46 protein-coding genes (1 of these 46 running past the window's edge) are annotated in these 57,671 nt (G+C 53.8%); 29 read left to right on the top strand and 17 right to left on the bottom strand.

Annotation, left to right across the window (positions count from 1 at the left end; genetic code table 11):
• Nucleotides 1-606, top strand: the 3' portion of a protein-coding gene (locus tag F3J37_RS25575) for an N-acetylmuramoyl-L-alanine amidase (RefSeq protein ID WP_166936480.1). It extends 219 nt beyond the left edge of the window; 606 of the gene's 825 nt are visible here — the last part of the coding sequence; its start codon lies beyond the left edge, outside the window; its stop codon occupies nucleotides 604-606.
• Between the two features lie 310 nt (nucleotides 607-916).
• Here F3J37_RS25575 and ltaE read toward each other — a convergent pair whose 3' ends face one another.
• The 3 genes from ltaE to F3J37_RS25560 all read right to left on the bottom strand — a co-directional run bounded on the left by ltaE (nucleotide 917) and on the right by F3J37_RS25560 (nucleotide 4,719).
• Nucleotides 917-1,915, bottom strand: coding sequence for a low-specificity L-threonine aldolase (ltaE, locus tag F3J37_RS25570; protein ID WP_166936479.1), 999 nt, complete (start codon nucleotides 1,913-1,915; stop codon nucleotides 917-919).
• A 69-nt stretch (nucleotides 1,916-1,984) separates the two neighbouring features.
• Nucleotides 1,985-3,706: a ubiquinone-dependent pyruvate dehydrogenase gene (poxB, locus tag F3J37_RS25565; RefSeq protein ID WP_166936478.1), complete on the bottom strand. Its 1,722-nt coding sequence runs from the start codon at nucleotides 3,704-3,706 to the stop codon at nucleotides 1,985-1,987.
• A 116-nt stretch (nucleotides 3,707-3,822) separates the two neighbouring features.
• On the bottom strand, nucleotides 3,823-4,719 hold the full coding sequence (locus F3J37_RS25560; RefSeq protein ID WP_166936476.1) for a LysO family transporter: 897 nt from the start codon (nucleotides 4,717-4,719) through the stop codon (nucleotides 3,823-3,825).
• A 135-nt stretch (nucleotides 4,720-4,854) separates the two neighbouring features.
• On the opposite strand from F3J37_RS25560, the gene F3J37_RS25555 reads away from it, so the two are divergent.
• Nucleotides 4,855-6,495 (top strand): ATP-dependent nuclease, encoded by a 1,641-nt coding sequence (locus F3J37_RS25555; RefSeq protein ID WP_166936474.1) that lies wholly within the window; start codon nucleotides 4,855-4,857, stop codon nucleotides 6,493-6,495.
• 89 nt (nucleotides 6,496-6,584) lie between these two features.
• On the opposite strand, the gene cspD is transcribed toward F3J37_RS25555, so the two are convergent.
• Complete coding sequence (gene cspD, locus F3J37_RS25550) at nucleotides 6,585-6,806, bottom strand: cold shock-like protein CspD (protein ID WP_038647847.1); 222 nt, start codon at nucleotides 6,804-6,806, stop codon at nucleotides 6,585-6,587.
• Between the two features lie 322 nt (nucleotides 6,807-7,128).
• Between cspD and clpS the strand changes: the two genes are divergently transcribed.
• A complete protein-coding gene (gene clpS / locus F3J37_RS25545) occupies nucleotides 7,129-7,449 on the top strand; it encodes an ATP-dependent Clp protease adapter ClpS (RefSeq protein ID WP_034820663.1) in 321 nt (106 codons plus the stop codon).
• 55 nt (nucleotides 7,450-7,504) lie between these two features.
• Nucleotides 7,505-9,784, top strand: a complete 2,280-nt coding sequence (clpA, locus tag F3J37_RS25540) for an ATP-dependent Clp protease ATP-binding subunit ClpA (protein ID WP_034820660.1) — start codon at nucleotides 7,505-7,507, stop codon at nucleotides 9,782-9,784.
• Nucleotides 9,785-9,879: 95 nt separating this feature from the next.
• On the opposite strand, the gene infA is transcribed toward clpA, so the two are convergent.
• The 6 genes from infA to F3J37_RS25510 all read right to left on the bottom strand — a co-directional run bounded on the left by infA (nucleotide 9,880) and on the right by F3J37_RS25510 (nucleotide 15,990).
• Nucleotides 9,880-10,098 (bottom strand): translation initiation factor IF-1, encoded by a 219-nt coding sequence (gene infA / locus F3J37_RS25535; RefSeq protein WP_002211347.1) that lies wholly within the window; start codon nucleotides 10,096-10,098, stop codon nucleotides 9,880-9,882.
• A gap of 349 nt (nucleotides 10,099-10,447) precedes the next feature.
• Nucleotides 10,448-11,140 carry a leucyl/phenylalanyl-tRNA--protein transferase gene (gene aat / locus F3J37_RS25530; protein WP_097119335.1) on the bottom strand — a complete coding sequence of 231 codons (693 nt, stop codon included), beginning with the start codon at nucleotides 11,138-11,140 and terminating at the stop codon, nucleotides 10,448-10,450.
• 33 nt (nucleotides 11,141-11,173) lie between these two features.
• Nucleotides 11,174-12,904, bottom strand: coding sequence for a heme ABC transporter ATP-binding protein/permease CydC (cydC, locus tag F3J37_RS25525; RefSeq protein ID WP_166936472.1), 1,731 nt, complete (start codon nucleotides 12,902-12,904; stop codon nucleotides 11,174-11,176).
• The gene (gene cydD, locus F3J37_RS25520; RefSeq protein WP_166936470.1) at nucleotides 12,904-14,673 is read right to left on the bottom strand and encodes a heme ABC transporter permease/ATP-binding protein CydD; all 1,770 of its coding nucleotides are present in this window, start codon (nucleotides 14,671-14,673) and stop codon (nucleotides 12,904-12,906) included. Before cydD ends, cydC begins: the two co-directional genes overlap by 1 nt.
• A gap of 146 nt (nucleotides 14,674-14,819) precedes the next feature.
• Nucleotides 14,820-15,785, bottom strand: a complete 966-nt coding sequence (gene trxB / locus F3J37_RS25515; RefSeq protein ID WP_045834092.1) for a thioredoxin-disulfide reductase — start codon at nucleotides 15,783-15,785, stop codon at nucleotides 14,820-14,822.
• Between the two features lie 7 nt (nucleotides 15,786-15,792).
• A complete protein-coding gene (locus F3J37_RS25510) occupies nucleotides 15,793-15,990 on the bottom strand; it encodes a hypothetical protein (RefSeq protein WP_166936469.1) in 198 nt (65 codons plus the stop codon).
• A 316-nt stretch (nucleotides 15,991-16,306) separates the two neighbouring features.
• Here F3J37_RS25510 and lrp point away from each other — a divergent pair, with 316 nt between their 5' ends.
• From lrp to serS, 5 genes are all read left to right on the top strand, one after another.
• Nucleotides 16,307-16,801: a leucine-responsive transcriptional regulator Lrp gene (lrp, locus tag F3J37_RS25505; RefSeq protein ID WP_006118610.1), complete on the top strand. Its 495-nt coding sequence runs from the start codon at nucleotides 16,307-16,309 to the stop codon at nucleotides 16,799-16,801.
• A gap of 119 nt (nucleotides 16,802-16,920) precedes the next feature.
• Nucleotides 16,921-20,388 carry a DNA translocase FtsK 4TM domain-containing protein gene (locus tag F3J37_RS25500; protein ID WP_166936467.1) on the top strand — a complete coding sequence of 1,156 codons (3,468 nt, stop codon included), beginning with the start codon at nucleotides 16,921-16,923 and terminating at the stop codon, nucleotides 20,386-20,388.
• Between the two features lie 175 nt (nucleotides 20,389-20,563).
• Entirely contained in the window at nucleotides 20,564-21,175 is a 612-nt protein-coding gene (gene lolA / locus F3J37_RS25495; protein ID WP_034820613.1) for an outer membrane lipoprotein periplasmic chaperone LolA, read from the top strand.
• Nucleotides 21,176-21,182: 7 nt separating this feature from the next.
• A complete protein-coding gene (locus F3J37_RS25490) occupies nucleotides 21,183-22,529 on the top strand; it encodes a replication-associated recombination protein A (RefSeq protein WP_166936465.1) in 1,347 nt (448 codons plus the stop codon).
• A 96-nt stretch (nucleotides 22,530-22,625) separates the two neighbouring features.
• Nucleotides 22,626-23,918: a serine--tRNA ligase gene (gene serS / locus F3J37_RS25485; protein ID WP_034820608.1), complete on the top strand. Its 1,293-nt coding sequence runs from the start codon at nucleotides 22,626-22,628 to the stop codon at nucleotides 23,916-23,918.
• Nucleotides 23,919-24,055: 137 nt separating this feature from the next.
• Here the strand turns inward: serS and F3J37_RS25480 are convergent, their stop codons facing one another.
• The gene (locus F3J37_RS25480; RefSeq protein ID WP_166936440.1) at nucleotides 24,056-24,283 is read right to left on the bottom strand and encodes a hypothetical protein; all 228 of its coding nucleotides are present in this window, start codon (nucleotides 24,281-24,283) and stop codon (nucleotides 24,056-24,058) included.
• Between F3J37_RS25480 and F3J37_RS25475 the strand changes: the two genes are divergently transcribed.
• The gene (locus F3J37_RS25475; protein ID WP_034820605.1) at nucleotides 24,231-25,382 is read left to right on the top strand and encodes an MFS transporter; all 1,152 of its coding nucleotides are present in this window, start codon (nucleotides 24,231-24,233) and stop codon (nucleotides 25,380-25,382) included. The genes F3J37_RS25480 and F3J37_RS25475 overlap by 53 nt on opposite strands.
• 48 nt (nucleotides 25,383-25,430) lie before the next feature.
• Here F3J37_RS25475 and pflA read toward each other — a convergent pair whose 3' ends face one another.
• The 4 genes from pflA to ycaO all read right to left on the bottom strand — a co-directional run bounded on the left by pflA (nucleotide 25,431) and on the right by ycaO (nucleotide 31,657).
• Nucleotides 25,431-26,171, bottom strand: coding sequence for a pyruvate formate lyase 1-activating protein (gene pflA / locus F3J37_RS25470; RefSeq protein WP_166936463.1), 741 nt, complete (start codon nucleotides 26,169-26,171; stop codon nucleotides 25,431-25,433).
• 159 nt (nucleotides 26,172-26,330) lie between these two features.
• Nucleotides 26,331-28,613 (bottom strand): formate C-acetyltransferase, encoded by a 2,283-nt coding sequence (gene pflB, locus F3J37_RS25465; protein WP_166936461.1) that lies wholly within the window; start codon nucleotides 28,611-28,613, stop codon nucleotides 26,331-26,333.
• Between the two features lie 67 nt (nucleotides 28,614-28,680).
• Entirely contained in the window at nucleotides 28,681-29,541 is an 861-nt protein-coding gene (gene focA / locus F3J37_RS25460; RefSeq protein WP_034820596.1) for a formate transporter FocA, read from the bottom strand.
• Between the two features lie 355 nt (nucleotides 29,542-29,896).
• Complete coding sequence (ycaO, locus tag F3J37_RS25455; protein ID WP_166936459.1) at nucleotides 29,897-31,657, bottom strand: 30S ribosomal protein S12 methylthiotransferase accessory factor YcaO; 1,761 nt, start codon at nucleotides 31,655-31,657, stop codon at nucleotides 29,897-29,899.
• Nucleotides 31,658-31,970: 313 nt separating this feature from the next.
• Between ycaO and serC the strand changes: the two genes are divergently transcribed.
• The 12 genes from serC to F3J37_RS25395 all read left to right on the top strand — a co-directional run bounded on the left by serC (nucleotide 31,971) and on the right by F3J37_RS25395 (nucleotide 45,978).
• A complete protein-coding gene (gene serC, locus F3J37_RS25450) occupies nucleotides 31,971-33,056 on the top strand; it encodes a 3-phosphoserine/phosphohydroxythreonine transaminase (RefSeq protein WP_034820590.1) in 1,086 nt (361 codons plus the stop codon).
• 81 nt (nucleotides 33,057-33,137) lie between these two features.
• Nucleotides 33,138-34,424 carry a 3-phosphoshikimate 1-carboxyvinyltransferase gene (gene aroA / locus F3J37_RS25445; RefSeq protein WP_166936457.1) on the top strand — a complete coding sequence of 429 codons (1,287 nt, stop codon included), beginning with the start codon at nucleotides 33,138-33,140 and terminating at the stop codon, nucleotides 34,422-34,424.
• Between the two features lie 197 nt (nucleotides 34,425-34,621).
• Nucleotides 34,622-35,302: a (d)CMP kinase gene (cmk, locus tag F3J37_RS25440; protein WP_038647821.1), complete on the top strand. Its 681-nt coding sequence runs from the start codon at nucleotides 34,622-34,624 to the stop codon at nucleotides 35,300-35,302.
• Nucleotides 35,303-35,424: 122 nt separating this feature from the next.
• Complete coding sequence (gene rpsA / locus F3J37_RS25435) at nucleotides 35,425-37,098, top strand: 30S ribosomal protein S1 (RefSeq protein ID WP_034820570.1); 1,674 nt, start codon at nucleotides 35,425-35,427, stop codon at nucleotides 37,096-37,098.
• 86 nt (nucleotides 37,099-37,184) lie between these two features.
• A complete protein-coding gene (gene ihfB, locus F3J37_RS25430; RefSeq protein ID WP_003849360.1) occupies nucleotides 37,185-37,469 on the top strand; it encodes an integration host factor subunit beta in 285 nt (94 codons plus the stop codon).
• A 201-nt stretch (nucleotides 37,470-37,670) separates the two neighbouring features.
• Complete coding sequence (locus F3J37_RS25425; RefSeq protein ID WP_166936455.1) at nucleotides 37,671-39,929, top strand: DNA internalization-related competence protein ComEC/Rec2; 2,259 nt, start codon at nucleotides 37,671-37,673, stop codon at nucleotides 39,927-39,929.
• A gap of 34 nt (nucleotides 39,930-39,963) precedes the next feature.
• A complete protein-coding gene (gene msbA / locus F3J37_RS25420; protein WP_045816269.1) occupies nucleotides 39,964-41,712 on the top strand; it encodes a lipid A ABC transporter ATP-binding protein/permease MsbA in 1,749 nt (582 codons plus the stop codon).
• Entirely contained in the window at nucleotides 41,709-42,710 is a 1,002-nt protein-coding gene (gene lpxK, locus F3J37_RS25415; protein WP_166936453.1) for a tetraacyldisaccharide 4'-kinase, read from the top strand. Before msbA ends, lpxK begins: the two co-directional genes overlap by 4 nt.
• A gap of 23 nt (nucleotides 42,711-42,733) precedes the next feature.
• Nucleotides 42,734-43,951, top strand: a complete 1,218-nt coding sequence (locus F3J37_RS25410; RefSeq protein ID WP_166936451.1) for a winged helix-turn-helix domain-containing protein — start codon at nucleotides 42,734-42,736, stop codon at nucleotides 43,949-43,951.
• A gap of 94 nt (nucleotides 43,952-44,045) precedes the next feature.
• Nucleotides 44,046-44,228 (top strand): Trm112 family protein, encoded by a 183-nt coding sequence (locus F3J37_RS25405; protein WP_007887424.1) that lies wholly within the window; start codon nucleotides 44,046-44,048, stop codon nucleotides 44,226-44,228.
• On the top strand, nucleotides 44,225-44,974 hold the full coding sequence (gene kdsB / locus F3J37_RS25400) for a 3-deoxy-manno-octulosonate cytidylyltransferase (protein WP_166936449.1): 750 nt from the start codon (nucleotides 44,225-44,227) through the stop codon (nucleotides 44,972-44,974). The genes F3J37_RS25405 and kdsB overlap by 4 nt, the downstream gene beginning before the upstream one ends.
• A gap of 110 nt (nucleotides 44,975-45,084) precedes the next feature.
• Nucleotides 45,085-45,978, top strand: coding sequence for a YcbJ family phosphotransferase (locus F3J37_RS25395; protein WP_034820543.1), 894 nt, complete (start codon nucleotides 45,085-45,087; stop codon nucleotides 45,976-45,978).
• Here F3J37_RS25395 and elyC read toward each other — a convergent pair.
• Complete coding sequence (gene elyC, locus F3J37_RS25390; RefSeq protein WP_097119319.1) at nucleotides 45,958-46,743, bottom strand: envelope biogenesis factor ElyC; 786 nt, start codon at nucleotides 46,741-46,743, stop codon at nucleotides 45,958-45,960. The genes F3J37_RS25395 and elyC overlap by 21 nt on opposite strands.
• 124 nt (nucleotides 46,744-46,867) lie before the next feature.
• Here elyC and cmoM point away from each other — a divergent pair, with 124 nt between their 5' ends.
• From cmoM to F3J37_RS25355, 7 genes are all read left to right on the top strand, one after another.
• Nucleotides 46,868-47,641: a tRNA uridine 5-oxyacetic acid(34) methyltransferase CmoM gene (gene cmoM / locus F3J37_RS25385; protein ID WP_166936447.1), complete on the top strand. Its 774-nt coding sequence runs from the start codon at nucleotides 46,868-46,870 to the stop codon at nucleotides 47,639-47,641.
• Between the two features lie 11 nt (nucleotides 47,642-47,652).
• Nucleotides 47,653-48,975 (top strand): chromosome partition protein MukF, encoded by a 1,323-nt coding sequence (gene mukF, locus F3J37_RS25380; RefSeq protein WP_034820534.1) that lies wholly within the window; start codon nucleotides 47,653-47,655, stop codon nucleotides 48,973-48,975.
• On the top strand, nucleotides 48,956-49,690 hold the full coding sequence (mukE, locus tag F3J37_RS25375) for a chromosome partition protein MukE (RefSeq protein WP_166936445.1): 735 nt from the start codon (nucleotides 48,956-48,958) through the stop codon (nucleotides 49,688-49,690). The genes mukF and mukE overlap by 20 nt, the downstream gene beginning before the upstream one ends.
• Nucleotides 49,687-54,153: a chromosome partition protein MukB gene (gene mukB / locus F3J37_RS25370; RefSeq protein WP_166936444.1), complete on the top strand. Its 4,467-nt coding sequence runs from the start codon at nucleotides 49,687-49,689 to the stop codon at nucleotides 54,151-54,153. Before mukE ends, mukB begins: the two co-directional genes overlap by 4 nt.
• 180 nt (nucleotides 54,154-54,333) lie before the next feature.
• Complete coding sequence (ldtD, locus tag F3J37_RS25365; RefSeq protein ID WP_370662141.1) at nucleotides 54,334-56,124, top strand: L,D-transpeptidase; 1,791 nt, start codon at nucleotides 54,334-54,336, stop codon at nucleotides 56,122-56,124.
• A 188-nt stretch (nucleotides 56,125-56,312) separates the two neighbouring features.
• The gene (gene mepK / locus F3J37_RS25360) at nucleotides 56,313-56,864 is read left to right on the top strand and encodes a peptidoglycan L,D-endopeptidase MepK (protein ID WP_034820522.1); all 552 of its coding nucleotides are present in this window, start codon (nucleotides 56,313-56,315) and stop codon (nucleotides 56,862-56,864) included.
• Between the two features lie 36 nt (nucleotides 56,865-56,900).
• Nucleotides 56,901-57,530 carry an MBL fold metallo-hydrolase gene (locus tag F3J37_RS25355; RefSeq protein ID WP_166936442.1) on the top strand — a complete coding sequence of 210 codons (630 nt, stop codon included), beginning with the start codon at nucleotides 56,901-56,903 and terminating at the stop codon, nucleotides 57,528-57,530.
• Between the two features lie 32 nt (nucleotides 57,531-57,562).
• Here the strand turns inward: F3J37_RS25355 and F3J37_RS28230 are convergent.
• Nucleotides 57,563-57,671, bottom strand: a 109-nt coding sequence (locus F3J37_RS28230) for a hypothetical protein (protein WP_237449393.1), incomplete at its 5' end; no start/stop codon positions are given.

Genomic DNA, 57,671 nt, shown 5'->3' with positions numbered 1-57,671 from the left:
CAGCCGGCGCAAAAAGGCGGCCAGGGCGTCATCTGGCAACTGGTGCCGGAGCGCGAACTGGCGTGGCATGCCGGGCCGAGTTTCTGGCGCGGTGCGACCCGTATCAATGACACGTCGATTGGGATTGAGATCGTCAATCGTGGCTACACGCGGACATTAACCGGCGTGGAGTGGCAGCCTTTTACGCCTGCGCAAATCAGCGTGCTGGTGGCGCTGGTGAAGGATATTACGCAGCGTTATGCCATCACACCTGAAAATCTGGTGGGGCACAGCGATATCGCGCCGCAGCGGAAACAGGATCCTGGCCCGTTGTTCCCGTGGCAGCAGTTGGCGCAGCAGGGGCTGGGCGCATGGCCCGATCGCGCTACCGTGCAGCGCTATCTCCACGGGAATGCGGCTGATGCGCCCATCGATCAGGCCGAACTGTTGGATGCGCTGCAGCGCTATGGTTATGACGTCAATTCAGCGAATACCCCGCCCATGCAGCGTAAGCTGATCGCGGCGTTTCAGATGCACTTCCGTGCACGAGATTATCGAGGCATCGCCGATGCGGAAACGCTGGCGATAGCTCGGGCACTGCTGGCGAAATACGGCGCAGCGCAGTAAGAGACGGTGTATGGCATCGCCGATGCGGAAACGCTGGCGATAGCTCGGGCGCTGATGGCGAAATACGGCGCAGCGCAGTGAAGAGACGGTGTATGGCATCGCCGATGCGGAAACGCTGGCGATAGCTCGGGCACTGCTGGCGAAATACGGCGCAGCGCAGTGAAGAGACGGTGTATGACATCGCCGATGCAGAAATGCTGGCGATAGCTCGGGCGCAGCTGGCGAAATACGGTGCGGCTGAAGCAGGGCCTCGCGTTGGTGAGCTTGTGGACGGCCCGAAAGCCGTCCCTGCAAGACACTATGCGGCCTGTTACGCTAAAAACGCCTGCCAGTGCGCAACCAGACGTTGTAAATCCTGGCGGCTGACATCGAGGTGGGTGGCAATGCGCGTGACCGGACCCACGCTCATCAGCACATCGCCGGAGTGCATCCAGCTTTTCAGTGCGTCAACCTGATCCGCCGGTACTTTCACAAACAACATGTTGGTGTGCTGATTCAGTACCTCAACCCCAATGGCGCTGAGCTGCCCAGCCAGCCAGGCCGCATTGTCATGATCTTCTTTCAGGCGCGCCACGTTGTGCTTCAGCGCGTACAGACCCGCCGCCGCCAGGATGCCCGCCTGACGCATGCCGCCGCCGGTCATCTTACGCCAGCGACGCGCCTGCTCAATGTAGGCTTCATCACCGCACAGCAGTGAACCCACCGGGGTGCCGAGTCCTTTGGACAGGCAGATGGTCAGCGTGTCGCAATAACGCGCAATATCCTTTAGCTCAACATTTTGCGCCACCACGGCGTTGAAGATACGGGCACCATCAATGTGCAGCGCCAGTTTGTGTTCGCGCGTTAACTTCCACGCTTGTTCCAGATAGCTCTGCGACAGCACTTTGCCGTGATGGGTGTTTTCCAGGCTCAGCAGGCGCGTGCGCGCAAAGTGGATATCATCGGGTTTGATCGCGGCAACGATATCCGCCAGCGGCAGCGACCCATCCTCGGCGTGCGAGATCGGTTGTGGCTGAATACTGCCCAGTACCGCCGCGCCACCCGCTTCGTATTTGTAGTTATGTGCCTGTTGACCGACGATATATTCATCGCCGCGCTGGCAGTGACACAGCAGCGCCACCAGGTTGGCTTGCGTGCCGGTCGGGAAGAACAGCGCTGCGGCTTTGCCACTCAGGCGGGCGGCCTCGATTTCCAGCGCATTGACGGTGGGATCATCGCGATAGACATCATCGCCAGTTTCGGCGGCCATCATCGCATCCAGCATGGCGGCACTTGGGCGGGTTACGGTATCACTGCGTAAATCGATCACATCGCTCTCCTGAAACAAAAAAGCGGGCTGAGCGCCCGCGTTGTGAGTTATCTGGCCTGGTTATCCGTTTTACCTCAGCCAGTTGGTTTTCGCCAGTTCAACAATCTCATCACCCCGTCCATTCAGAATCGCGCGCAGCATATACAGGCTGAATCCTTTGGCCTGCTCGGCTTTGATCTGCGGCGGCATCGACAGCTCTTCCTTAGCGGTGATCGCATCGATCAGTACCGGACCATCATGCGCAAACGCCTGTTCCAGCGCGCTGTTGAGTTCAGAGGCTTTCTCGACGCGAATGCCTTTAATACCGCAGGCGGTGGCAATGGCGGCAAAATCCGGGTTCTCCAGATCGGTGCCGTCGGTAAGGTAACCGCCGGCTTTCATCTCCATCGCCACGAAGCCCAGCACGCTGTTATTGAAGATCACCAGCTTCACCGGCAGTTTCAGTTGTGCCACCGAAATAAAGTCGCCCATCAACATACTGAAGCCGCCATCACCGCACAGCGCCACGACCTGACGCTGCTTATCGATTGCCTGAGCGCCGAGTGCCTGTGGCATCGCGTTAGCCATCGAACCGTGGTTGAACGATCCCAGCAAACGGCGCTTGCCGTTCATCTTCAGGTAACGCGCGGCCCATACGGTGGGCGTGCCGACATCACAGGTGAAAATGGCATCTTCAGCTGCGTAATGGCTGATTTGCTGCGCCAGATATTGCGGATGAATCGCCTGTTTATCATTGGCGGTGGCCAGCTCATCCAGACCTTTTCGCGCATCCACATAGTGTTCCAACGCGCTGTCGAGATGATGACGATCGCTTTTGCTGTTGAGCTGCGGCTGCAGCGCCTGCAATGTGGCTTTGATATCCCCAATCAACGCCATATTGACATGGCTGTGTGCGCCAAGGCTGGCGGGATTGATATCAATCTGGATGATATTGGCATCAGCCGGATAAAACGGGCGATAAGGGAACTGTGTACCCAGCAGCACCAGCGTGTCGGCGTTCATCATGGCGTGATAACCGGATGAGAAGCCGATTAAGCCGGTCATGCCGACGTCGTAAGGATTATCGTACTCGATGTGCTCTTTTCCGCGCATGGCATGCACCACGGGCGCTTTCAGCGTTTCTGCCAGCTTCACCACTTCTGCATGCGCGCCAGCACAGCCGCTGCCGCACATCAAGGTAATATTTTCTGCGTCGTTCAGCGTTTCAGCCAGGCGGGCAATCTCGCTGGCGTTGGGCACAATATGTGGCAACTGCGGTGGATACCATTCACTGCGTGCGCCTTCCGGTGCCGGTTTCAACGCCACATCGCCGGGAATGACAATCACGGATACGCCACGATTAAGGATGGCTTTGCGCATCGCAATCCCTAACACTTGCGACAACTGCTCAGGGTTAGAGACTAATTCGCAGTAATGACTGCATTCGCGGAAGAGCTCCTGCGGATGCGTCTCCTGAAAATAGCCGCTGCCTATTTCGCTGGAAGGGATATGTGCGGCAATCGCCAGTACCGGAACGTGGTTGCGATGACAATCGAACAGTCCGTTAATCAGATGGAGGTTTCCGGGGCCACAGGAACCGGCACATACCGCCAGTTCGCCGCTGATTTGAGCCTCAGCACCGGCAGCAAAAGCCGCCACTTCTTCATGGCGCGTGGGCATCCATTCGATGGTTCCCATGCGGTTGAGGCTGTCGCTCAGCCCGTTGAGCGAATCGCCCGTCACGCCCCAGATGCGCTTTACGCCCGCATTTTCCAGGGTTTTGGCCAGCAGTGCCGCCACAGTTTGCTTCATCGTTCGCTCCTTTCTCTTTCTGGTGTTTGGCCATCCATCCCGATGGCGGAAACGTGTCAGTCAGAAAGCGTAGACGATGGAGACGGCGCGCAGCCGTGAAAAAATGCGCTCTGCGGTCAGGCGGAGAACAACGCGATAAGAATCGGCGCTAATAAGCTCATGATAAAACCGTGCACGATCGCCGCTGGAACAATCTCCATGCCGCCAGTGCGTTGCAGAATCGGCAGGGTGAAATCCATTGAGGTGGCACCACTCAATCCCAGCGTCATGCTGCGCTGACGGCTGATCAGTAGCGGAATTAACATGATGGTGATCAGCTCACGCAGCAGGTCGTTAAAGAAGGCCGCGCTGCCAATCACCGGGCCGAAGGATTCGGTCATCAGAATACCGGACAGCGAGTACCAGCCGAAGCCGCTGGCAAGCGCCAGGCCGGTTTTGATTGGCAAATCGAGCCATAATGCGGCCAGCATTCCACCGATCAAGGCGCTGCATAGCGACACCGCGGCTACCAGCATGCCGCGACGATTGAGCGTGATTTGACGCAAGGTCATGCCGCTGCTGCGCAGTTGAATGCCGACCAGAAACAACATCAGCATCAGGGCATATTCACTGATGGTTGATGCGTGGCGCAGAATTGACCACTGGCTTAATCCCAACAGGAATCCGCCCAGTACCGAGCCGCACAGCTTGAGGGATTCCAGCGCCATGTGCAGACGTGAAGGCAGGGCTTGCTGCTTGTGCGGGTGATGCCACGGCACGCGCTTCTCCAGTAGCCAGAAAGCCAGCAGAGAACAGGCGAGAATGCACAGCATACTGATCAACGCGGTATGAAAAATGGTGAGCAGATTACTGCTGAGGTTATCGAGGAAAGCGAGACTGGTGCCCATAAAAAACAGGATGATGTACACCAGTGCGCTCAGCATACGGGCGACGCCGCGCAGCAGATTGGCACGGGTCACATGCAGTAAATAGCCAGCAATCAGTGGCAGCAGAATGATGATCAAGCCATACATAGAGCGTTTCCATCCGTGGGAGAGGGCCGCAAGCTATCGGAAAACAGTTGAAGTGTAAACCTTTTACCCGTGCATTAACTTGACCAACTTAACGAGGCGAACCATGCTCAGGCAAAGCACTCAAGGGATAGCATGATGTTTCTGGAACATATCGATATTCGCGGTTTTCGTGGCATCAATCGGCTGTCGTTGCCGCTCACTGATACCAATCTGCTGATTGGTGAAAATGCCTGGGGTAAATCCAGCTTGCTGGATGCGCTGACATTATTACTGGCGCCTGCGGCTGAACCTTATCAGTTTACCGAACATGATTTTCACTTCCCACCGGGCGATCTGGAAGCACGCCTGCGCCAGCTGCAACTGGTGTTTCGCTTTCGAGCACAAGCGGGCGATGATGAAGCGGTGTTCCAGCCTTTCTGGCAGCGCGATGAAAACGGGCGCTTTATCCGCTTCAGCACCCGTGCGCGCCGCAACGAGCATGGTGTGAAAACCACCTGGCGCTTCATCGACCAAAATGGCGATGTGCTGGCGATGGAAGGCACTGAGGCGGCGCTGGCCCATCTGCGTGCCTTTTATCCCGTGCTCAGACTGCGCGATGCGCGCTTTGGCCGGCGTGGACGGCACAGCAGCACCGATGCGGACCGCCGGGCCACGACGCTGAGTGAATTGTCACAGGAAGTCGATAAATTAACCCGGGATTTGGTGGTGCAGCCGCAGAATCTGAGCGACGATTTACTGCGTCAGGGCTTGCACACCATGCAGCAATTGCTGGAGCACTACTTCCTTGTGCAGCAACCGGGGGTCAGCGCGGCGCGTGTCGCACCGGAATTACGCGATGGTTCGCAAGGCTGGCGTTCACTCGACAAGCTTAACCACCTGATTGCGGGAACGGAATCACGCAGTCGGCAGGTCATATTGTTGCGCATGTTCTCTTTACTGATTCAGGCGCACGGCAATGAAGCGCTGCCGCCGGGCGCTCATCCATTGTTGCTGGTGGAGGATCCGGAAACGCGACTGCATCCAATTATGCTGTCAGTGGCGTGGAATCTGCTGGATTTAATGCCGCTGCAAAAAATCACCACCACCAATTCGGGGGAGCTGTTATCTCAGGTGCCGTTAGAGAATATTTGTCGCCTGGTGCGTGAACCTACACGCGTTGCGGCATGGCGGATTGGTCCTGAAGGATTGAGCGCTGAGGAGAGCCGCCGTATTGGCTTTCATATCCGCGTGAATCGCCCCTCGGCACTCTTTGCCCGCTGCTGGTTGCTGGTGGAGGGGGAGACGGAAGTGTGGATCATCAATGAACTGGCACGGCAGCGCGGTTACCATTTTGCGGCCGAAGGGGTCAAAGTCATCGAATTTGCGCAGTCTGGTCTTAAGCCGCTGTTGAAGTTTGCCAGACGCATGGGAATTGCCTGGCATGTGTTGACTGACGGCGACGAAGCGGGCAATAAGTATGCAGCCAGCGCACGGAGCCAACTGCAGGAGCATGAGCAGCAAGACGATCATCTGACGCAGTTCCCGGCCCCGGATATAGAACATTTTCTCTATAAGCAGGGGTTCAGCGACGTTTATCACGACATGGCGCACCTGCCGTTAAACGCGCCGATGAATGCGCGGCGTATTATTACTAAAGCGATTCATCACAGCTCGAAACCCGAATTGGCGATTGCGGTAGCCATGGCGGCGGCAGAGCGTGGGCCGCAGGCGATTCCCTCGTTACTGGATCAGCTGTTTGCTCGCGTGATGTGGTTAGCTCGCGGACGTGCAGATTGAGGGGCGGGAAAATCCGCAAAAGAAAAATGCCAGCGTCTGCGGCTGGCATTTTTTTTCGGGAGTGGTCAGAATGAATGAAGAGGCGCGCGTCAGGCGACTTGCGTGACTTCACAGGGCACAATCAAGCTGGCGTGATTGCCTTTTGGCCCTTCATGGACATCGAACTGAACCTGCTGGCCGGCCTTCAGCGTTCTGTATCCCTCCATCTGAATCGTGGAGTAGTGTGCGAAGATATCGTCGCCGCCGCCAATCGGACAGATAAAGCCGAAGCCCTTGGCGTTGTTGAACCATTTAACAGTACCCGTCTCCATGCTTTTACTTCCCTCGCAAGACATTTTGAACAGTAGGTGAGGTCATTGAAGCTGTGAGTCGAGTTTGTTTAAAACTCAATCAGCTTGTGTAAGTAGAATGTAGAGAAACGGTCCTTATCGTCAAGCAAACGGCCCTGGCGCACGGGGAGAAATTCATCAAAATTTGAGGCAGTTAACGCTATTGCAAATTTTGTGATACAGGTCGCGCATGGGCTTTTAGGGCCGTTTTTTCTTAAGGGAAAGGTGGCTTGACAGACATGTTAAACTTAGGAATGGGCGCAGAAATGCGCGCAATCGTAACGCAGAATTTCGACGGAACATTATGGCAAACACAAACGACTGGCTTAATTTTGAACATCTAGCCGAAGATAAAGTACGCGAAGGGTTAAAGCCGCCTTCGATGTATAAAGTCATTCTGAATAATGACGATTATACACCTATGGAATTTGTTATTGACGTTCTGCAAAAGTTCTTTTCTTATGATGTTGAACGTGCAACGCAACTGATGTTGAAAGTTCACTACCACGGAAAGGCGATTTGTGGTGTATTCACTGCAGAAGTGGCGGAAACCAAAGTCGCCCAGGTGAACAATTACGCACGAGAGAATGAACATCCGTTGCTGTGTACGCTGGAAAAAGCCTGAGCCCGTCTCCATATAGGGGAAAGGTCGTCAGAGCGATAATTGGGGGAGGTGCCAAATGCTCAATCAAGAACTGGAACTCAGTTTAAACATGGCTTTCGCCAGAGCGCGCGAGCACCGTCATGAATTTATGACCGTCGAGCATCTGTTGCTGGCATTGCTTAGCAACCCGTCGGCCAGAGAGGCACTGGAAGCCTGTACGGTGGATATCGTGGCTCTGCGACAGGAACTCGAAGCCTTCATCGAACAAACCACGCCGGTGCTGCCAGCCAGTGAAGAGGAGCGTGATACTCAACCAACGCTCAGCTTCCAGCGCGTGTTGCAACGTGCGGTATTCCATGTCCAGTCATCCGGTCGCAGCGAAGTGGCAGGCGCGAACGTGCTGGTCGCCATTTTCAGCGAGCAGGAGTCTCAAGCGGCTTACCTGCTGCGCAAACACGAAGTCAGCCGCCTCGATGTGGTGAACTTCATCTCCCATGGTACGCGTAAAGATGAGCCGGGCCAGCCGCAGAACAATGCGGAGAATCCGGTTAACGAAGAGCAAGCAGGCGGGGAGGAACGTATGGAAAACTTCACCACCAATCTTAATCAGCTTGCTCGTGTCGGCGGAATCGACCCGCTGATCGGCCGCGATAAAGAGCTGGAGCGTGCCATTCAGGTATTGTGCCGTCGCCGTAAGAATAACCCGCTGCTGGTGGGTGAATCTGGCGTGGGTAAAACCGCGATTGCGGAAGGGCTGGCCTGGCGCATTGTGCAGGGCGATGTTCCGGAAGTGATGAAAGATTGCACCATCTACTCGCTGGATATCGGTTCGCTGCTTGCGGGTACCAAGTACCGTGGTGATTTTGAAAAACGTTTCAAAGCGCTGCTCAAACAGCTGGAACAAGACACCAGTAGCATCCTGTTTATCGATGAAATTCACACCATTATTGGTGCGGGTGCCGCTTCCGGTGGACAGGTGGATGCCGCTAACCTGATCAAACCGTTGCTCTCCAGCGGAAAAATCCGCGTGATGGGGTCAACCACCTATCAGGAGTTCAGCAACATCTTTGAGAAGGACCGTGCGCTGGCGCGTCGTTTCCAGAAGATAGACATTACCGAACCTTCTGTCGAAGAAACCGTGCAGATTCTTAACGGACTGAAACCGAAGTATGAAGCTCACCATGATGTGCGTTATACCGCGAAGGCAGTGCGTGCAGCCGTGGAACTGGCGGTGAAATACATCAACGATCGTCATCTGCCGGATAAGGCGATTGACGTGATAGATGAAGCGGGTGCGCGTGCGCGCCTGGTGCCGGTGAGTAAGCGTAAGAAAACGGTCAATGTATCTGATATTGAATCTGTGGTGGCACGTATTGCGCGTATCCCAGAGCAGAGTGTGTCAGCCACCGATCGCGACACGCTGAAAAATCTCGGCGATCGTCTGAAAATGCTGGTGTTTGGCCAGGATAACGCGATTGAAGCACTGACTGAAGCGATCAAGATGAGCCGTGCCGGTCTCGGTCAGGATCGTAAACCCGTGGGGTCATTCCTGTTTGCTGGTCCAACCGGCGTCGGTAAAACCGAGGTGACGGTTCAGCTGGCGAAGGCCCTGGGGATTGAGCTGCTGCGTTTCGATATGTCCGAGTATATGGAGCGCCACACCGTTAGCCGTTTGATCGGTGCACCTCCGGGATATGTTGGTTTCGATCAGGGTGGTTTGCTCACCGATGCGGTGATTAAGCATCCGCATGCGGTGGTGCTGCTGGATGAAATCGAGAAAGCGCACCCGGATGTCTTTAACCTGCTGCTGCAGGTGATGGATAACGGCATGCTGACCGATAACAACGGCCGCAAAGCGGACTTCCGCAATGTGGTGCTGGTGATGACCACCAACGCCGGTGTTCGTGAAACTGAGCGCAAGTCGATTGGTTTGATTCAGCAGGACAACAGCACCGACGCGATGGAAGAGATCAAAAAGATCTTTACGCCTGAGTTCCGTAACCGTCTGGATAACATTATCTGGTTCCGTCATCTGGATACCGCGGTTATCCATCAGGTGGTGGATAAGTTCATCGTCGAGTTGCAAGCGCAACTGGATGCAAAAGGCGTCTCGCTGGAAGTCAGTGATGATGCTCGTGACTGGCTGGCGGATAAAGGTTACGACAAAGCGATGGGTGCCCGTCCAATGGCACGTGCCGTGCAGGAGAATCTGAAGAAACCACTGGCTAACGAACTGCTGTTTGGTTCATTAGTGGATGGCGGTTCAGTCTCGGTGGCGCTGGATAAAGAAAAAAACCAGCTGACCTACCATTTCCTGAGTGCGGAAAAACGGAAAACCGAAGGGACTGTGCACTGATGTGCTGAGTTGCAGATAAGAAAAGGCCGGATGAAAATCCGGCCTTTTTTTTCGCGCTCAGTTAATTGCCACAAACGCGAGATGTGGACAACAACTTAGCGACTACGGAAGACAATGCGGCCTTTGCTCAGGTCGTACGGGGTCAACTCGACAGTCACTTTGTCGCCCGTCAGGATGCGGATGTAGTTTTTGCGCATTTTACCGGAGATATGAGCGGTAACCACGTGCCCGTTTTCAAGTTCTACGCGGAACATGGTGTTAGGTAACGTATCCAGTACGGTACCTTGCATTTCAATATTGTCTTCTTTGGCCATCGAATCCTCTGGGGTGAACTACCAAACTGTTGAACCGGCAAGATAATGCCGAATTCCATGATTTATGTAAAGAACCGTTGGCGATTTTGCCAACGCTTCGCCGTGCGTCGCGCCATTGCGCGTGCATTACGGAAAAATTCGGGTGTTTTTATTGACGTCTGCGGGGGATTAGCGGGCTAAGAAGTTGTCGCAATTGGCATCAAGTGCACAACGGTAACAGCTTCGGGAAATGGATGAGATTCCCAACCTGGCAATTCCGGCTCGCCACAGCGAAGCGCGGACGACATACCAAACTCGCTTATTGTATCACTTTTGTCGGGAATTGTGTGCAAAACATCTGCGAGCAGGGTCAAAAAAGGGTTTGTGTTTGCCAGCAACCGCTTAAAACAGGCTGCCACGCCAGTGTTTGCACGTACTGTAAATAATCGACACGCGGGATTTCAACGGCGCCCAACGAAGCCGTATGTGGGTTAAGCACCTGGCAATCAATCAAGCGTCCCTGATGAGCGAGAAAATGCTGAGAGAACACCCACAGCGCAGTTTTTGACGCATTTTCCTGGCGGCTAAACATCGACTCGCCACAAAAAATCTGCCCAAGCGCCAGACCATACATGCCGCCTACCAGCCGATTATCGTTCCAAACCTCAATCGAATGCGCGTGACCCAGCTCGTACAAACGCAGCCAGGCGCGTTTCACCTCAAAGGTAATCCAGGTGCCTTCTTGTCTGCCGCTGGCACAGCCTTCCAGTACCTGCGGGAAAGCATGGTTCATGGTGACGCGAAAAGGTGAACGGCGATGGAAACGCGCCATACTGCGGCTGAGATGAAAAGATTCAGGAAGCATCACGGCACGTGGATCGGGCGACCACCATAGAATCGGGTCGCCGGGCGAAAACCAGGGGAAAATGCCGCGCTGATAGGCGTTCATCAGTCGGGCAGGGGAGAGGTCGCCGCCCATCGCCAATAATCCGTTCGGCTCGCGCAGCGCCATCTCCGGCGGAGGAAAATTTAATGAATCCCGTGAAAGTTGTACCAGTCTCATTGCGTCAATTACCCTTCGGGCTGCTCGCTAAGACTATAGCGCAAAGCGCTGGTGGAAACGCCAATAGCGTCCTGCTTTTGAGATTAATTCGTCATGCGTGCCCGACTCAATAATCTGTCCCTGGTCCATCACGCAAATACGATCCATTGTTGCCAGGCCACTGAGGCGATGGGTCACCATGATTACCGCCTTACCCTGACTGACCTGGCGCAACAGCGTCAATATCTGCTGTTCGGTGGTGGCGTCCAGGCCTTCGGTGGGCTCATCAAGCAACCACAGATCGCCGTTGTGCAGCAGGGCGCGCGCAATGGCCAGGCGACGCAATTCGCCTCCCGACAGCGGGCGGCCACCTTCACCCATCCACGCGTTGAGCCCTTCATCATGTTCCGCCAAATGGGTGAGTCCAACCTGATGCAGTACTGCATTCAGTTGTTCATCACTGGCGGCAGGGTGTGCCAGCAGTAAATTATCGCGTAACGTCTGACTAAACAGATGCACGCGCTGCGTGACCACGCTGATACGTTGACGCAGACTTTTTTCGTCCCACTCAGCTAGGGGAATATTATTCAGTCGAATGTCACCCTGCTGCGCCTGCCAGCCACGCGTGATCAGTGCCAGCAAACTGGATTTGCCGCAGCCGGTGGGGCCGAGCAGTGCCAGATGCTCACCGGTGCGCAGTGTCAGCGAGAAGTGCCTGAGTACCGGTTCCGGTCGCTGCGGATAGCTGAAAGTGATTTTTTCCAGCGTCAGGCTGATGCCCGAATCAGAGGGCACGGTCGAGGATGGAAAACGAATCAGAGGCGCTTGCTCAATGATTTCCTGTACGCGCTGCGCCGCACCAGTGACCTGCGAAAGCGGCAAAAAGGCGCCTGCTACCGGTGCCAGCGCTTCAAATGCCGCCAGGCCGCAGAACACGAAAAGTGCGATGAATGCGCCAGGTGCGCTATCGCCGCCCACGCCCGCTGCGGAGATCCACAGTAGCAAGACGACGGTTGATCCGCTGATTAACAATAACAGGCTTTGCGCCAGCGCTTGCAGACGATGCTGACGCTGCTGTGCCTGCTGCCAGCGCATTTCCTCCGCATCCAGTTTTTGACGCCATAAGGCCGCAGCACCATAAATTTGCAGTTCAGCCAGTCCGGTTACCCATTGCGTCAGTTGCAAGCGCCAGCTGGCTTGGTGCTGGGCGATGCGATGCCCGGCAGAGGTGCCTAATCGCCAGAACAGCGGCGGCATGAGCAAAAGCGTCAGCAGCATCATCCCGCCCAACAGCAGCGCCAGTGGCACATCCAATATCGCCAGACCGCAAGTGACTACCACTATCACTACCGCCGCGCCGCCCAGCGGTGAAATGACGCGCAGATAGAGATGGTCTAACGTATCGACATCACTGACAAAGCGGTTAAGCAGTTCGCCCTGTCTGAAACAGGCCAGTTGTTCGGGGGCCAGTGCGATCAGTTTGCTAAAGGTGAACACACGCAAATGCTGCAACACCCTGAAAGTGGCATCGTGACTGACTAAGCGTTCGAAGTAACGCGACGCAGTGCGAGTGATGGCCGCGCCACGCACCCCTGCTGCGGGCAACATATAGTTGAAACTGTACAGGCCAGCCACGCCAGCCAGCGATGAGGCGGCGAGGAACCAGCCAGATAGGGTGAGCAAGCCGATACTGGCGAGCAAAGTCGCAATGGCTAACACGATGCCCAGACCTAAACGCCAGGGATGACGACGGAACAGGCGCAGAAACGGCAATAGTGGATTCATCAGACAATCTCCTGCTGGCGATGCTGCACCATGGCACGCAACGGCCCGTCCTGAGCAATCAGTTGTTGCCACTGCCCCTGCTGCACCAGTTGCCCGGATTGCATCACCCAAACTTCATCCCAACTGGCAAGATCGTGAAGTTGGTGGGTGATCATGAGGGTGGTTTGCTGTGTGGCTGCCTGGTTTAATGCGCGCAACACATGCTGTTCACTTTGGCTATCAAGACCTGAACCGGGCTCGTCCAGCAGCAGTAGTTGTGCCGGTTTCAACAGTGCACGCGCAACGGCGACGCGTTGTGCCTGGCCAACAGAAAGGCCCATTCCACCATCGCCAATGGATGTGTCGAGGCCTTGCGGTAAACGGGCGAGAAACTCATCCACGCCCGCCTGTTGCAAAACGCTGCGCAGTGTTGCTTCATCCATGCTGCTGTTGAGAGACAGGTTTTCGCGCAACGTGGTCGCGGGCAAATGGGGATTTTGACCGACCCACGCCAGATGCTGCTGCCAGTTCTCACGGCTGATATCCCGCAGTTCATGCCCATTGACCCGCAGCGATCCTTGATAGGGTAGAAAGCCGAGCAACACGTTCATCAGTGCTGATTTACCCGCTCCACTCTGACCCACCAGCGCCACGCGTTTATTCGCCTCAAGCGTAAAATTCAGCGGCTGTGATAACGCTTCACCTTTGGCTGTCATCACCACCAAATCTTGTGCTTCAAGGCTTAAAGGGGTATCGAAAGCGACTGACAGGCTGGAGGTGGAAGCTGGGATCTCCGGACTTTCGTTAAGAAAACGATCCAGTGCATCGGCGCCCCCAACAGCTTGCGCTTTAGCGTGGTAAAAAGTACCCAGATCGCGCAGCGGCTGGAAAAACTCAGGCGCCAATATCAGTGCCAGGAATCCAGCAAACAAGGTCACGCCAGTGCCGTAATGGCCGAAATTGAGTTCGCCAAGATAGGAGAAGCCAAAATAGACCGCGACCACGGCAATCGCCAGTGAGGCAAAGAATTCCAGCACTGCGGAAGAGAGAAAAGCAAGGCGCAGCACTTCCATGGTGCGCTGACGAAAATCCGTGGTGCTTTCAGCAATCGCCTGCTGTTCAGCGGCAGCCCTGTAGAACAGGCGCAAGGTTTCACGCCCGCGCAGGCGGTCATAAAAATCGCCGCTCAGACGTGCCAGTGCGAGGAAGTTGCGACGGTTTGCATCGGCGGCACCCATGCCGACCATCGCCATGAAAATTGGAATCAGCGGTGCGGTCGCGAGCAGGATCAATCCTGCCGCCCAGTTAATGGGGAAGATGGCTATCAGGATGGCGAAGGGAATAAAAACGGCCAGTGACATCTGTGGCAGATACCGCGCGTAATACTCTTGCATCTCTTCAATTTGCTCAAGCAGCAGCGTTGCCCAGCTTCCCGCTGGTTTGCCCTGAACCCAGGCAGGACCTAAATCATTCAGCTTATCCAGTACCTGTTTGCGCAGAGCGCGACGGATGGCAACGCCAGCACGGTAACCTGCCATTTCTCGTGCATAGTGCAGACCTGCGCGAAGAGCAAAGCACAACAGCAGCAGGATGAAATCAGTCAGCAGGGCACCGCGCGGTTGTTGGGCGACAATAAGATTCTGCAGCAGCGAGGCCAGCAACCAGGCTTGAGCAATAATCACCAGTGCACCGGCAAAACCGAATAGCGATGCGGCACGTAAACTTCGTGCGCCATGAAGACGTTGCTGGCGGAGCCAGCGAAGAAGATGTTGCTGCCGTGATTTTTCCATGCGAAGCCGTTTGATCACTGATGGAGAGAGGCAAAACCGGATAAAGTATCCGGAAATAGTAAGCGCATGAACTTTAGCATGCAGGCAATAAAAAAGGCGACCTAAACAGGTCGCCTCTTTGCAATTATGATCAGCTTATTAACAAGTTACAGATCGGTTTTAACAAGCCCGTCAAGATAGCGTTCTGCATCCAGCGCCGCCATACAGCCGGTGCCGGCAGACGTGATCGCCTGGCGATAAATATGATCCATCACGTCACCCGCCGCAAACACGCCAGGAATGCTGGTCTGGGTCGCATTGCCCTGCAGACCGGACTGCACTTTGATATAGCCGTTTTCCAGCGCCAGCTGGCCGTCGAAAATGGCAGTATTCGGGCTATGACCAATCGCCACAAACAGCCCGGCAACATCCAGCGTTTCCGGCTCTTCACCTTTGGTGGAAAGCAGTTTCACACCGGTGACACCCATCTGATCGCCGACCACTTCTTCCAGTGTGCGATCGGTGTGCAATACGATGTTGCCGTTGCGCACTTTATCCATCAGACGATCGATCAGGATTTTTTCCGCACGGAAGCTATCACGACGGTGAATCAAATGGACTTTCGCCGCGATATTTGCCAGGTAAAGGGCCTCTTCCACCGCGGTATTACCGCCACCAATCACCGCGACTTCTTGATTGCGATAAAAGAAACCGTCACAGGTCGCACAGGCGGAAACGCCTTTGCCTTTGAACGCTTCTTCAGAGGGCAGGCCGAGATAACGTGCGGAGGCGCCAGTAGCAATGATCAGCGCGTCAGCGGTGTATTCGCCACTGTCCCCCGTTAAACGGAACGGGCGATTCTGCAAATCTACTGTATGAATATGGTCGAAAATAATTTCGGTGTTGAATTTCTCGGCATGCTCTTGCATACGTTCCATCAACGCCGGGCCTGTCAGATCGTTCGGATCGCCTGGCCAATTCTCCACTTCAGTTGTGGTGGTGAGCTGACCGCCTTTTTCCAGCCCGGTAATCAATACCGGATTCAGGTTAGCGCGGGCGGCATAGACTGCCGCAGTATATCCGGCAGGGCCGGAGCCTAAAATGAGCAGCTTACTGTGTTTGGCCGTACTCATGCGTTCCTCAGTTTTTTGCGACAACATAGTTTTTGATTGTAGGGAAATTAGCGCAGCAAAAAAAGGTTTCAGCAATTTTGATAACAATCGCTGCAAGCGGCGTAGTCGATGAGTGCAAATTCTGCACGTCGATTGCGCCAAAAGGGGGGCAATGCTCGGCAAATTCTGGTGCAGCAGCATAAAAATTCTCATTTAAAAACAGCAACCCAGAACTCTATCTGGCATCTTGTACTGAATTTGGATGTTTTACTTTGACAATCGCCTGCTGTTTTGCGAAAACATTACCAGAAGCGGAGAATATTTAGCGGTTCAAAACAGAATATCATTTCTGTTTTGCACGTTTTTGCCGGATAAACTCAGTCTGACATTGGTAATGACGCATGATGTGGACAGACAACATGCGTCATACGGATGGAAGCGTTACTGCACAGACTTATCGTCTTCACTTCAGTAAGGCCCTGAACAATGAGCGTTTTCAGGGTGTGGCAGGTAAAGGGAAGGAATTAAGAGAGACAATAATAATGGTAGACAATAAGAAACGCCCCGGAAAAGATCTGGACCGTATCGACAGAAACATTCTGAATGAATTGCAAAAAGACGGCCGTATTTCTAATGTTGAGCTTTCAAAACGTGTTGGCTTATCACCTACGCCGTGTCTTGAGCGTGTGCGTCGACTGGAACGTCAGGGCTTCATTTTGGGTTACACCGCACAACTGAACCCACATTATCTGGATGCTTCACTGCTGGTATTCGTTGAGATTACTCTGAATCGTGGTGCGCCAGATGTGTTTGAACAATTTAACGCCGCTGTACAAAAACTTGAGGAAACTCAAGAGTGTCACCTCGTTTCCGGTGACTTTGACTACCTGTTGAAAACCCGTGTACCGGACATGTCCGCCTACCGTAAGCTTTTGGGTGAAACCTTGCTGCGCCTGCCGGGCGTTAACGACACCCGTACTTACGTGGTGATGGAAGAGGTCAAACAGAGCAATCGTCTGGTGATCAAAACCCGGTAATGCAGGGCAGGTGCAAAACTTGCAGGAATTCGGTACACTCCTGTGAATTCATACAGGACCAGCGTCGGGCTTGCCCGGCGCTGTTGCCTTCTTAATTTACAGGCACCTGGAGAGTTCTCTTGAGCCAGGAATATACAGAAGATAAAGACGTTTCGTTACAACCGCTGAGCAGTGGACGCAGGCTGCTGGAAGCGTTGCTCATCCTTGTGGCCCTGTTCGCCATCTATTTGATGGTGTCGCTGGTTAGCTTCAACCCTTCCGATCCCAGCTGGTCGCAGACCGCCTGGCATGAACCGATCCATAATTTGGGCGGCAGTGTCGGCGCATGGCTGGCGGATACCCTTTTATTCATTTTCGGCGTGATGGCGTATGCCATTCCTCCGGTCATCATTGGCTTGTGCTGGATTACGTTCCGTCAGCGCGATCGCCAGGATTACATCGATTACTTTGCGGTGGGCTTACGCCTGATTGGCGTACTGGCGCTGGTGGTGACCACTTGCGGTTTGGCCGCGCTGAACGTCGACGACATCTGGTACTTTGCTTCGGGCGGTGTGATTGGCAGCCTCGTCAGTAATGCGATGGCACCCTGGTTTAGTTCTGCCGGCGGTACTTTAACGCTGATCTGCGTCTGGGCGGCAGGCATAACCCTGTACACAGGCTGGTCGTGGCTGACGATCGCCGAAAAAATCGGGAGCGTGGTGATGGGCGTGCTGACCTTCGCCAGCAACCGCTCTCGTCATGACGAACCCTGGCAGGAAGAAGATGAGTACGAAGAAGAGGAAGAGCATGCCGAACATGCTGCGCCTCAACTGCGTGCTGCGCAATCGCATGATGACGATGATGACGTTCTACTGGCTAAGCCGCGTAAGGTGGCTGAGCCTATCGCCGAACAGCTGCCGGATGATCCTCTGCTAGCCAAAGCCAGTGCCGCGACAGCTGCAGCCATTGCTGTGACCGCCGAAGCAGCACACCAGGCGCCAGTTGTGCCTTCCCCCGTGTTCAATGCACCAGCCGAAGCGGCACCTGTTGTTCATACCCCGGAAGTGCGAGCGGCAGAAGCACCTGTTGCGGTACCGCCTGCGCCTGAACCGGTTATTCAACCCGCACCGCCGCTGTATCGCTTTGAAGTTCCGGGCGAACCTGCACCTTCAGCGTTTTCACCCGTTGATGACGATGAAGGGCCACGCATGGGGAACTGGCAGGATGCCGCTCAATCATCTGCTTCTCTGAACACTGCGGCAGCCGCAGCAGTGGGGGCAGCTGCAGCGAAAACGGCTTCTGCGTATACACCCGCTTTCGATGTGGTGCCGGAGCGCGATTACAACCCGCAGGTGAAGCAGGGTATTGGCCCTGAATTGCCGCGTCCGAACAAAGTTAAACTGCCAACACGTCGTGAACTGGCTTCTTACGGCATTAAGTTGCCGTCACAGCGTATGGCTGAAGACAAAGCGCGAGAAGAAGCCGAACAGCAACTGCCTGAAATGACTGCGACCTATCATGAACCGTTACAGGATCATGAAGAGGATGCCGCGTTGCAGGAAGCACACCTGCGCGAAGCGTTTGCGTCTCAGCAACAGCAGCGCTATGCAGAGACCGGACAGCATCAAGTCGAAGAAGATGAAGAGGCTTTACATCAGGCGCAGTTGGCTAATCAGTTTGCCGCTCAGCAGCAACAACGCTATCAGCAATCTGATACCCATGAAGGCCCAGTATTTAACCTTGATACTTCATCAGCCTTTGATTTTTCGCCGATGAAAGATTTGGTTGATGACGGCCCAAGCGAGCCATTGTTTACCATCGCTGCCACGCCTGAGCCGGAAGCGCCTGCGCAATGGCAGCAGCCTGTCGCACCGCAACCTGAAGCGCCTGCGCAGTGGCAGCAGCCTGCCGCACCGCAATCTGAAGCACCTGCGCAGTGGCAACAACCTGCAGCACCGCAGCCGGAAGCCATGCCATCGCTGAATGAGCACAATAGCCCATGGTCATCGCCCGAGACCGAAAGCTATGCTGCGCCAGCAGAAGCGCCTCAACCGCTCGCACCTGCGCAAGATAGCCTGTTCCATCCGTTCCTGGTTCGTCATGAACGTCCGCTGGAAAAGCCTTCTACGCCGCTGCCGACGCTTGATTTGCTGACCTCTCCGCCTTCGGAAGAGGAACCGGTGGATATGTTCGCGCTTGAGCAGACAGCACGTCTGGTTGAAGCGCGTCTGGCCGATTATCGTGTGAAGGCTGAGGTGGTGGGCATCTCGCCTGGCCCGGTTATCACCCGCTTTGAGCTGGATCTTGCTCCTGGCGTGAAAGCCGCACGTATCTCTAACCTGTCGCGCGATTTGGCCCGTTCGCTCTCTGCCGTCGCGGTGCGTGTAGTGGAAGTGATTCCAGGCAAACCTTACGTCGGCCTGGAATTACCGAACAAACATCGCCAAACCGTGTATCTGCGCGAAGTGCTGGATTGCGACAAGTTCCGTGATAACCCGTCACCGCTGTCAGTGGTGCTGGGGAAAGACATTTCGGGCCAGCCGGTGGTGGCCGATCTGGCGAAGATGCCGCACCTGCTGGTTGCCGGTACGACCGGTTCCGGTAAGTCGGTTGGTGTGAACACCATGATCATCAGCATGCTGTATAAAGCCACACCAGAAGAAGTGCGCTTTATCATGATCGATCCGAAAATGCTGGAGCTCTCCGTCTACGAAGGCATTCCGCATTTGCTGACTGAGGTGGTCACCGACATGAAAGATGCAGCGAACGCGCTGCGCTGGAGTGTGGGTGAGATGGAACGCCGCTATAAGCTGATGTCTGCGCTGGGCGTGCGTAATCTTGCCGGTTACAACGAGAAAATTGAGCAGGCTGCTGCCATGGGGCGTCCAATTCCAGACCCGTTCTGGAAGCCGGGTGACAGCATGGACACCACGCCGCCAGTGCTGGAAAAACTGCCGTATATCGTGGTGCTGGTCGATGAATTCGCCGATCTGATGATGGCGGTGGGTAAGAAAGTTGAAGAGTTGATTGCTCGTCTGGCACAGAAAGCGCGTGCGGCGGGTATTCACCTGGTGCTGGCAACCCAGCGTCCGTCGGTGGATGTGATTACCGGCTTGATCAAAGCCAACATCCCAACGCGTATCGCCTTTACGGTGTCCAGTAAAATTGACTCACGCACCATTCTTGATCAAGGCGGCGCGGAATCACTGCTGGGGATGGGTGACATGCTTTATATGCCGCCTAACTCCTCAATGCCGGTGCGTGTCCACGGTGCCTTCGTGCGCGATCAGGAAGTGCATGCGGTGGTGCAGGACTGGAAAGCACGTGGACGTCCGCAATACATCGACAGCATTACCGCGGGTGAAGAGAGCGAGAGCACAGCGGGCGGTCTTGATGGTGATGAAGAGCTTGATCCGCTGTTCGATCAGGCGGTCTCATTTGTGGTCGAGAAACGTCGCGCCTCTATCTCCGGTGTGCAGCGTCAGTTCCGTATTGGTTACAACCGTGCAGCGCGCATCATTGAACAGATGGAAGCGCAGGGTATTGTCTCTGAACCGGGCCATAATGGTAACCGCGAGGTGCTATCACCGCCGCCGCACGAGATGTAATCTAGCGCACGCCATGACTTACTTCTGGGCCAGTTAACACTGGCCCGTTGTTTATCTGCAGAACGATCCCCATATCGTTGGGAGCTTTCGGCTTTTTCTTCTGTCGAACAGACAGAGCGGCAACTACGTTTAATGCAGTAAGTGTCGGGAAACCATGAATAAGGAATCGAATCAGATGAAATTACGCGTTATTGCCTGCGGCCTGCTGGCCGGTTTTGTTTCTTCGTCGGTATTGGCGGATGCGTCGAGCGATTTGCAGCAGCGTCTGAACAAAGTAAACAGCTTCCATGCCAGCTTTAGCCAGAAAGTGACAGATGGCAGCGGTGCAAATGTACAGGATGGTGAAGGTGAGCTGTGGGTTAAACGCCCAAGCTTATTCAACTGGCATATGACCGCGCCAGACGAAAGCGTGATTATCTCCGACGGTAAAAACCTGTGGTTCTATAATCCGTTTGTCGAGCAAGCCAGCGTTAGCCTGCTGCAGAACGCCACCAGCAATACGCCGTTTATGCTGATTGCCCGAAATCAGCCAAGCGACTGGCAGCAGTACAACATCAAGCAGCAGGGTGATAATTTCGAACTGACACCAAAAAGTAGCGATGGCAACCTGAAGCAATTCACCATCAACGTCTCTGCATCCGGAACCATCAACAAATTCAGTGCGATTGAGCAAGATGGTCAACACAGTGATTATCAGCTGAAAAGCCAGAAAAACGGTGCGATCAGCCCAGATAAGTTCACCTTTACACCGCCAAAAGGGGTAACGGTGGACGATCAACGTCAGTGAGGTCGCGGTGAGTAACCTGTCCCTGGATTTCGCCTCTTCAAATGAGTTTCAGCCGCTGGCCGCGCGTATGCGGCCAGCCACATTGCAGCAGTATATCGGGCAACAGCATCTGCTGGCGGCGGGTAAACCGCTGCCGCGCGCGATTGAAGCCGGGCATCTGCACTCAATGATTTTGTGGGGGCCGCCAGGAACAGGGAAAACAACGCTGGCAGAGATTATTGCGCACTATGGCAAGGCGGATGTTGAGCGAATTTCTGCCGTGACATCTGGCGTGAAAGAGATCCGTGAAGCCATCGAGCGCGCCCGGCAGAATCGTCAACTGGGCCGCCGTACCATCCTATTTGTGGATGAGGTGCATCGTTTTAATAAAAGCCAGCAGGATGCATTCCTGCCCCATATTGAAGATGGCACCATCACCTTTATCGGTGCGACCACCGAGAATCCATCTTTTGAACTCAACTCTGCACTGCTATCGCGTGCTCGCGTCTATCTGCTGAAATCGCTCACCACGGAAGATATTGAACAGGTGCTCACCCAGGCGATGGAGGACAGTGCGCGAGGGTATGGAAATAGCGACATTCTGCTCCCAGAAAACACCCGGTGCATGATTGCTGAATTGGTTAACGGCGATGCGCGTCGTGCACTGAATACGCTGGAAATGATGGCGGATATGGCAGAGAGCAACGCGCAAGGTCAGCGTGAACTGACGCCTCAGCTGTTAAATGAAGTATCCGGCGAAAGAGCGGCGCGCTTTGATAACAAAGGCGACCGTTTTTATGATCTGATTTCGGCGCTGCATAAATCCGTGCGCGGTTCAGCACCGGATGCCGCCCTGTATTGGTATGCCCGCATTATTACGGCCGGCGGCGACCCGTTATATGTTGCACGCCGTTTACTGGCGATCGCTTCTGAAGATGTGGGCAACGCCGATCCGCGCGGCATGCAGGTCGCTATCTCAGCGTGGGATTGTTTCACTCGCGTCGGGCCTGCAGAAGGTGAGCGCGCCATAGCCCAGGCGATCGTCTATCTGGCCTGCGCGCCCAAAAGTAATGCGGTTTACACGGCGTTCAAGGCGGCCATGCGCGACGCACGAGAATTCCCGGATTACGATGTGCCAGAGCACCTGCGCAATGCTCCCACTAAATTAATGAAAGAGATGGGGCTGGGCAAAGAATATCGTTATGCACATGACGAACCCAATGCTTACGCGGCCGGAGAGGTGTTCTTCCCGCCTGAAATGGCGCAAACGCGCTATTATCAACCCACCAATCGCGGGCTTGAAGGGAAAATCGGCGAAAAACTCGCCTGGTTGGCTGAACAGGATCAAAATAGCCCGATAAAACGCTACCGCTGATAAACGCCTTACGGTAAGGTGAGCAAGTATTTCAATGCATTCCAGTGGGATGCATCCCTTCATTCGTTCAACCAACCTTAATTACACAGGATAAGCATGCTCGATCCCAATCTGCTGCGTAATGAGCCAGACGCAGTCGCTGAAAAACTGGCACGCCGAGGATTCAAACTGGATGTGGAAACGCTGCGCTCGCTCGAAGAGCGTCGTAAAGTACTGCAGGTAGAAACTGAAAATCTGCAGGCAGAGCGTAATTCCCGATCCAAATCCATCGGTCAGGCCAAAGCGCGTGGGGAAGACATCGAGCCACTGCGTCAGGAAGTGAACGTGCTGGGCGAACGCCTGGATGCGGCCAAGGTGGAGCTGGATACACTGCAAAATACCATCCGCGATTTTGCGCTCTCGCTGCCTAACCTGCCGGTCGATGAAGTGCCGCTGGGTAAAGATGATACTGAGAATCAGGAAGTCAGCCGCTGGGGTCAGCCCCGTCAGTTCGATTTCCCGGTCAAAGACCACGTTGAGTTAGGTGAAGCGGTTAAAGGCCTGGATTTCGCTGCCGCGGTGAAACTGACCGGTTCACGCTTTATCGTGATGCAGGGTCAAATCGCTCGCCTGCACCGTGCGCTTAGCCAGTTCATGATTGATCTGCATACTCAGCAGCACGGGTATCTGGAAACCTACGTGCCGTATCTGGTTAACCATGAGACGCTGTTTGGTACGGGTCAATTACCTAAGTTTGGTGAAGACCTGTTCCACACCAAGCCTTTGGGTGAAGAAGCAGGCAGCAGCAACTACGCACTGATCCCGACGGCGGAAGTGCCGCTGACCAATCTGGTGCGTGACGAGATCGTGGAAGAAGAAAATCTGCCGATCAAACTCACCGCCCACACGCCGTGCTTCCGCTCTGAAGCAGGTTCTTACGGACGCGACACGCGTGGTCTGATTCGTATGCACCAGTTCGACAAAGTTGAGATGGTGCACATTGTTGCGCCTGAGACTTCAATGGACGCACTGGAAGAGTTGGTTGGTCACGCTGAGAAAGTCCTGCAGTTGCTGAACCTGCCGTACCGTAAGGTGCTGCTGTGTACTGGTGATATGGGCTTTGGTTCCGCCAAAACCTACGATCTGGAAGTGTGGCTGCCGGCGCAGGATACCTATCGTGAGATCTCCTCTTGTTCCAACATGTGGGATTTCCAGGCGCGTCGTATGCAGGCTCGTTGCCGCAGTAAAACCGACAAGAAGCCTCGCCTGGTGCATACGCTGAACGGTTCAGGCCTGGCAGTTGGACGTACATTGGTGGCGGTGCTGGAAAACTACCAGCAGGCTGACGGCCGTATCGAAGTACCAGAAGTGCTACGCCCTTATATGGGCGGATTGGAAATCATTGGTTAATCGCTGGTTTCCGACAATAAAACCCGGCAATGCCGGGTTTTTTATTTTCAGGAGCGAGCGATTATTTTTTAGTAAGAATTAATCAGAAATAAACGTTATCGTCAGCAACCTCGCTTAAAACACTAAAATCCATAAATTCATGAAGATAGCAATGAGTTATGGTGATGATGTATCTCCTCTAAGCTGCTGAAGATAAAAATAATAAATTGTTCAGCAGCAAATTGTGCTGTGGTGATTTTTTGCCCGTTGACTTTAAAATAGCGAATGGCAAACTGCGCGCAATTATCTCCATTTCTTTGGTTTTTAATCCCTATGTCTACCTGGTCGCGCCCCGTCGTGTTGCTGCTTTGCGGCTTAATGCTCATGACGGTGTCTATTGCTGTGCTTAATACGCTGGTACCGCTTTGGCTTACTCACGATCAACTGCCGACATGGCAGGTGGGTATGGCCAGCTCAGCCTATTACACCGGGAATCTGCTGGGGACATTGCTCGCAGGCTGGTTAATCAACCGCTATGGCTTTAATCGCTGTTTCTATCTGGCCAGCGCCCTGTTTGCCGTCGCAACTATGGGAATGGTGTTATTAGAAGGCTTCTACAGCTGGACTGCGCTGCGTTTTGTTGCGGGTGTCGGTTGTGCACTGATCTGGGTGGTGGTGGAGAGTGCGTTGCTGTGCAGCGGTACAGTGCGTAATCGCGGTCAACTGTTGGCTGCCTATATGATTATCTATTATCTGGGCACGGTGGCAGGCCAGTTGCTGGTGAGCCGCGTTTCGACTGAACTTCTGCATGTCATTCCATGGGTCACCGCGCTGATCGTCTGTGCCGTGCTGCCGGTGGTCTTTCTGCGTGTTAATGCCAGCTCAGCGACTGAAGAGGCTTCTACCGGTCGCATCTGGACCATGTTGCGCCGTCGCAGCTCACGTCTGGGCATCAACGGCTGCATTATTTCCGGTATCGTACTGGGTTCACTGTATGGTCTGATGCCGTTGTATCTGTCGCATCGGGGAATGAGTGATGCCAACGTCGGATACTGGATGGCGCTGCTGGTGAGTTCGGGCATTGTCGGTCAGTGGCCGGTGGGCCGTCTAGCCGACCGCTTTGGCCGTCTGATGGTGTTGCGCGTTCAGGTGTTTGTGGTGATTCTGGGTGCGATTGCCATGTTGGGCGATACTGCCATGGCGCCTGCGCTGTTTGTGCTGGGTCTGGCTGGCTTCACGCTCTATCCAGTGGCGATGTCATGGGCTTGTGAAACCGTTGCTCATCATGAACTGGTTGCCATGAATCAGGCGCTGTTGTTTAGCTACACCATAGGCAGCCTGGTCGGGCCGGGTATGACATCGATGCTGATGCAAAATTACTCTGACCGTTTGCTGTTTGTGATGATAGCCGCTGTGGCACTGGTCTATCTGGTGATGCTGCTGCGTAAAGCTGACCAGCATGCCACGCCAATTGCACATGCATAATATCTGAATGAACAAATGAAAAAAGGGAGCGGTAAGCTCCCTTTTTTGTCAGTACATCACTTCGTGACCATATCCTGCCAGAATATTTTTGACCCGTTCCATGGTCTCTTTACTGGGTGGTTTTACCCCATCCAGTTTGTACTCTTCACCCATGGCAATCCATTTATGCTTGCCCAGTTCATGGTAGGGCAGTAGCTCAATCTTCTCGACGTTCTCCATATCCCTCGTAAATTCGCCGAGGCGATGGGCAGAGTCATCATCATCGGAATAGCCAGGAACCACGACAAAGCGAATCCAGGTACGTTTGCCTTTCTTCTGCAGATAGCGCGCGAAGTCGAGGGTGCGGTGATTAGAGACGCCAACCAGAATCTGGTGCACATCATCATTGATTTGTTTTAGGTCGAGCATCACCAGATCGGTGGCATCCAGCAGTTCGTCGATCACTGGATCGTAACGACGTACAAAGCCGTTGGTATCCAGGCAGGTGTGAATGCCTTCTGCCTTACAGGCACGGAACCAATCACGCACAAACTCGGCTTGTAAGATCGCTTCCCCACCTGATGCTGTTACTCCTCCGCCAGAGGCATTCATAAAGTGACGATACGACAGTGCATCTTTCATCAGGTCGTCCACCGTGACTTCTTTGCCACCGTGGGTGTCCCAGGTGTCGCGATTATGGCAGTAGAGGCAGCGCATCAGGCAGCCCTGGAAGAAGGTGATAAAACGGATGCCGGGACCGTCAACGGTGCCGCAGGATTCAAATGAGTGGATACGACCGATGGTTGACATTGCGATGTATTCTCCGGGTTAGCCTCAACATCAGGCGGCACAATCTGTGTTGTGCTCTTGGATTAAAGTCGATTTTGCCAGGCTGCCAGCGAAAGCAAACTGGCAAAACAGACTTGTGGAGAAAAGGCTCCCGCAGGAGCCTTTACATTTCAGGGAGGATTACAGGGACTGAGTGAACGTACGGGTAATCACATCCTGCTGCTGCTCTTTGGTCAGAGAGTTAAAGCGCACAGCATAACCGGAAACACGAATGGTCAGCTGAGGATATTTCTCCGGATGTTCCATCGCATCCAACAGCATCTCACGGTTCATGACGTTGACGTTAAGATGCTGACCGCCCTCGATATTGGCTTCATGGTGGAAGTAACCATCCATCAGGCCCGCAAGGTTGGTTTTACGCACGTTGTCATCTTTACCCAGTGCATTTGGCACGATGGAGAAGGTATAGGAAATACCATCTTTCGCGTAAGCAAACGGCAGTTTGGCAACAGAGGTCAGTGAGGCAACGGCACCTTTCTGATCGCGACCGTGCATAGGGTTAGCACCTGGACCGAATGGCGCACCTGCACGACGACCGTCAGGGGTGTTACCGGTTTTCTTACCGTACACCACGTTAGAGGTGATGGTCAGCACCGACTGGGTTGGTACCGCATTACGATAGGTTTGCAGTTTCTGAATTTTCTTCATAAAACGTTCAACCAGGTCACACGCCATATCATCGACACGTGAATCGTTGTTACCAAACTGCGGGTACTCGCCTTCAATCTCGAAATCTACGGCCAGACCATCCGCATCACGCACGGTTTTTACTTTGGCATATTTAATGGCAGACAGGGAATCCGCCGCCACTGACAAGCCTGCGATACCACAAGCCATGGTGCGATAGACATCACGGTCATGCAGCGCCATCAGTGAAGCTTCATAGCTGTACTTATCATGCATGTAATGGATGATATTCAATGAGGTGACATACTGTTTAGCCAGCCAATCCATGAAGTGATCCAGACGTGCCATCACAGTGTCGAAATCCAGAATTTCATCAGTGATTGGCGCTTCTTTCGGGCCAACCTGCATTTTGAGTTTTTCGTCCACGCCACCGTTGATTGCATACAGCAGTGTTTTAGCAAGGTTGGCGCGGGCACCGAAGAACTGCATCTGTTTGCCGACAATCATTGGGCTCACACAGCAGGCGATCGCGTAGTCATCGTTATCAAAGTCAGGGCGCATCAGATCGTCATTCTCATACTGCAATGAAGACGTATCGATAGAGACTTTGGCCGCATATTTTTTAAAGTTAACCGGCAGCTTTTCTGACCACAGAATGGTCATGTTAGGTTCCGGTGATGGGCCCATGGTGTACAAGGTATTCAGGAAGCGGAAGGTACTTTTGGTGACTAAAGTACGGCCATCGACACCCATACCGGCCAGAGACTCGGTTGCCCAGATTGGGTCACCTGAGAACAGTTCGTCATATTCTGGAGTGCGCAGGAAACGTACCATACGCAGTTTCATCACCAGGTGGTCAATTAACTCCTGCGCGCCTTCTTCAGTCAGTTTGCCCGCTTTAATATCACGGTCGATATAAACATCGAGGAAGGTGGATACGCGACCGAATGACATCGCGGCGCCATTCTGTGATTTCACCGCGGCCAGATAGCCGAAGTAGGTCCACTGTACAGCCTCTTGCGCTGTGGTAGCGGGCAGAGAAATATCAGAGCCGTATTTGGCAGCCATTTCTTTAATCTGGCCAAGCGCACGGTGTTGCTCGGAGATTTCTTCACGCAGACGGATGGTGGCTTCAAGATTGACACCATTTTCCATATCGCTTTGCAGTGAATTGAACTGCGCCACTTTATCTTTCATCAGATAATCGATGCCGTACAGCGCCACGCGGCGATAGTCACCGATGATACGACCACGACCATAAGCATCTGGCAGACCGGTTAAGACACCGGATTTACGGCAGCGCAAAATATCAGGGGTATAGACATCGAACACACCCTGGTTATGAGTTTTACGATAGTCGGTGAAGACTTTTTTCAGCGCTGGGTCGAGTTCACGGCCATAAACCTTACAAGAGCCCTCAACCATTTTGATGCCGCCAAACGGGATAATGGCGCGTTTCAGTGGAGCTGCAGTCTGCAGACCTACGATGGTCTCCAGCGATTTATTGATATAACCCGCATCATGTGACGTGATGGTAGAAGCCAGGTCGGTATCGAAATCAACCGGTGCATGGGTGCGGTTCTCAATCTTAATACCTTCCAGCACGCTGTCCCACAGTTTAGTGGTGGCGGGTGTGGCGCCTGCGAGGAAAGATTCGTCACCTTCATAGGGGGTGTAGTTTTTCTGGATAAAGTCACGGACGTTGACACCGTTCTGCCATTCGCCGGCGCTAAATCCTTCCCAGGCTGACGCCATTTTTTCGTTAAGTTCGGACATGATATACCTGCCTTATTTAGGGAGACTCTGACGATGACGTGCCCTTGAGCACGCCCGTATCAATTGCTTAGTGAACCGGCTCATCACCACGAAGATAGATGACCCAGTAGGTCAAACCGACTAACAATCCGCCGCCGATAATGTTGCCGATTGTCACGGGAATAAGGTTGTTAACAATAAAGTCGCCAACGCTGAGAGAGGGGAACTGTGCGGCGCTGGAGCCGGCCAGTTGCCAGAATTCCGGGCTGGCGAAGTCGCGAATGACAATGGCCATAGGGATTAAAAACATGTTGGCGATGCTGTGCTCAAACCCGCTGGCAACGAACATCCCGACCGGCAATATCATGGCAAACATTTTGTCAAACAGACTGCGGCCGGAGTAACTCATCCATACGGCCAGGCAAACCATCAGATTAGCTAGTGTGCCGAGGCTAACGGCCTCAATAAACGTGTGATGCATTTTGTGATCGGCGGTTTGCAGGACGTTCAAACCCCACGCGCCGTTGGCAACCATATGTTCACCTGCTAACCAAATCAGCGCGACAAAGAACAGCGCACCAAACAGGTTACCGATATAGACGTTCAGCCAATGTCGGCCGAGTTGCATCCAGGTGATGCGCCCGCTGGCTTTCGCCACCACAATCAAAACCGTCGAAGTGAAAAGGTCCGCGCCACATACCACAACCAGCATCAAACCCAGAGAGAAGCAGATACCGCCAATCAGTTTCGCAATACCGTAGGGCATCGCGCCACTGCCCGTGGTGGCAGTAATGTAGAAAACAAATGCGATAGAAATAAATACGCCAGCAGTGATGGCTAAGAAGAAGGTGGTTAAAGGATGTTTAGTGGCTTTATAGACGCCGGCATCTTCAGCAACTTTCGCCATGGCCGCGGGTAATAATGCATTAAAAGGGTTGTCAGCTTTCACACTAACGCTCTCCTGAAATTGTCTGTAAAGATACTAACAAAGGAGTATAGGTCAGGAATTGATGTGGATCATAAATGGCAGGGAGGTACGGGGTAAGCGAGGCGTTAATTTAGGGGATTTGCATGTAACAATCTGAATTATAACAACTAAAAAATTTTTAATTTATGCAAAATAAGTTTAATGAAGGGTCTTTGAAAGTGACTTAATGTTAATTCAGTTTAATCAATGAAACTGAATTGTTAATTATCAATATTCAATGTTGATTATGACAATTTGAAGCAAAAAAAATGGCACCGTGATTAATCAGTGCCATTTTCAACGTTAGCAAAAATATTGCGCTAAGCGCTCGTGAATATTACTTCGACCAGTAGTTGCGCTTTGCTGCCTGCAGTTTTTCATAGGCGGCCAGCAGGGCCTGATGAGCCGGGAAGGCTTTGAGATCGAGGTCCACTGCCTGCAAGCCGTAGAATGGCGCTTCACCGCTGATCGCTGCAGAAGCGGCATCAACGGCGTCTTCGCCATACATCCGCACAAAGGCACGATGATATTGCAGAGGATCGCGTTCTTCCTCCATGGCGAGCAACAGCAGGGTTTGCAGGCAACGGTAATAGTTGGCGCGTTCAGCGCTGAAGATTGACTGGTTGAACTCCATGGTCCATTCCGTCCAGATCAGAGCCTGATCCAAATCTCCGCCCGCCAATGCCAGCATGGCTTTCAGCTCGCCAATACGTAGGGTGTACCAGCCATTGTCTTTACCTGACGCCAGACCCAGCAGCTCACGGACGCGAGTGAAGTCGTCATGACCTTCTTCATCCAACTGCTCGATGAGGTTCAGATACGCCTCCGGTTCCCACTCACTGGCTGGCAGCGCCAGCAACGTTTCACGCAGCGGCGCGCCCATGCTGTTGTTGGCCAATAACAGGTCTTCTGCCGGATAAATATCTGACATGCCCGGTACGATGATACGGCAGGCGTAAACGCCCAGATGCTCATAATCCGCGATGTAAACCTCTTGATCTTCCGCGCGGAAGATGGCCATCAGCGTATCAAACTCTTCGTGCGTGCTGCCTGAGAAGCTCCAGTCGACGAAAGGATAATCCGCATCGTCTTTGAACATGTCCCAGGAGATTAAACCACTGGAATCGATAAAGTGGGTTTCCAGGTTGGCGTGTTCAGCCACTTCTTCATCATCGAAGGTCGGTGGGGTGAAGACATCCAGATCTTTCAGACCACGGCCCTGAAGAAGCTCAGTAACGGTACGTTCCAGTGCTACGCCAAAGTCCGGATGCGCACCGAATGAAGCGAAGCAGGTGCCGTTGGCCGGGTTAAACAACACTACGCAGATAACCGGGTACTTGCCGCCCAGTGAAGCATCGTAAGAGAAGATCGGGAAACCTTCGGCTTCCAGACGTTCAATCGCCTCAATCACGCCGGGGTAGCGCTGCATCACTTCAGCAGGAATTTCTGGCAGGCTAATTGACTCAGCGATAATGCGGTTTTTAATGTGGCGCTCAAAGACTTCAGACAGGCCTTGTACACGCGCTTCATTCGCGGTGTTACCGGCAGACATGCCGTTAGAAACATACAGGTTGCCGATGATGTTCATCGGGATGTACACCGTCTGCTGGTCGGATTGACGAGTAAATGGCAGGCCGCAGATACCACGTTCAACATTACCTGACTGCAGGTCAATCAGATCTGAGGCGCTCAGACTATCTTCTGGATCGTAAAATTTCTGCAGACGCGCATCCAGAATCCCTGCTGGTAAACTGTCATCGTCAGTCAATGGGAACCACTTCTCATTCGGGTAGTGAACGAAATCGCCGTTGGCGATGGACTGACCGAGCCAGAAATCGGCGAAGAAGTAGTTGGTTGAGAGACGCTCAAAATATTCGCCTAACGCCGAAGCCAGTGCCGCTTTCTTACTGGCACCTTTACCATTGGTAAAGCACAGCGGGCAGTCGCGATCGCGGATATGCACAGACCAGACGTGTGGAACCGGGTTCAGCCAGGAGGCTTCTTCAATGTTGAAGCCCAGGTCCTGCAGTTTGTGCTGGAAACGTGCAATGGAGTCTTCCAGTGCGGCGTCTTTTCCTGGAATAAACGTTTGCGTCATGTTGGCGCTCTCTCAAGTCGATGGGGTGGGCGTAAAGCGCGCAATGATACGGGTTTTGCGCCTGCTTCGCTATTCAGTGGTCTAAATTTATCGCGGTATTGTCACGGCTATTTCATTACCTGGCAGCATTCTGATTTTACTTCGGGAATCTCCCTCACAAAATTCCGTGGCTTATTGCATTTATGACATAAGCTGCGGTGGAGTCCGCCCCGGAATTGTGATCGCTATCGGATTAATGATTGCAGCCATTCGGAGGCAATGATAAAACCGATACGGTATTCATAACCGTTCGATATGACAGTGGTGAGGGGAAATGACGCAGGTTTATAATTTTAGCTCCGGCCCAGCGATGCTGCCGGTAGAAGTGCTCCGTCGTGCAGAACAAGAACTGACAAACTGGCACGGATTAGGCACCTCTGTAATGGAGATCAGCCATCGCAGTAAAGAGTTCATTGCTGTCGCTGAAGCCGCAGAACAGGATTTTCGCGATCTGCTGAAGATCCCATCGAACTACAAAGTTTTATTCTGCCATGGTGGCGCGCGCGCGCAGTTCGCGGCTATTCCAGGTAACCTGCTGGGTGATGCTAAATCCGCTGACTATATTGATGGCGGCTACTGGGCACACAGCGCGATTAAAGAAGCTGAAAAATATTGCACCCCGAACACCATCGACGTCAAAACCACGCTTAACGGTAAACGTGCTTTGTTACCGATGCGTGAATGGCAGTTGAACGATGATGCTGCCTATGTGCATTTCTGCCCGAATGAAACCATTGATGGCATCGCAATCGATGAAGAGCCTGACTTTGGTGACAAAGTGGTGGTGGCTGACCTGTCATCAACCATTATGTCTCGCCCAATCGATGTCAGCCGTTACGGTGTGATCTACGCAGGCGCACAGAAAAACATCGGTCCAGCGGGATTAACGCTGGTGGTGGTGCGTGAAGATCTGCTGGGCAAAGCACAAAGTTATGTGCCGTCTATCCTTGATTACAAGGTGCTGGCTGAAAACGAATCCATGTTCAACACACCGCCGACTTTTGCCTGGTACCTCTCTGGCCTGGTATTCAAATGGCTGAAAGAGAAGGGCGGTGTTGCTGAGATGGATAAGGTCAATCAGGCGAAAGCAGACCTGCTCTATGGGGTCATTGATAACAGCAGCTTCTACCGTAACGATGTTGCCGCTGCGAACCGTTCACGTATGAACGTGCCGTTCCAGCTGGCTGATGCCGCGCTGGATAAAGTGTTCCTGGACGAGTCTCTGCAGGCAGGCCTGCATGCACTGAAAGGACACCGCGTGGTTGGCGGTATGCGTGCGTCGATCTACAATGCGATGCCGCTGGAAGGGGTGAAAGCCCTGACTGAGTTCATGATCGACTTCGAACGTCGTCACGGCTAATTACTCATCATCGGCCAGCCTGGCTGGCCACTGGCCCCGTTAAACAACGGGGTTTTGTCTTTTCTGGAGATTTGGTTTCACATGCAGGACTCCCTGACTCTACAACCGATTGCTCGCGTTGACGGCACGGTAAACTTACCGGGTTCAAAAAGCGTTTCTAACCGCGCATTGTTATTGGCCGCGCTGGCAAACGGCACGACTCGCCTGACCAATTTGCTGGACAGCGATGACGTTAAACACATGCTGAATGCGCTGAAGGCGCTGGGCGTCAATTACACGCTCTCTGCCGATCGTACCGTGTGCGAAGTGGTGGGAAATGCAGGTCCGCTGCACAGTGACCAGGCCCTGGAACTCTTTCTGGGCAACGCCGGTACTGCTATGCGTCCGCTGGCTGCCGCACTGTGCCTGGGTCAACAGTCGATTGTGCTGACTGGCGAACCCCGCATGAAAGAGCGCCCAATTGGTCATCTGGTGGATGCGTTGCGTCAGGGCGGAGCCAAAATTGATTACCTGGAGCAGACGGATTATCCGCCGCTGCGTCTGAACGGCGGGTTTGTAGGTGGCGATGTCAGTGTGGACGGTAGTGTTTCTAGCCAGTTCCTGACAGCATTGCTAATGACCGCTCCGCTGGCACCGAAAGACACTGTGATTACCATCAAAGGTGATCTGGTCTCTAAGCCGTACATTGATATTACACTGCACCTGATGCGTTGTTTTGGTGTCGAAGTCGATAACCAGAACTACCAGCGCTTTGTGGTCAAAGGCCAGCAGCAGTATCAATCTCCGGGCGATTATCTGGTGGAGGGCGATGCCTCATCTGCCTCTTATTTCCTCGCCGCCGCTGCCATTAAAGGTGGAACGGTTCGCGTAACCGGGACTGGCCGTAATAGCGTTCAGGGCGACATCCGTTTTGCCGATGTGCTGGAAAAAATGGGCGCGGTTATTGAATGGGGTGATGACTATATTGCCTGCACACGAGGTTCCCTCTCCGCGATTGATATGGACATGAACCATATTCCTGATGCGGCGATGACCATTGCCACCACGGCGTTGTTCGCGGAAGGCACTACCTTGATGCGTAACATTTACAACTGGCGCGTGAAAGAGACCGACCGTTTAGCGGCGATGGCGACCGAATTGCGCAAAGTGGGTGCGGAAGTAGAAGAAGGTCACGATTTCATTCGTGTCACTCCACCGGCTCAGCTTCAGCATGCGGATATTGGCACTTATAACGATCACCGCATGGCGATGTGCTTTGCGCTGGTGGCGTTATCGGACACGCCTGTCACCATTCTTGATCCTGGCTGCACGGCGAAAACCTTCCCAGATTACTTCCAGCAGTTGGCGAAAATCAGCCAGACCTCTTGATCACGCTACCCGGTACGCTTGTGCCGGGTTTCCTCGCTCTCTTCTGGTCTTGTTGGGCGGAAATTCTTCTGAATCTGTCGAAAATTCTGGCGCTGTCTACGCTAAAGGGTAACTAACCTGACGCGGGCAGCGTATAATGCCGCGCATTCAAACAGCCAAGAAGGCTGATAATAAGCACGCAGCAACAGGAGAGAACAATGACGGCAATCGCCCCGGTAATTACCATTGATGGCCCAAGTGGCGCAGGTAAAGGGACTTTGTGTAAAGCGATGGCGGAGTCATTGCAGTGGCACTTGCTGGATTCTGGTGCCATTTATCGCGTACTTGCATTGGCTGCACTTCATCATCAGGTGGATATTGAATCCGAAGAAGCATTAGTGCCTATGGCCGCTCACCTCGACGTGCGTTTCTTGTCCGTAGAAGGTGAGATGCAGGTCATTTTAGAAGGTGAGGATGTGACCGGTGAAATCCGTACGCAGGAAGTGAGTAATACGGCTTCGCGGGTTGCTGCCTTCCCACGCGTGCGTGAAGCGCTGCTGCGTCGTCAGCGAGCATTCCGTGAAGAGCCGGGCTTAATTGCAGATGGTCGTGATATGGGCACAGTCGTGTTCCCCGATGCACCGGTAAAAATCTTCCTTGATGCAAGTTCGGAAGAGCGTGCTCACCGTCGTATGCTACAGTTGCAGGAGAAGGGCTTTAATGTTAACTTTGATCGCCTTTTATCCGAGATAAAGGAACGCGACGACCGCGATCGTAATCGTGCAATTGCGCCTTTAGTGCCTGCCGCTGATGCTCTGGTGCTGGATTCAACCAGTATGTCCATTGAGCAAGTGATTGAAAAGGCACTTGATTATGCCCGCCACAAGCTGGGCATTTAATCTATTCGGTAACTGAATTGTAGTAACCCTGTACCACGGATCCGGTGCTGGGCATGTGAAACAACCCCATCCGACAATGACGTCAGGTGGACGTTAAATTGAAGAATCCTAAGATTATCAATATGACTGAATCTTTTGCTCAACTATTTGAAGAATCACTGAAAGAAATCGAAACCCGTCCGGGTTCCATCGTTCGTGGCGTTGTTGTCTCTATCGACAAAGACGTAGTCCTGGTTGATGCGGGTCTGAAATCTGAGTCTGCAATCCCTGCAGAGCAGTTCAAGAACGCAGCCGGCGAACTGGAAATCCAGGTTGGCGACGAAGTTGACGTTGCGCTTGACGCAGTTGAAGACGGCTTCGGTGAAACCCTGCTGTCCCGTGAGAAAGCTAAGCGTCACGAAGCTTGGATCACGCTGGAAAAAGCTTACGAAGAAGCTGAAACTGTTACCGGTGTTATCAACGGCAAAGTTAAAGGTGGCTTCACAGTTGAGCTGAACGGTATTCGTGCGTTCCTGCCAGGTTCACTGGTTGACGTTCGTCCGGTTCGCGATACTCTGCACCTGGAAGGCAAAGAGCTTGAGTTCAAAGTGATCAAGCTTGATCAGAAACGTAACAACGTGGTGGTTTCTCGCCGCGCAGTTATCGAATCTGAAAACAGCGCTGAACGCGATCAGCTGCTGGAAAACCTGCAGGAAGGCATGGAAGTTAAAGGTATCGTTAAGAACCTCACTGACTACGGCGCATTCGTGGACCTGGGTGGTGTTGACGGCCTGCTGCACATCACCGATATGGCCTGGAAACGCGTTAAGCATCCAAGCGAAATCGTCAATGTGGGCGACGAAATCACTGTTAAAGTGCTGAAGTTCGACCGCGAGCGTACTCGTGTATCTCTGGGCCTGAAACAGCTGGGCGAAGATCCATGGGTTGCTATCGCTAAGCGTTACCCAGAAGGCACCAAGCTGACTGGCCGTGTAACCAACCTGACTGATTACGGCTGCTTCGTTGAAATCGAAGAAGGCGTTGAAGGTCTGGTACACGTTTCTGAAATGGACTGGACCAACAAAAACATTCACCCATCTAAAGTTGTTAACGTGGGCGATGTTGTTGAAGTTATGGTTCTGGACATCGACGAAGAACGTCGTCGTATCTCCCTGGGTCTGAAGCAGTGCAAAAACAACCCATGGCAGCAGTTCGCTGAGACCCACAACAAAGGCGATCGCGTTGAAGGTAAAATCAAGTCAATCACTGACTTCGGTATCTTCATCGGCCTGGACGGTGGCATCGACGGTCTGGTTCACCTGTCAGACATCTCCTGGAACGCGACTGGCGAAGAAGCCGTTCGTGAGTACAAAAAAGGCGACGAAATCGCTGCAGTTGTACTGCAGGTTGATGCAGAGCGCGAGCGCATCTCTCTGGGCGTGAAGCAGTTGGCTGAAGATCCATTCAACAACTACATCACCCTGAACAAGAAAGGCGCTATCGTTAACGGTAAAGTAACTGCAGTAGACGCTAAAGGTGCTACAGTAGAATTGGCTGATGGCGTTGAAGGTTACCTGCGCGCTTCAGAAGCTTCACTGGACCGTATCGAAGACGCAACTCTGGTTCTGAGTGTTGGTGACGACGTTGAAGCTAAATTCACCGGCGTTGACCGTAAGAACCGCGTTGTAAGCCTGTCTGTTCGTGCTAAAGACCAGGCTGATGAGAAAGAAGCTATCAACACTGTTAACACCAAACAGGAAGAAAGCAACTTCTCTAGCGCTATGGCTGAAGCGTTCAAAGCGGCTAAAGGCGAGTAATCGACCCGAGGCACCGGACGATGTAAGTCGTCCGGTTTCGGTAAAAGCTGTCATACCTTTCCCATTAAGGATTAACCGGAGGTTACATGACCAAGTCAGAACTTATTGAAAGACTTGCTGGACAGCATACTCATATTCCGGCGAAAGTCGTTGAGGATGCAGTTAAAGAGATGCTTGAGCACATGGCCACCACGTTGGCACAGGGCGAGCGCATTGAAATCCGGGGATTCGGCAGCTTTTCTTTGCACTACCGCGCACCGCGCACTGGTCGTAACCCGAAAACGGGTGACAAAGTGGATCTGGAAGGTAAATACGTTCCCCACTTTAAGCCGGGCAAAGAATTGCGTGACCGTGCAAATATCTACGGCTAAGCCGTTACCGAACGACAAAGCGACACCTCCGGGTGTCGTTTTTTTTTGCTCTAAATTCGTTGTTGTGAATCTGATTCCTAAACCCACATCAACAATGAAAGCCACTTCGATTTTTTGGCATCCGCAATCCAGCTCTCCCCATTCCTGAAAGCTATTCCTGCCAATTGCACGCAAACTGGTGCCCATTGCGGGAGAAAAGTGATGCGTATAACAGGGATTGCAGTAGCCAGAATCATGATCCTGGCGGCGCTACCATTAGGTTTGTTACCTCAAATACCGACCATGGAAATGATCGCTGTGATGGTGCTACTAGCACTTATTGTGGCATCCCTGCCTTGGGCTGGACTGCGTCTTATTGGCATGGGTATCCTGCTTCTGGCGTGGGCGCTATTGGAAGCGAGACAGATGCTGAATGTGATTGACCAGCTTTCAATGGCGCCAGCCGAAGTGACGCTGCGTATTGTTGATGTGAAGGAAAATCAACAGCAATTTAAAGCCCAGATTATCCGTGTGGGTGAGCGATATCAGTTCCCGCCGTTGTTTGTCAGTATCAATGCGGAGCCAGGTGAATCGGGGTATTGTGCAGGGCAACGCTGGAAAATGACCTTACGCTTGCGTGCAGTGCATGGTCGATTGAATGAAGGCGGGTTTGATGCCCAACGTTTTGCGCTGGCAAACCATACACCTTTGCAGGGGAGAATCATTAACCAGCTGGCGGAATCGGTAGATTGTAATTTGCGAACGCAGGTTATGCGCCATCATCAACCTCTTTTTGAACACCTGCAACAACCTGCCATTTTGCAGGCGCTGGCTTTTGGTGAACGTGAGAACATGACCAAAACTCAGCGACAATTATTACGTGAGACCGGAACCGCACACTTAATGGCGATTTCCGGTATGCATATTGCGCTAGCGGCCAGCGTTGGCTGGATGATAGTACGTGGCTTGCAGCTGCTGCAGCCTGCGCACACCATCGGTTATCTGCTGCCACTGATGGGTAGCATCATTACCGCGACAATCTACTGCTGGTTGTCGGGCAGCCATGCACCAGCTCAGCGCGCGCTGGTCGCGCTACTACTGTGGACAACGATAAGAATCGCTGGCTGGCAGTTAACAGGCTGGCAGATTTGGACACTGTGCATGGGTGTACTGCTTTGGCTTGATCCCCTCACCGTCTTATCTGAAAGCTTTTGGCTCTCTGCTCTTGCCGTCGCCATGTTAATCATCTGGTTCCAGTGGTTTGCCTTGCCGGATCGATACCGTCAGGCCAGACGCTGGCTGCCGCTGAGATTGCTGCACTTACAACTCGGCATGATGATACTGATGGCTCCTCTGCAGATTTTTTTATTTCAGGGAATCAGCCTCAGTGCACTGGCCGCTAACCTCATCGCGGTGCCGGTGGTATCGCTTTTCACCGTGCCATTGATACTGCTGGCGCTTTTGCTGCCCATACAACCCATCGCTTCGGTACTGTGGCGGTTGGCGGATTTTTCTGTCAATCAGGTGATGCAGGGCCTGGCATACTTGCCAGCAGGATGGTGGCCGTTAAATGATGCCTTGCCGGCAGTGGCCCTGCTATGGGGCGGTTTATTTATGTGGCGCAGTGGTTTGCTGAATAACACGCTGATGCTTTGCTGCGGCTGCGCATTGGCATTTGTGTTATGGCGTCATCAGTCTGAACAAGATGACTGGCAGATTGATGTGCTGGATGTGGGCCATGGTCTGGCGATCGCGATTACACAGGGTAATGAAGTGGTGTTGTACGATGCGGGTCCACGCTGGAATGAAGATGATGCGGGCGCGCGCGTGATACTGCCATGGTTACTGTATAAGGGACGACAGCTAAACACGGTGGTGGTAAGTCATAAGCATCTGGATCATCGGGGTGGGCTGAATTCACTGCATCAGGCCAATCCCAATATGATGATCCGCAGTGCATTGGGTGAAGCGGGGCATTTACCTTGTCAGCGAGGAGAGCAGTGGCAATGGGGCAAACTGACCTTTACGGCACTCTGGCCGCCTGCAGGGAATACGCAAGGGCAAAATAATGACTCTTGTGTCGTACGCGTAGACGATGGAGCTGTCAGCCTGCTGCTCACCGGGGATATTGAGTTAGAAGCAGAAAGAAAATTGGTGGCATTAGAGAAAACCCTGCTCACCAGCACATTAATGCAGGTCCCTCATCATGGTAGCCGAACCTCTTCGGGGCCTTTACTGTTACGTAGTGTTGCAGGAAAGGGCGCGGTGGCATCGGTAGCGCGCTATAACGCCTGGCGCATGCCAGCCGCCGCCGTGGTGGAACGCTATCGCCAACAGGGCTATATCTGGTATGACACGGCACAATCCGGGCAGGTCCACATTGGTATTCGGCAGGGTGAATGGCAGATTAAGGGATTGAGGGAGCAAATAAAACCTCGCTGGTATCATCAGTGGTTTGGCGTCAAACGTGAATCCAGGTAGAATGAGCGGCTATTTCAAACAGCGTGAATAAATAATGCATCAAGACAAAGATCTCTCAACGTGGCAAACGTTCCGCCGACTCTGGCCGATGATTGCGCCGCACAAAGCAGGACTGTTTGTGTCTGCGGTGGCGCTGATTCTCAATGCGGCCGGCGATACCTTAATGTTGTCGCTGTTGAAACCTTTACTGGACGATGGCTTCGGTAAGGCCGATCGTTCCGTCATGCTTTGGATGCCTCTGGTGGTGATTGGCCTGATGCTGGTGCGTGGCGTGACCAGCTACATCTCCAGTTATTGCATCTCTTGGGTATCGGGCAACGTGGTGATGAATATGCGCCGCCGCTTGTTTGGCCACATGATGGGCATGCCCGTGGCGTTCTTTGACCAGCAATCAACCGGCACATTGCTGTCACGCATCACTTATGATTCCGAGCAGGTGGCTTCGTCCTCTTCCAGTGCACTGGTGACGGTCGTACGCGAAGGCGCCTCGATCATCGGCCTGTTTATCATGATGTTCTACTACAGTTGGCAGCTGTCATTAATTTTGATTGTCCTTGCACCAATTGTTTCCTTTGCGATTCGCACCGTGTCCAAACGCTTCCGCAGCATCAGTAAAAACATGCAGAACACCATGGGGCAAGTCACCACCAGTGCTGAACAGATGCTGAAAGGGCACAAAGAGGTGCTGATCTTTGGTGGTCAGGATGTTGAAGCACAGCGTTTCTCCCTGGTGAGCAACAAAATGCGCCAGCAGGGCATGAAACTGGTTTCGGCATCTTCCATTTCCGATCCGGTCATTCAGCTGATTGCTTCTTTGGCACTGGCATTTGTGCTCTACGCCGCCAGTTTCCCCAGCGTGATGGAAACTCTCACCGCCGGTACCATCACTGTGGTGTTCTCATCGATGATTGCCTTGATGCGTCCACTGAAGTCGCTGACTAACGTCAATGCCCAGTTCCAGCGCGGTATGGCTGCTTGTCAGACCTTGTTCTCAATTCTGGATAGCGAACAGGAAATCGATAATGGCAAGCGTGAAATCACGCGTGCCAAAGGCGATGTTGAATTCCGCAATGTGACTTTCACTTATCCGGGACGTGAAGTACCTGCGCTGCGTGATATCAATCTGTCGCTGCCAGAGGGCAAGACGGTGGCGCTGGTAGGGCGTTCTGGTTCGGGTAAATCAACCATGGCGAGCCTGCTAACCCGCTTCTACGATATTGATGCTGGCGAAATTCTGCTCGACGGTCACGATCTGCGCGAATATACCTTGCGCTCCCTGCGTAATCAGGTGGCGCTGGTTTCCCAGAATGTCCATCTGTTCAATGACACCATTGCCAATAACATCGCTTATGCACGCAATGGTGAATACACCCGCGAGCAGATTGAACAGGCAGCGACTATGGCGCACGCCATGGACTTTATTAAGAAGATGGATAACGGTCTGGATACCGTGATTGGTGAGAACGGCGTGTTGCTATCAGGTGGCCAGCGTCAACGTATTGCCATCGCGCGCGCATTGCTGCGTGATTGCCCGATTCTGATCCTTGATGAAGCGACCTCAGCACTGGATACCGAATCCGAGCGCGCCATTCAGGCCGCACTGGATGAGCTGCAGAAAAACCGTACTTCGCTAGTGATTGCGCACCGCCTGTCGACCATCGAAAAAGCCGATGAAATCGTGGTCGTTGAGGATGGTCGTATCGTTGAACGCGGTACGCACAGCGTGTTGCTGGCCGAAAAGGGTGCCTATGCACAGCTTCACAAACTGCAGTTTGGTCAATGATTGAACGCATCTGGAGCGGGCGTTCGCCACTGTGGCTACTATTGTGGCCACTGAGTTTGCTGTATGGGGCAATCAGCAGTTTGATTCGCCTCAGCTATCAGCGTGGCTGGCGTAAAAGCTGGCGTGCGCCCTGTCCGGTGATTGTGGTAGGTAATCTGACGGCTGGCGGCAACGGTAAAACGCCGGTGGTGATTTGGCTGGTTCAGGCACTGCAACAGCGTGGCCTGCGCGTTGGCGTTGTCTCACGCGGCTATGGTGGAAAGGCTGAGCGTTATCCACTGCTGGTGACGGCCGATACCCCGACATCACAAGCCGGCGACGAGCCGGTATTAATCGCGCAGCGTACTCAGGCGCCGGTAGCCGTCGCGCCTCAACGCCGTATGGCGGTAGAAGGATTGCTGGCCGCACAGGAACTGGATGTGATTATTACCGACGACGGGCTGCAACATTACGCGTTGCAGCGCGATCGTGAAATTGTGGTAGTGGATGGTGTCCGTCGCTTCGGTAATGGCTGGTGGCTGCCCGCAGGTCCGATGCGTGAGCGCGCATCCCGGCTGCAAAGCGTCAATGCCATCATCGTCAATGGTGGAGAGGCGCAAGCCGGTGAGATCGCCATGACGTTGCGTCCCGGTAAGGCGATCAATCTGGTGAACGGTGAGACAGCCAACCTCGATCAATTGCCAGAAACGGTGGCGATGGCCGGCATTGGACATCCGCCGCGGTTCTTCAAAACGTTGCAGCAGCACGGCATCCAGCCGGTGGCAGAAATTGCGTTTGCCGATCACCATGCTTACAGCGAAGAAGAGCTGCAGCGCTTGACACAAGCTCATCAGTGTCTGTTGATGACCGAAAAAGATGCGGTAAAGTGCCGTAGCTTTGCGCGAAATAACTGGTGGTATCTGCCGGTTGACGCCGACCTGTCGGGTGCATCCCTTGATGCTTTGCTCGACGATGTAACCCAACTCTGCACCACTACGCGCGACGCCCGTTCGCGCTAAACCTGCTCAAAGGGAACCGAGTCATGACCACAACATCGTCCCTTTCGCTACAAACCGCTCGTCACTTACATCTGGCTGCTCAGGGGCTGTTACGCCCACCGAGCCGCCGGGCACGCTTTGCCGATATCCATGCCTGCGTGCGCCAGATGTCATTACTGCAAATCGACACCATCAATGTCGTCGCCCGTAGCCCTTATCTGGTGCTGTTCAGCCGTCTTGGCGCTTATCCCACACAGTGGCTGGAAGAAACATTGGCCTCCGGTGCGCTTTTTGAGTATTGGGCGCACGAAGCCTGTTTTATTCCCTTTGAAGATTACCCGTTGTTGCGTCATCGCATGCTGGAACCGCAGCGGCTGGGGTGGAAATACAACGAGCAGTGGGTTGAAGAACATCAGCAAGAAATCGCCGCCTTGCTGAATCATATCGCTGAAAATGGCCCGGTGCGCGCCGCTGATTTTGCCAGTGATAAGCAAACCAAACCCGGCTGGTGGGCCTGGAAGCCACACAAGCGGCATCTGGAAAACCTGTTCAGCGCGGGTGAGTTGATGGTGGTCGAACGCCGTAACTTCCAGCGGGTGTACGATCTGCGCACGCGAGTGATGCCTGATTGGGATGATGAACAACATGCACTCAATGAAGCGGAAGCGGTACAAGCGATGCTGGGGCACAGTGCCCGCAGTCTGGGGATTTTTCGCGCCAGTTGGCTGGCCGATTACTACCGACTGAAGCGTGCGCCATTACAGGCCTGGATTAAGGATGCCGAAACCCAGAGCGATATCGTGCGCGTTGAAGTGGAACAGCTCGGGGAGATGTGGCTGCACACCAGCTTATTACCGCTGTTGGAAAAAATGCCTACTGCCACCCACACGGCTCTGTTGTCACCGTTCGACCCGGTGGTATGGGATCGTCGGCGTGCACTCGAGTTGTTCAACTTTGATTACCGCATTGAGTGCTATACCCCTGCTGAGAAGCGCGTCTATGGTTACTTTGTTCTGCCGGTGTTACACCGAGGTGCACTCAAAGCGCGTATTGATGCAAAGATGGACCGCCAGGCACAGCAGCTGATTATCCGTGCATTTTGGCTCGAGCCCGGCGTGCGTGTTACCCAGGCCTTTCTGAATGATGTGCAAAAAGCCATCAGTCGCTTTGCACAGTGGCAAGGTGCCGATGAGGTCATCGTTGAAAATGTCCCTGCCGAACTGCTTGCTGCCTGGACGCATCGTTGGGTTATCAACGATTGAGTTCATCGTAATAATGCCGCGCCCGGCGCACTGTGCTTCGGGTGCGCTATGGTATGCTAAGCGCCTGACAAATCGGTGCTGAAAGGAGAAAATTATGGATCACCGTTTACTTGAGATTGTTGCCTGTCCGGTTTGCAACGGAAAACTGTATTTCAACAAAGAGCAGCAGGAGCTGATTTGTAAACCAGACGGCCTGGCTTACCCGGTGCGCGACGGCATTCCGGTATTGCTCGAAGTGGAAGCGCGTACGCTGTCTGTTGAAGAGATCCATCCATGAGTTTCGTCGCCATTATTCCGGCGCGTTACGCATCAACGCGCCTCCCCGGCAAACCGCTGGTGGATATTCACGGTAAGCCGATGGTCGTACACGTGATGGAGCGCGCACGCGAGTCGGGCGCCGATCGCGTAATTGTGGCGACCGATCACCCCGAGGTTGCTGCAGCGGTAACCGCTGCCGGTGGCGAAGTGTGCATGACGCGCGCAGATCACCAGTCGGGCACCGAGCGCCTGGCAGAAGTGATTGAGAAATATCAGTTTGCCGATGACACCATTATCGTCAACGTGCAGGGCGACGAGCCGATGATTCCGGCAGAAATCGTACGCCAGGTCGCCGATAATCTGGCGCAGGCTGATGCAGGGATGGCGACATTAGCCGTGCCGATTACCGACGCTGAAGAAGCGTTTAACCCCAATGCGGTTAAAGTGGTGATGGACGCGAAAGGCTATGCGCTTTATTTCTCACGCGCCACCATTCCGTGGGATCGCGAGCGCTATGCGAAATCGCGCGAGCAGATCGGTGACACTTTGCTGCGTCACATTGGCATTTACGCCTATCGCGCTGGCTTTATCCGTCGTTACATTGCGTGGGAACCTTGCCCGTTAGAACACATTGAATTGCTGGAACAATTGCGCGTGCTGTGGTACGGCGAGAAGATTCACGTTGCCGTAGCGCAAACCGTGCCAAGTGTTGGCGTGGACACACCAGAGGATCTGGTTCGTGTTCGTGCGGCCATGCAGGGGTAAAGCCCGACCGGCCAGCCGCTCGCGCTGGCCATAAAGTTTGATCTGGCGCTAAGTTTCGCGCCACCATGACCTCCAGGATAGTGAAGTCAATTGACTGCGGAGGATAACGCATGGAACAGCTCCGTTCAGAACTGGCGTTGATACTGGGTGAAGGTATCAGCCGCCTCGAAACCATTAGCGAACAGGCGCAGTCGCGGCTGTACGCACTCTATGACAACGACGGTAAACCGATGCCGCTGGTGGCGAAGTATTTTCGTCATCAAGGTCGTGCGGCGCTGGAAGCCAAAAAACTCACCATGTTAGGTCATGATGGACTGGTCACAGTACCTGCGGTTTTTGGCCTGGTGCTCAGTCAGCAGCCGCCGGTACATGAAATGCTACTGATGGCGCGCTTCAATGGCGTCTCCGCCGAAGCGCCAGCGCGCACTGCCGTGCGCTGGGAGCAACTGTGTGAGCAGATTGTCGAGGGTGTACTCGGCTGGCACCGTATCGACAGCCACGGATTAGTGGGAAGGGTTGATAGTGTCCAGGAAAACAACTGGCCAGCCTGGTATCGCCAGCGCATCGAGGTGCTGTGGGCCACGTTGGGCTATCTGTCACCGCCATTTTTCACATTGGAAGATCGGCAGATCCTGTACCGCAGCCGACAGCAGTTAACTAATCTCTTCAAAGACTTTGACGATCCCTGCGTGCTGATGCACGGCAACCTGCGTTTATCCAGCATGCTGAAAGATGCACGCAGTGACCAACTGGTAGCGATGATGCAGCCAGGCAATATTCTCTGGGCTCCGCGTGAGTATGAATTAATCCGGCTGGCAGATAGCGGGGCTGAAGCCTCACTGCTGCAGCATTACCTGCAACGCGCGCCGGTTTCTGAAGGCTTTATCTGGCGGCGCTGGCTGTATCAGCTATGGGATTGTGTCGATACGTTGGTAAGCAGCGGACAGTTTGACCGTCCGCGCTTTGATCATGCCCGCGAGCAGTTACTTCCCTGGCTCGGATGACAGCAAGTCATCGCCACGCAGCCGTTGCCAAATCTGGCCCAGGGTTTCATAAATCGCACGTTCACTGTGACCCAGCCACATTGGCGATGGCAACATGCGGTCCCAGGCGCTGATTGGCGAGGTAATCGCGAGCTGATTGGCCGGTGCGGCGATGGGGTTCAGACCAGCGCTCAGGAAAAAATGCATTGCACGTGGCAAGTGGTTCGCCGATGAGACCAGCAGGAAAGGGTGATTGCCGATAGTTTGTTTGACGGCCAGCGCTTCTTCGCCCGTATCATGCGGTTGGTCCAGCGTGATAATCGCCGAACGTGGCACTCCCAGACTTTCGGCTACCTCTGCCGCCACGCTGGCGTTGCTGCGGGGGTTGTATCCAGCAGCAGCGCCAGTGAAAATCATTTTTGCTTGTGGATTCCGACGCCATTGGCGCACACCTTCTGTTACGCGCGGCAGGCTGTTGTTGAGCAAATTAGAACTTGGTGCCCAATTCGGATTGAAGGTGTAGCCACCGCCCAGCACGACGATATAATCCACCGGTTCGCTACCGTTCCAGGTTGGATAATGCTGTTCGATGGGGCGCAACAGACGATCGGCAACGGGTTGCAAGCTGAGCAGCAGGAGCAGCAGCCAACTCAGAGAGATCAGGATTTTGCCGCCTTTTTGCCAACGGCTAAACCAGAGAAGTAAAAGTCCTACCGCCATGAGCAACAACAGCAGTGGTAAAGGTAATAACATCGCGCCAATCCATTTCTTTAAGGCAAAAAACATCGAAATTTGCTCCTTTTGTCCGAAAAAACAGCAGCCAGACAGTTACTGTGGCGTGAAAGGTTCATTCTTGTTGAGCCTGTGACAAAATAGCACAAGTTGAATGCAGCACAGTGGAGCCATCATCATGCAGGATCGTAACTTTGACGATCTGGCGGACAAATTTTCGCAGAACATTTATGGCACCCGCAAAGGGCAGGTACGGCAGGCGATCCTGTGGGACGAACTGGATGCGCTGTTACCGACACTGCCTGAAGGCGCACTGTCAGTGCTGGATGCCGGCGGTGGCGTAGGACAAATCTCCTGTGGATTAGCGGCACGTGGCCATCAGGTGCTGTTGTGCGATCTCTCCGCGGAGATGTTAAAGCTGGCTGAAGCGCATGCGCACACCGAGGGTGTGAGCCACAACATGCAATTCAAACAAATTAGCGCGCAGCAGGTGGGCGAACATTTGGATCAGCCGGTTGATCTGGTATTGTTTCACGCTGTGCTGGAGTGGGTGGCAGAACCGGAAGCGGCGCTGCGTGCCTTGTGGCACACGCTGAAGCCCGGTGGCGTGCTGTCGTTGATGTTTTACAATGCGCATGCCCTGACGTTCCGCACCCTGCAACTCGGCAATTTCGGCTATCTGCGTGCCAATATGACTAAACGCAAAAAGCGTACGCTGTCACCGGATTTCCCGCGCGATCCTCAGGACGTTAATCGCTGGTTAAGTGATGCGGGCTTTGAGATTGAACAGCGTGCAGGCATTCGCGTGTTTTGTGATTACATGAAACCGCCACCGCCCGGCGTCGTCAAAAGCGTTGAAGAGATTATTGAGATGGAACGGCGCTACTGTCGTCAGGAGCCCTTTTTAAGTTTAGGGCGCTATATCCACGTGACCGCGCGCAAACCCAGGTAGAAGGATCAACTATGAGCGAATTTTCCCAGACGGTCCCCGAATTGGTGGCATGGGCGCGCAAGAATGACTTTTCACTTGCGTTGCCGGTAGAACGTCTGGCTTTTTTGCTGGCTATCGCCACCTTAAACGGTGAGCGCATGGACGGTGAAATGAGTGAAGGTGAACTGATCGATGCGTTTCGTCATGTCAGCAAGGCCTTTGAACAAACCCACGAAACCGTTCAGGTACGTGCCAACAACGCCATCAATGACATGGTGCGTCAGCGCCTGCTCAACCGTTTTACCAGCGAGTTAACCGAAGGCCATGCGATTTATCGCCTGACGCCGCTCGCCATCGGCATTACCGATTACTACATCCGTCAGCGTGAATTTTCCACACTGCGCCTGTCGATGCAGCTGTCGATTGTGGCACAGGAGCTGAAGCGCGCCGCAGATGCCGCCGAAGAAGACGGTGATGAATTCCACTGGCATCGCAATGTCTTTGCCCCGCTGAAATATTCCGTGGCCGAGATTTTCGACAGTATCGACATGACTCAGCGCCTGATGGATGAGCAGCAGCAAGCGGTGAAAACCGATATTGCCGACCTGCTGAACAAAGACTGGCGTGCAGCTATCTCCAGCTGTGAGCTGCTGCTGTCGGAAACCTCCGGCACACTGCGTGAACTGCAGGATACGCTGGAAGCGGCAGGCGATAAATTGCAGGCCAATCTGTTGCGCATTCAGGATGCTACGCTGAGCAGCCCGGATTTGGGCTTTGTCGATAAGCTGGTGTTTGACCTGCAAAATAAGCTGGACCGCATCATCAGTTGGGGCCAACAGGCCATCGATTTGTGGATTGGCTACGACCGCCACGTGCATAAATTTATCCGTACCGCTATCGACATGGATAAGAACCGCGTCTTCGCGCAACGTTTACGCCTGTCGGTGCAGAACTACTTCGACCAGCCTTGGGCATTGACCTACGCGAATGCCGACCGTCTTTACGATATGCGCGATGAAGAGATGACGCTGCGTAATGATGAGGTGATGGGCGAACTGCCGCCAGAGATGGAGTACGAAGAGTTTAACGAGATTCGTGAGCAGCTTGCCGCGATGATCGAAGAAGCATTGCAGATTTATAAGCTGGAGCAAAAGCCGCTCCATCTCGCTACGGTGATGCGCGATTACCTGGCGCAATACCCGCGTGCGCGCCACTTTGATTTGGCGCGTATCGTCATCGATCAGGCAGTACGTCTCGGTGTCGCCGAAGCTGATTTAGCCGGTCTGCCGGCAGAATGGCAGACTATTAATGATTACGGAGCCAAGGTGCAGGCACATGTCATCGACAAATATTGAACAAGTGATGCCCGTCAAACTGGCGCTGGCACTGGCAAACCCGATTTTCCCGGCGCTGGATAGCCAGTTACGCGCGGGCCGCCACATTGGCATTGAAGAGCTGGACAATCACGCATTTTTGATGGACTACCAGGAGTACCTGGAAGAGTTCTATGCGCGATATAACGTTGAATTGATGCGTGCGCCAGAAGGATTCTTCTATCTGCGTCCACGTTCCACCACCTTGATTCCCCGCTCGGTTCTGTCTGAGCTGGACATGATGGTTGGCAAAATCCTTTGTTATCTCTATCTCAGTCCGGAACGTCTGGCCAACGAAGGGATTTTCACCCAGCAGGAACTGTACGACGAGCTTCTATCACTGGCCGATGAGAGCAAACTGCTCAAGCTGGTAAACCAGCGTTCGACAGGTTCTGACCTGGATCGTGCCAAGCTGCAGGAAAAAATGCGTGCTTCGATCAGCCGCCTGCGCCGCTTAGGTATGGTGTGGTACATGGGCAACGACAGCAGCAAGTTCCGCATCATGGAGTCGGTGTTCCGCTTTGGTGCGGATGTGCGCAGCGGTGACGATGCGCGTGAAGCACAGCTGCGTCTGATCCGCGACGGCGAAGCCATGACGCTGGAGAACAAAGCCGCGGCCAACGAGAGTGATGATGCAGATAACGAGAATGACATTGACAGCGATGCGAGTGATAACGCGGAGGATGAACAGGAATGATTGAACGCGGTAAATTTCGTTCGCTAACGCTGATCAACTGGAACGGCTTCTTTGCCCGTACCTTTGATCTCGATGAGCTGGTGACCACGCTCTCCGGCGGTAACGGTGCGGGTAAATCCACCACCATGGCGGCTTTTGTCACGGCGCTGATCCCCGACCTCACCTTGCTGCATTTCCGTAACACCACCGAAGCGGGGGCCACCTCGGGCTCTCGCGATAAAGGTCTGCACGGTAAACTGCGCGCGGGTGTCTGTTATGCGGTGCTGGATGTGGTCAATTCGCGCCATCAGCGCGTGGTGGTCGGCGTGCGTCTGCAACAGGTTGCTGGACGCGATAAAAAAGTCGATATCAAACCCTTCAGTATTCATGGCCTGCCGACCGATTCGCAGCCGACCGATATGCTGACCGAAATCCTTAACAGCCGCCAGGCGCGCGTATTACCGCTGGCGGAAGTGAAAGAACGCGTTGAAGCGCAGGAAGGCGTGCAGTTCCGTCAGTACAACTCGGTTACGGATTACCACGCCGTCCTGTTCGAGCTGGGCGTGGTGCCGCGTCGTCTGCGCACCGCTAGCGACCGCAGTAAGTTCTATCGTCTGATTGAAGCCTCGCTGTACGGCGGTATCTCCAGCGCTATCACCCGTTCACTGCGTGATTATCTGTTGCCAGAAAATGGTGGCGTGCGCAAAGCCTTCCAGGATATGGAAGCCGCGCTGCGTGAAAACCGCATGACGCTGGAAGCGATTCGCGTTACGCAGTCCGATCGCGACCTGTTTAAGCATTTGATCTCTGAAGCCACCAGCTATGTGTCGGCAGATTATATGCGTCACGCCAACGAGCGTCGCATTCACCTCGATGGGGCACTGCAACTGCGCAATGAGCTGTTTACCAGCCGTAACCAGTTGGCTTCCGAGCAGTATCGTCACATCGAAATGGCGCGTGAACTTTCTGAGCACAACGGTGCAGAAAGCGATCTGGAAACTGACTATCAAGGCGCCAGCGATCACCTGAATCTGGTCCAAACGGCCATGCGTCAGCAGGAGAAGATCGAGCGCTATGATGCCGATCTCGAAGAGCTGACTTACCGCCTCGAAGAACAGAATGAAGTGGTGGCGGAAGCCCGCGAAGTGCAGGAAGAGAATGAAGCGCGTGCCGAAGCGGCTGAAATTGAAGTTGATGAACTGAAAAGCCAGTTAGCCGATTTCCAGCAGGCACTCGATGTGCAACAAACGCGGGCAATTCAGTATCAGCAAGCGTTGCAGGCGCTGGAAAAAGCCCGTGCGCAATGCCAGTTGCCGGATCTGACCATTGATAACGCAGCTGAATGGCAGGAAACCTTCCAGGCACGCGAAGAAGAAGCCACTGAGCAACTTTTACGTCTGGAGCAGAAACTCAGCGTGGCCGAAGCGGCACACAGTCAATTTGAGCAGGCATTAGCGCTGGTGACCAGTATCGCCGGCGAAGTGAGCCGTCAGGATGCATGGCAAGTGGGACGCGACTTATTGCGTGATGCCGCTAACCAGCGTCATCATGCCGATCAGCTCTCTTCGCTGCGCCTGCGTCTCAATGAGCTGGAAACGCGCCTGCGCGAGCAGCATGATGCCGAGCGCCTGTTAGCCGATTTCTGCAAGCGTCAGGGGCAACAGTACGATGCCGACGCGCTGGAAGGGCTGCAGCGCGAGCTGGAAGCACAGATTGAACAGCTGAACGAAAGCGTGTCCGATGCCGGTGAACGCCGCATGCTGATGCGCCAGGAACTGGAACAGCTGCGTGAACGCATCACTGCACTGACGGCGCGTGCGCCACATTGGCTGGCCGCGCAGGAAATCCTGACGCAGCTTAGCGAGCAAACGGGTCAGGCGCTGACTAACAGCCAGCAGATCACTGAGTTCATGCAGCAGTTGCTGGAACGTGAGCGTGAAACCACCGTTGAACGTGACAATGTGGCGGCACGTAAACGTGAAGTCGAGCAACAGATCGAGCGTTTAAGTCAACCAGGTGGTGCGGAAGATGCTCGCCTGACGCAACTGGCGGAACGATTTGGCGGCGTACTGCTGTCGGAAATTTACGATGACGTCACACTGGATGACGCACCGTACTTCTCGGCGCTGTATGGCCCATCGCGTCATGCGATTGTGGTACCCGATTTATCTCTGGTGCGTGAACTGTTGGATGGCCTGGAGGATTGCCCGGAAGATCTCTATCTGATTGAAGGGGATCCGCAGGCGTTTGATGACAGCGTCTTCAGTGTTGATGAGTTGGAAAACGCCGTGGTAGTGAAAGTGGCTGAGCGTCAATGGCGCTACTCCCGCTTCCCTAAAGTGCCGTTGTTTGGCCGCGCTGCGCGTGAAAACCAGCTGGAACTGCTGAACAATGAACGCGACCAGCTGGCAGAACGGTTTGCCACTTTGTCCTTCGACGTGCAGAAAACGCAGCGCTTGCATCAATCCTTCAGCCGCTTTATCGGTAGCCATTTAGCGGTGGCCTTTGATGAGGATCCTGAAGCGCTGATCCGCCAGCTAAACAGCCGTCGTGGCGAGCTGGAACGGGGTCTGGCACAGCATGAGAATGATAACCAGCAGCAGCGTGCCCAGTTTGAACAGGCTAAAGAGGGCGTCAGCCAGCTTAACCGCCTGCTGCCACGCGTGAATCTGCTGTTGGATGATTCACTTGGCGATCGCTGCGAAGAGATCCGTGAACGCGTCGAAGAAGCTCAGGAAGCGGCGCGCTTCCTGCATCAGCATGGCGCCAAAATCAGCAAGCTGGAGCCGCTGGTGTCGGTGTTGCAAAGCGATCCGCAGCAGCATGATCAGCTGGAGCGCGATTACCAGCAAGCACAGCAGCAGCAGCGTGATGCGCGTCAGCAGGCCTTTGCCCTGACGGAGGTGGTGCAGCGTCGCGCCCACTTTAGCTATGAAGATTCTGCCGGCATGCTGACCGGCAACAGCGATCTCAATGAAAAACTGCGCCAGCGTCTGGATCAGGCGGAGGGTGAGCGCAGTCGTGCGCGTGAACGTCTGCGCGAACATCAGGCGCAGCTGACACAATATTCACAAGTGCTGGCATCACTGAAAAGTTCCTATGACGCCAAGCGTGACATGCTAAAAGAGTTGCAGCAGGAGATGCAGGATATCGGCGTGCATGCCGATGCCAGCGCCGAAGAGCGCGCCCGCGCCCGACGCGACGAACTTTATACCGCATTAAGCCATAACCGTGCTCGTCGTAATCAGCTGGAGAAACAGCTCACGTTCTGCGAAGCCGAAATGGACGGCCTGCAGAAGAAACTGCGCAAGCTGGAGCGCGATTATCACCAGATTCGTGAGCAGGTCGTCAGCGCTAAAGCAGGCTGGTGTACGGTGCTGCGTCTGGTGAAAGAGAACGGCATGGAGCGTCGCCTGCATCGTCGTGAGATGGCCTATCTGGGCGGAGATGAACTGCGTTCAATGTCGGATAAGGCATTGGGTGCACTGCGTCTGGCGGTGGCGGATAACGAACATCTGCGTGATGTGCTGCGCATGTCGGAAGATCCAAAACGTCCAGAACGCAAAGTACAGTTCTTTATCGCAGTGTATCAGCATCTGCGCGAACGTATTCGTCAGGACATCATTCGTACTGACGATCCGGTTGAAGCCATCGAGCAGATGGAGATTGAGCTAAATCGTCTGACGGAAGAGCTGACGGCACGCGAGCAGACGCTGGCCATCAGTTCACGCAGCGCGGCGAATATCATTCGTAAAACCATTCAGCGTGAGCAGAATCGTATTCGTCAGCTGAACCAGGGCTTGCAGGCCGTGAGCTTTGGTCAGGTGCGCAGTGTACGTCTGAATGTTAACGTGCGTGAAGCGCACTCTACGCTGCTCGATACCTTGTCTGAAGAACATGAAGCGCATCAGGATCTGTTTACCAGTAATCGTCTGACCTTCTCCGAAGCGCTGGCGAAACTCTATCAACGTCTGAATCCACAAATTGATATGGGGCAGCGCACACCACAAACCATCGGTGAAGAGCTACTCGACTATCGCAACTATCTTGAGATGGAAGTGGAAGTAAACCGCGGCTCCGATGGCTGGCTGCGCGCGGAGAGTGGTGCGTTGTCAACCGGTGAAGCGATCGGTACCGGTATGTCAATTCTGGTGATGGTGGTGCAAAGCTGGGAAGAGGAATCACGTCGTCTGCGCGGTAAAGATATTTCGCCATGCCGACTGCTGTTCCTTGATGAAGCGGCGCGTCTCGATGCCCGCTCCATCGCCACCCTGTTCGAACTGTGTGAGCGTCTGGAGATGCAGCTGGTGATTGCTGCGCCAGAGAACATCAGCCCGGAGAAAGGCACCACCTACAAGCTGGTGCGTAAAGTGTTTAACAACACTGAACACGTGCATGTGGTGGGGCTGCGTGGATTCTCGGCAGATCCTGTGCCAGCAAAACGCGACACCAGTGATATCGATTTAGAAACAGAAAATACCTGACGCTGAATCTGGTTAAAAAACAGCGCACCGTTTAATCTGTAAGCGGCATCTGCACACTGAGGCAGATGCCGTTTTTTATTTGTATACTCAACAATAAGAGTAAGGCTGTACATAGCGAAAACAGGGCGCTGTGTCTTAGGTGAGAAGGGGGCAGGGATGTGGCTGAATAGAAGAAGCAGAATGAATCGTGCGGTACTCGCACTCAGTGTTTCACTGGTATTGTCGCCGCTGGCCACCAGCCATGCCGCGATCATTGCCGCTTTACCCGGAACTTCACATAGCGCCATGTCAGTGGCGGCGAGTCAGCATCAAATTCAGCAGGCTTTTAGCCCCAGTCAGCAGCCTTTCTATCTGCCGGGATTAGCCGGTATCTACGCCGCGCGTAATATGGCGCCACTCTGGCAGGATCAGCAAGCGGTGCAGGCTTTCCAGCAACAGTTGGCGGAGGTGGCGCTATCCGGCGTCCAGCCACAGTTCACTCGTTGGGTTGAACTACTGACTAATCCCACGATTACCGGCATGGCGCGTGACATCGTGCTGAGCGATGCCATGTTGGGCTATTTGCAATTTGTCGCCAATGTGCCGACGCAGGGTGAAACCTGGCTGTACAGTAATGTTCCCTACAAATTGACGATGCCGGGCGTTGCTGCCATTAACCAGTGGCAAAATGCGGTAAACGGTGGTGGCAGTCGCGCGTTTATCATCTCGCTTGCGCCGCAACATCCTCAATATGCGCCGATGCACAGTGCGCTCAAAGCGCTGCTGACCGATAACCGTCCATGGCCACAACTGCGCGACAGCGGGACGCTCCGCCCCGGCCAAATTAGCAACGATGTGCCTGCGCTCAGAGAGATTTTGCAGCGAACCGGCATGCTGACTGCCGCAACGCACAGCAGCACACCGACGCCAGCTGATGATGCCGTGCCGACAGCACCTGTGCCGGTCAGCCAGAGCAATCAGCCGATCGCGGTGAGTCCATCGGCGGCCAGCGTCAATGATTTGTCTGCACAGGCACCTGCGGCAACCGGCAACGTGGTGGCGAATACCACGCCTGCTGGCGACAATGTGTATGACGCCGCGCTAGTGGAAGGTGTAAAACGTTTCCAGCACTGGCAAGGTCTGGCGGATGATGGGGCGATAGGCCCTCGCACGCGTGAGTGGCTGAATGTGTCACCGCAGATGCGCGCATCGTTACTGGCACTGAATATCCAGCGCCTGCGTCTGCTGCCGGATGATATGCATAACGGCATTATGGTGAACATTCCCAACTATTCACTCACCTATTACAACAACGGAGCCACGATTTTGTCATCGCGGGTGATTGTCGGTCGTCCCGATCGTAAAACGCCACTGATGCGCAGTGCGTTGAACAATGTGGTGCTCAATCCACCGTGGAATGTGCCTACCACACTGGTGCGTCAGGATATCGTGCCGAAGGTCAAACAAGATCCCGGATACCTCTACAAGCACGGCTATACCTTACTGTCGGGCTGGAGTGCGGATGCCGAAGTGATCGATCCGTCGATGATTGACTGGCATATGGTTTCTGCAGCCAGTTTCCCGTATCGCATTCGTCAGGCTCCAGGCGCGATGAACTCGCTGGGTCGATATAAGTTTAATATGCCGAGTTCCGATGCCATCTATTTGCACGACACGCCTAACCATGGTTTGTTCCAGCGCGATATTCGCGCACTGAGCTCTGGTTGTGTGCGCGTGAATAAGGCCTCTGAACTGGCCGACCTGCTGCTGCAGGATGTGGGTTGGAATGACAGCCGCATCACCGACACGCTGAAACAGGGCGACACGCGCTACGTGCCGATTCGCCACCGCATCCCGGTTAATCTCTATTATTTAACCGCATGGGTCGCGGCGGATGGACAGCCGCAATATCGTACAGATATTTACAATTATGATAACCCTGCGCGTTCCGGTAGCCAGGTTCTGTCAAAAGCAGGAAAACTTCTCCTCTAGTCATTGATTTGCCAGATTTCACCTCTCTTCGAAAAGATCAGGGCCCGTCGCAAAATTTCGGTTTTGCGCGGGTTTTGGTCATTCTGTGACACATTGCGGGTTGACTGACCTCCAGGCTGCGTTTACTGTTCGGCCTTGTGTACTTTTTACACATTTTTTTATCGCTTTAGATTAGGTAACCCCGCTACATGGCTAATTTTGATTCTCAACGTCGTCGATTGCTCCTGATTGGAGGCGCAGCGGCAGGTTTGTCTCTGCTTCCTGGTTCAGCGCTGGCTTCGCTTTCCACCTCGCGCCCCCGAGTATTGACGCTTAATAACCTTCACACCGGTGAAACCCTTAAAACGGAGTTTTTTAACGGCAAGAGTTATGACAAGGATGAGTTAGCCCGCTTAAATCACTTCTTCCGTGATTACCGCGCCAATCAAGTGAAACACATCGATCCGCATCTGTTTGATCAGCTCTATCGCTTACAGATGGTGCTCAACACCCGCAAACCGGTGCAGCTGATCTCAGGCTACCGTACGCTGGCCACTAACAACATGCTGCGCGAATCGGGTCCTGGCGTGGCCAAACACAGCTATCACACCAAAGGGCAGGCAATGGATTTCCATATCGAGGGAATTTCATTAAGCAATGTTCGCAAAGCGGCGTTATCTATGCGCGCCGGTGGTGTAGGATATTACCCGCGCAGCAACTTCGTACACATAGATACCGGGCCTGCAAGGCACTGGTCCTGATACCGGCAGCGCTGCGTGTGTCGGTCATGGAGCCCTATGAATTACCACATTATTCCGGTTACGGCCTTTTCTCAAAACTGCTCGGTCATCTGGGATGACGAAACCCAGCAGGCGGCGCTGGTGGATCCCGGCGGCGATGCCGAGACGATTATTGCCGTATTGGCTGAGCGGGGATTAACCCCCGCGCAAATTCTGCTGACGCATGGTCATCTTGATCATGTGGGGGCCGCCGCTGAACTCGCCGCACACTATCAAATTCCTATTGTTGGCCCTCACAAGCTGGATGCGTTCTGGCTGAATAATTTGCCGACGCAAAGCCGCATGTTTGGCCTGCCGGAATGTGCGCCACTGGCGCCGGATCGCTGGCTGGAAGAGGGCGAAACGGTGCAGATTGGGAATGTCACGCTGGAAGTGCTGCTTTGCCCGGGTCATACGCCGGGACACATTGTGTTCTTCGACCGGGCTGGGCGCTTATTGATATCGGGTGATGTGATTTTCAATGGCGGTGTCGGACGTACCGATTTCCCGCAGGGCAGCCACAGCGATTTAATCAATGCGATTAACACTAAGCTGTTACCGCTGGGTGATGATGTGACCTTTGTGCCGGGCCACGGTCCGATTTCCACCTTGGGTCGGGAGCGTATCAGTAATCCGTTCCTGCAATAAAAAATGGGCCATTAAGGCCTAATGCCAGTCAGTTAAGCCTGACTGGCATTTTTTCTTCTTGCTGTCGGATATTTATAGGGTCTCTCTTTCACCACCCTTGGGAACGAGCGCTCCCGTCGTCCCGGCAGTCTGACCATCTCT

Origin of the sequence: Candidatus Pantoea communis (genome assembly GCF_011752685.1) — a bacterium.
Classification (GTDB): domain Bacteria; phylum Pseudomonadota; class Gammaproteobacteria; order Enterobacterales; family Enterobacteriaceae; genus Pantoea; species Pantoea communis.
The sequence above is the reverse complement of the archived record's forward strand: the minus strand, read 5'-3'. Positions and strand labels throughout refer to the sequence as shown.

Coding starts and splice junctions, on each gene's coding strand:
- cmoM (WP_166936447.1), top strand. CDS start 46,868: ATGCAGGATCGTAACTTTGACGATCTGGCGGACAAATTTTCGCAGAAC.
- lrp (WP_006118610.1), top strand. CDS start 16,307: ATGGTAGACAATAAGAAACGCCCCGGAAAAGATCTGGACCGTATCGAC.
- poxB (WP_166936478.1), bottom strand. CDS start 3,706: ATGAAGCAAACTGTGGCGGCACTGCTGGCCAAAACCCTGGAAAATGCG.
- aat (WP_097119335.1), bottom strand. CDS start 11,140: ATGAGACTGGTACAACTTTCACGGGATTCATTAAATTTTCCTCCGCCG.
- cydD (WP_166936470.1), bottom strand. CDS start 14,673: ATGGAAAAATCACGGCAGCAACATCTTCTTCGCTGGCTCCGCCAGCAA.
- cmk (WP_038647821.1), top strand. CDS start 34,622: ATGACGGCAATCGCCCCGGTAATTACCATTGATGGCCCAAGTGGCGCA.
- aroA (WP_166936457.1), top strand. CDS start 33,138: ATGCAGGACTCCCTGACTCTACAACCGATTGCTCGCGTTGACGGCACG.
- trxB (WP_045834092.1), bottom strand. CDS start 15,785: ATGAGTACGGCCAAACACAGTAAGCTGCTCATTTTAGGCTCCGGCCCT.
- elyC (WP_097119319.1), bottom strand. CDS start 46,743: ATGTTTTTTGCCTTAAAGAAATGGATTGGCGCGATGTTATTACCTTTA.
- serC (WP_034820590.1), top strand. CDS start 31,971: ATGACGCAGGTTTATAATTTTAGCTCCGGCCCAGCGATGCTGCCGGTA.
- ihfB (WP_003849360.1), top strand. CDS start 37,185: ATGACCAAGTCAGAACTTATTGAAAGACTTGCTGGACAGCATACTCAT.
- lpxK (WP_166936453.1), top strand. CDS start 41,709: ATGATTGAACGCATCTGGAGCGGGCGTTCGCCACTGTGGCTACTATTG.
- kdsB (WP_166936449.1), top strand. CDS start 44,225: ATGAGTTTCGTCGCCATTATTCCGGCGCGTTACGCATCAACGCGCCTC.
- pflB (WP_166936461.1), bottom strand. CDS start 28,613: ATGTCCGAACTTAACGAAAAAATGGCGTCAGCCTGGGAAGGATTTAGC.
- clpA (WP_034820660.1), top strand. CDS start 7,505: ATGCTCAATCAAGAACTGGAACTCAGTTTAAACATGGCTTTCGCCAGA.
- F3J37_RS25555 (WP_166936474.1), top strand. CDS start 4,855: ATGTTTCTGGAACATATCGATATTCGCGGTTTTCGTGGCATCAATCGG.
- ycaO (WP_166936459.1), bottom strand. CDS start 31,657: ATGACGCAAACGTTTATTCCAGGAAAAGACGCCGCACTGGAAGACTCC.
- mukB (WP_166936444.1), top strand. CDS start 49,687: ATGATTGAACGCGGTAAATTTCGTTCGCTAACGCTGATCAACTGGAAC.
- mukE (WP_166936445.1), top strand. CDS start 48,956: ATGTCATCGACAAATATTGAACAAGTGATGCCCGTCAAACTGGCGCTG.
- F3J37_RS25425 (WP_166936455.1), top strand. CDS start 37,671: ATGCGTATAACAGGGATTGCAGTAGCCAGAATCATGATCCTGGCGGCG.
- infA (WP_002211347.1), bottom strand. CDS start 10,098: ATGGCCAAAGAAGACAATATTGAAATGCAAGGTACCGTACTGGATACG.
- lolA (WP_034820613.1), top strand. CDS start 20,564: ATGAAATTACGCGTTATTGCCTGCGGCCTGCTGGCCGGTTTTGTTTCT.
- mepK (WP_034820522.1), top strand. CDS start 56,313: ATGGCTAATTTTGATTCTCAACGTCGTCGATTGCTCCTGATTGGAGGC.
- rpsA (WP_034820570.1), top strand. CDS start 35,425: ATGACTGAATCTTTTGCTCAACTATTTGAAGAATCACTGAAAGAAATC.
- F3J37_RS25480 (WP_166936440.1), bottom strand. CDS start 24,283: ATGAGCATTAAGCCGCAAAGCAGCAACACGACGGGGCGCGACCAGGTA.
- msbA (WP_045816269.1), top strand. CDS start 39,964: ATGCATCAAGACAAAGATCTCTCAACGTGGCAAACGTTCCGCCGACTC.
- F3J37_RS25355 (WP_166936442.1), top strand. CDS start 56,901: ATGAATTACCACATTATTCCGGTTACGGCCTTTTCTCAAAACTGCTCG.
- clpS (WP_034820663.1), top strand. CDS start 7,129: ATGGCAAACACAAACGACTGGCTTAATTTTGAACATCTAGCCGAAGAT.
- cydC (WP_166936472.1), bottom strand. CDS start 12,904: ATGAATCCACTATTGCCGTTTCTGCGCCTGTTCCGTCGTCATCCCTGG.
- cspD (WP_038647847.1), bottom strand. CDS start 6,806: ATGGAGACGGGTACTGTTAAATGGTTCAACAACGCCAAGGGCTTCGGC.
- F3J37_RS25560 (WP_166936476.1), bottom strand. CDS start 4,719: ATGTATGGCTTGATCATCATTCTGCTGCCACTGATTGCTGGCTATTTA.
- F3J37_RS25410 (WP_166936451.1), top strand. CDS start 42,734: ATGACCACAACATCGTCCCTTTCGCTACAAACCGCTCGTCACTTACAT.
- ldtD (WP_370662141.1), top strand. CDS start 54,334: ATGAATCGTGCGGTACTCGCACTCAGTGTTTCACTGGTATTGTCGCCG.
- mukF (WP_034820534.1), top strand. CDS start 47,653: ATGAGCGAATTTTCCCAGACGGTCCCCGAATTGGTGGCATGGGCGCGC.
- F3J37_RS25475 (WP_034820605.1), top strand. CDS start 24,231: ATGTCTACCTGGTCGCGCCCCGTCGTGTTGCTGCTTTGCGGCTTAATG.
- F3J37_RS25395 (WP_034820543.1), top strand. CDS start 45,085: ATGGAACAGCTCCGTTCAGAACTGGCGTTGATACTGGGTGAAGGTATC.
- serS (WP_034820608.1), top strand. CDS start 22,626: ATGCTCGATCCCAATCTGCTGCGTAATGAGCCAGACGCAGTCGCTGAA.
- F3J37_RS25405 (WP_007887424.1), top strand. CDS start 44,046: ATGGATCACCGTTTACTTGAGATTGTTGCCTGTCCGGTTTGCAACGGA.
- pflA (WP_166936463.1), bottom strand. CDS start 26,171: ATGTCAACCATCGGTCGTATCCACTCATTTGAATCCTGCGGCACCGTT.